Here is a 57671-nt window from a genome sequence, read left to right as displayed (position 1 = left end):
GTTTTTACCGTGAAAAAGTGACAGAAGTGTTTTTCTGTGAATTAAAACAATCGATTGCGCTATTCACGCAATCGATTTCGTTGGGCGGCGGTTTTGCTGACCGGGAATATCCCTCTAATTTAAGGACCTGAACTAGTCAATCTTAAACTGAACTGACAGACTCAATTTTACTAACTATTTAATTATGATTTCAACATTTACAAGTAACCAAAAGGTGAGCCTGCTTGCTATTGCTCTTCTTGTCGCGTCATCGCAACGTATGCATGCAACGGAAATGCCTACTGTATTTAAGAATTCCATCCATCTGGTTGATCAGGATCAGCTTGCGGGTAAAGTCACCGCTGCGGACGGCCCGGTTGTTGGCGCTACAGTAGCGGTCAAAGGAACTTCAGTATCCACTTCTACGGATGCCCAAGGTGCCTTTTCGATCAAGGCAAAGGCGGGTGATATTTTGGTGGTCACCAGTGTAGGGTATAAATCCCAGGAGGTGACGGTCACGGGCCGCACGGTTGCAGTGCAGCTCGAAAGCGACAATTCGGCACTGGAAGAAGTGGTCGTCGTCGGATTTGCCAAACAAAAGAAAGTGAACCTAACGGGTGCAGTACAGGCGATCACATCCAAAGACTTGGAGGATCGTCCGGTGACCAATGTTTCTTCTGCAATCCAGGGGAAATTTTCAGGGGTGACGATCAATCAAAGTTCGGGTCAGCCCGGTAAAGATAACGGAACCATCCGGATCCGTGGACTGGGGACCATCAACAATGCCAACCCTTTGGTGATCGTAGATGGTATCGAAAGTTCGATGAATAATATCAACCCCAATGATATTGAAAGTGTATCGGTACTGAAAGATGGTCCCAGTGCGGCCATCTACGGATCGAAAGCAGCCAATGGGGTCATCTTGATCACGACAAAAAAAGGAGCCAGTGGGAAACCCCAGTTGAACTACTCGGGTTATGCCGGGGTGCAGGATCCAACACGTTTGCCGGAATATATGAACTCGTATGACCATGCCCAGATCTTGAACGAAGCCCTTAAAAATGAGGGTAAGACGCTGCGCTTTTCAGATGAGGACCTCGAACTTTTTAAAAATGGGACCGACCCGGATGGACATCCCAACACCGATTGGTTAGGCTTATTGTACAATGGCTCGGGATTCCAGCAGTCGCACAACCTGCAGGTGACCGGTGGAACAGAGGATGTGCAATACATGGCCTCAGGTGGCTACCTGGGACAGAAAGGGGTGATCAAGATCGCCAACTCGGACCGCTACAACCTGCGTACCAATGTGGGGGCAAAGGTATCCGAAAGACTCCGGTTTGACCTGGGGCTGGCCTACAACTACCAACGGATCACCGAACCGGTCAATCCATATACCGGTGATATGGCGCAGATCTTCAGACAGGTCAATCGGATCCCGAATTTTATTCCTTACAAATATAGTAATGGGGTATATGGCCGGGGCAGTGATGGTAACCCGATCGCCTGGATGGACCAGGAATCGATGGATAACATGATCTACAAACATACGCAGGTCAATTTCTCGGGTGAATTCAAGATCCTGGAAGGGCTGAAGGTCAAACAGGTGATCGGCTTCCAGCCTATCGACAACATGTCGTCCAAATTTGTCAAAGATATCCAGTATTATGAGCAAAATGGAGACCTGGGACCTAAGCAAGGGGTAAACAATCTGACCGTGTATAACTTTCAGTCGGAACGGCTGACTTTCCAGACTTTGCTGACGTACGACAAAAAAATTGGTCAACATCAATTTAACCTCTTAGGCGGTTTTATGGATGAAACGTTCAAGGCTGATTTCTCAAGTGCTTATGCACAAGGGTTTTTGAATCATGATTTTTCGGAACTGAACCTGGGGAGCAAGGATGGGATGAAAGTGGATGGTGGTGCCCAAAAATTGATCTTAAGATCTTTCTTTGGCCGGATCAATTATGCTTTTGCCGATAAATATTTAGTGGAAGCAAATGTACGGCGCGACGGTACCTCACGTTTCTTGGGAAACAACCGTTGGAGTACATTCCCTTCTTTCTCTGCAGGATGGCGTATCTCCCAAGAAGATTTCTTTCAGGAATCCGCACTGGCCAATGCTATATCAGAGTTGAAATTGAGAGGGGGCTGGGGTAAATTGGGGAACCAGCAACTGGCAGCGACGACAGATAATGCCTATCCGTCTGCCGATGCTTATTACCCGGGAATATTTACCATTGCACCGGGATTCGGTTATCCCTTTGGTCCGGAGGTGAGCTCCGGAGGTGCCACCGTACAGTCGGCCAACCCTTTATTGCGCTGGGAAGCCACCACCAGTACCAACATTGGTATGGACCTCAACTTTAAAAACAACCTTGGCTTTGTATTCGAATATTTTGACCGTCGTACGGATGGTGTCCTGCTGAAACTTCCGGTTTCGAACCTCTATGGCTTACCGGCACCTTTCCAAAATGCAGGTAAAGTGCAAAATAACGGGGTAGAACTGCAGGTCAATTACAACAATAGCATAGGTGATTTCAAGTACAGCATTGCTGCCAATGGTTCGTACATCAACAATAAGATCAAAAAATGGGCAAGTGATGAAGCGCAGGTCAATGGTACATTTTACGTTTATGAACAGGGATTGCCGATCCGCTCTTTCTACGGCTATGAATCGGCCGGGATCTACCGCTCGGACGAAGAATATACCAATAGCGGTATCCTGGGGGTAAATGGTGACATTGGTGCCGGAGATATTATCTATAAGGATCAGAATGGCGATAAGAAGATCGACGGAAATGACCGTGTTTACCTGGGCTCGCCAGATCCGAAATATATCTTTGGTCTGACCACAAACATGAGTTACAAGAACTTTGACCTGAGCCTGTTCTTCCAGGGAGCCGCCAAAGTGAAGGGCTACCTTTGGGGGGAAGCCATCGGTGGTATCTCCGGATCGGACAAGCCAACGACAATCTATGCGGACCGCTTCAATGCGGAGACCAATCCAAATGGATCGATGCCGAGAGCGCTGACCAGCTGGTCACAAAACAACCCATCGGGTACCCCTTCAGACTTCTGGATCCAGAATGCAAGTTACCTGCGCCTGAAAAATATTACGTTTGGTTATACCCTGCCCAAGAGCTTTACCGATCGGATAGGCATCAAAGGTGCCAAGCTCTATTACAGCGGACAGAACCTGTTGACCTTTACTGGATTTGCGAAAGGATTTGATCCTGAAGCACCGGCAGATTCAAGAGGAAATTATTATCCGCAGGTAAAAACAAATGTCTTTGGTGTAAACGTAAACTTTTAATTGAAAAATCATGAAACTTAAAAATATAACAATCGCATTGAGCCTGGCAACATTGCTGTTTTCCTGTCAGAAGCTGGACCAGGAACCATTGGATGCCTTTAATGCTGATAATTTCTGGAAAACGGAGGCTGAGGCTGACTTTGCTGTTGCCGGTCTATATAGCGGGACCAGTTCGGATGGAAAACTTGTCGAGGGTTCGGCCTGGGAAGACGGTACCCAGATATTCTACATGGACTGTACCTCGGACAACTCCAACAGTGACTTCCCCTGGGAGGGCTTCCAGGCCCTGGGGAATGGTACGGCAACTCCGACCAATGCCGGAAATGCCGAATCCAGGTATTCCTACGAACATATCCGCCGGGCAAATTACATCCTGGAAAATATAGATAAAGCACCGATGGATGCCGAGAAAAGGAAACGCCTGATCGCCGAGGTACGTGTAATCCGTGCCTACCGCTATTTTGATATGGCAACCTTATTCGGAGCAGTGCCGATCGTGACCAAGACCCTGGCCAAAGAAGATGCCTTTATTCCGGCCAATACACAGCAGGAGGTGCTGGCCTTTGTCGAGAAGGAGCTGAAGGAGGCTGCGGCAGACTTGAGCTATACCGCTGGCGGTACGCGTATGACGAAAGGGGCTGCCCTCGGGTTGTTGGCACGCTGTTATGCTTTTCAGAAGAAGCACCAGGAAGTGATCAATACCACCCAGGAAATTATAGCTTCCGGAACGTACAAACTGTTTAACAATTATGCTGGCCTATTTGAAGAAACCAACGAAAACAATAGCGAGGTGATGATGAACATCGAGTACCTGATGAATGTTCAGGGCTATACCATGCTGGGTATTATGCTGCCCAATTCAATGGGTGGCTGGGGATCCATCGTGCCCACACAGAGCCTGCTGGACGCTTACGAAACTGCCGAAGGCAAGACCATCAAAGAATCCACATCGTATAATCCATCCAACCCTTATGATAAAAGAGATCCACGGCTGGCTGCCACGATTGTGTATCCCGGTGCATCCTACAATGGCAAGTACTTCGATCCGCTGAACCCAAAATCGAGCGATTTTCCATCGGCAGCTGATAATGCCTCGAGCACGGCCTACAACTACAGAAAATATATCCAGAACCCGAGCATCTATAAAAACTTATGGAATGTGGGTACCAATATCATTGTGATGCGCTATGCGGAGATGCTGCTGCTCAATGCCGAGGCCAAGATCGAATTGGGGCAGATCGACAACAGTGTCTACGAAGCTATTGACCAGGTCCGTGTGCGTGCCAGCATGCCGAAGGTGGACAAGACGCGGTACAGCGACCAGAATAAACTGCGGGAGCTTGTACGACGTGAGTTCCGTGTGGAACTGGCGGGCGAAGGCCGCCGCCGCTTTGACATCATCCGCTGGGGAATAGCGAAAGATGTCATGAATGGTCCAGTATATGGCGCCCTGTCAAAAGGAAAGGTAGATCCAAAAACAGGTAAAGTGACCTACAGTTCATTGACGGACCGCTTTTTCTCTGAAAACAGAACCTTCAAAGCAGGAAAAAATGAACTGTGGCCAATACCACAGGCAGTGATTGACAATAGCAAAGGAACATTGAAGCAAAATCCAGGGTATTAACCTGCTGAGATATGTGCTCAAATCTTAATTCTTGAGCTGAAGATCTGATCCGTTGCAACGGCTAAGCGAACTCGCTTAGCCGTTTTTTTTTGCCTACTGTGTTTTTTTATAAATTATTTATGGAAAAGACAAAAATTGTCATCTTATATAAAAGCCAGGTGAAGGAAAATGATCTTAGTGATTTTTTTTCTGCGCATATAAACTGTATAAACTTAAATAGATGCGGAGTACATTTCTTACGTTATTGGCTATCGTAGCCTGTATTTTGGTATTGAATAGGCTGGTCTATGATGAAAGCCCTGTTCCTGGTCATGCCGAGCTGCTGGCGGAGACTAATCGCTTTAAAAAGGTAGTTTCCAGCATCGCAATGGTGGATAGCAATTTTTCGGATCTACAGGGGCTGGACAGCCTCTTTAGAACTAAACGGATTTTGGTACTGGGCGAAATGCGCCATGATGATGGCGAGACTTTTCGGGCCAAAGCCAGGCTGATCCGCTGGCTGCATGAGCAACTGGATTATCAGATTGTGCTCTATGAAGCCGGACAGTATGATATGTGGGTGATGAACCGGGAAATGGAAACACCGACCATGCTGGTTCCTGAAATTGAACGGCCTGGTCTCGGTTTATTTTATTTCTGGTGGCGAACGCAGGAAAACAGGCCGCTCATGGCGTATTACCAGCAATCCAAACGAAGCGCCAACCCGATCACCCTGGGAGGATTTGATATTCAGTTTTCGGGTGGGGCATTGCGTGATCAGCGGGGCCAGCTGCTGGAAGCGTACTGCCGTAAAAATAAGATCAATCTCGACAGCTACCCCATGTTGCAGCAACAGCTCAAGAAGCTGTATTATCTGGCTTCTGCCCTATATGCCGATAGACAGCTGGATTCATCAGCAAAAAAGCAGTTTTTGAGTGAGCTGGAGGGATTGGAAAAAGCAGTACAGGCTTTGGCACAGGATGAACAGCAGCAGGTCTATGCGAAGTACCTGGCCGATATGCGGAATAATTTGAAAAGAACCTGGCAGCATGCTGCGGGTTCATTGTCCAGTATGCATATCCGTGATTCGCTCATGGCACAAAATCTATGTTATCAGCTGGATTCGCTGTATGCTGGTAAAAAAGTGATCCTCTGGTGTGCCAATATACATGCTTTTTCGGCACCTTACAATAAGGAATACCGGCCTTTGGGGGCTTATCTCAAAGAGAGGTACGGTGAACAGGCTTATATGCTGGGATTTAGTTCTTACGGAAGATCTGCCGATCACGGCCGCCTGCTGGACAGGCCCGGTAAACTGGCTGTGGAAAATGTTTTTCATGCGGCAGGATCACCTTATTTCCTGTTGGATCTGCAGGGACTGCCAGATCAGTCCCGATTCAAACAGTCTTTTGTTTCCATACTGAACCAGCAAATTGCGGAAGATAGGAAATGGAGCGACTTCTTTGACGGTATTTTCTATATAGACATCAATAAAAAACCTACTTATTCCGAACAATAATGGCGAGTATCAGCACACATCAACTTCATTTTAAAATCGGTTCAAAAACCATTTTAAATCATATCGACTTACATGTGCCCGACAAAAGTATTTATGGATACTTGGGACGGAATGGGGCCGGAAAATCTACAACCATCAAACTGCTTTTAGGACTCCTTCAGGATCATGCGGATGCTATCTTTATTCAGGGCCATAGCCTCAGGTCTAACCCTACAGCGATTCATGCGCAGGTCGGAAACCTGATCGAAGCTCCTTGTTATTATACCAAACTGACGGTTTTTGAAAATTTAAAGTACTTGGATATTATTCATAAAAAGGGAAACAAGCGTATCGATGCGGTGCTTGAAATGGTTGATCTCCATCGGGAGAAAAAGAAAAAGGCCAGTGCGCTGTCCATGGGCATGAAGCAGCGTCTCGGAATTGCCATGGCTATTTACCATGACCCGCAGCTGCTGATTCTGGACGAACCCCTGAATGGGCTTGATCCGCAGGGAATCGCCGACATGAGGAACTTGTTTCGCCAGCTCCATGAGCAGGGAAAAACGATATTTCTTTCGAGCCATATCCTGAGTGAACTGGAAAAAATCGCTACCCATATTGGTATCATCGAAAATGGGACAATGATCTTCCAGGGGACAAAAAATGAATTATTGAGTCGTGTAGAGCGAGATGTACTGTTACGTACCGCCGATCCGGGGCATGCAGCTGCGGCGCTGCGGATATTGGGTTTTCCCGTTTCGGACCGGGACAAGGACAGCCTTGTCGTCCAAGTCAAGGACGATCAGCAGTTTGACCAGATGATCAAATGTCTCGTCCAGCAGGGGGTAGACATCTATGCGGCCGAATCTCATTCGGCAGATCTTGAACAGATTTTTATCAACTTAATCGCCATGTCCAATGACTGATACATACTATACCGCCTTCTTATCAGAGCAATATAAGCTCCTGCGGAACCGGCAGATTTTCGGGCTGCTGCTCGTTCCTGTACTGCTCATCCTTTTGATTGATGGGTATATTGTCTATGAGCTGGTCAGCTCGGGAACCGTAAGCACTGTGCCCAATCCCTGGAAGGTACTCCTCGGACGGTACGTCTTTCAATTTTTTTATCTATTGTATCCATTGCTGGTAGCGCTGTTTGTACATGCCTGCTGTGATGTGGAATATAAAAATAACAATTACAAAATACTGTTTACATTGCCTATTTCTAAAGCGAACATATTCTTTTCCAAAGCTTTATTGATCTTGTTGACGGTTTTGTTTTCTGTACTATTGGCCTATGCGACATTTTTGATCAGCGGCTATGTCTTCAGTATCTGCTATCCGGAGCTGGGCTTTCAGCATTACGATTATCGTGCTGTCATCTTTTATACATTTCTGAAACTTTTGATCACACTGTCGGCTATCGCGATGTTGCAGCTGGCATTGAGCCTGCTGCTTCGAAATTTTATTTACCCCATCGGAGTGAGTATGTTGATGCTGGTATGCTCGATCATGGTGGCACAGAAAAAATTTGCCGACTTTATTCCCTACACCGGCGCCTATAAAGCATTTGCGAATATCATGAATGAACAGGATTCATTTGAACGGCTTGATTATAGCAATATAGCGATGATCGCTTTGTTTATGCTGATCAGTTTCTTCCTTTTTCGGCGCAAAGGGCAGTTTTAGCAGGAGCCCTACCTGGTCACTTAATCCGGAAGCAATGGGGATTAGCTGGGCTAATTAATGAAAAAATAGCATACCAGGGCTCCTTTTCAGAAAATTGATTTGAATTATTGGGGTGAAGTGACTAACTTCATGGTTGAAATAATCAATTATGGACATACATCAAAACCTGCCCGAGAATGAACTCTTGCGTTTGCTCCGCTGTGGAGATATGCAGGCTTTTGATGTCCTGTACCGCCGTTATAGCCAGATTATTTACGGCAATATCCTGCGATTTCTGAAAGATGAAACTGTGGCCGAGGACCTGCTGCAGGATGTCTTTGTGCGGATCTGGGAGAATAGGCTCAAGATCGACCCTGAGCAGTCTTTTGCCGCTTTTCTGTTTACCTGTTCACGTAATATTACCTTTAATTTTAAAAGACGCCTGAAATTGGAAATGGAATCGGCCGTACAGCTGGCCTATGGTGCCATGGAAGGAGAAAACACCATTGACCGGGCATTGGATTCCAAAGAAGCCATGCTATGGATCGAACAGATCCTGAATAAGCTGCCCAGTCAGCGCCAGAAAATATTCCGGCTCTCCAAGCTGGAAGGGAAGAGCTATCAGGAGATCGCCGAAGAAATGGGGATCTCGGTATCAACGGTCCGGGACCATATCGTCAAAGCCAATAAATTTATCCGCAGTACAGCCTTAGCCGACAACGGATTGTCTGCCCTGCTCTTGGCATTTTTGTTATTTTCAACAAATTGAAAAAAAATCATACAAAGAGCAGACCTTTATTTTTTTTGAGGTGTATTTACATGAAAATACATCAAGGTGGATACCAATAAATCTAAAATAGACCAATTACTACAACAGTATAAAGAAGGAAACTGTTCGCCGGAAGAAATTGCCTGGTTAAAGGCGGCACTTTCAGATGCGGACAATGATGAGGCGATTGATGCGGCCCTTGTGGCTAGTTTATTGGAACCATCCTTCGCCGCAGAGAATCGGGAAGCCCAGCTGGAGAAGACACTTGAAAATATCAAAAAACAGATTCTGGCAACTGCGTCTATTCCTCGGGAGCAAACGGAGGAGGAGTCTGTATTGGCTGATATTCCGCCAGTACGACAGTCCCGGTTTAGGGCTGTATGGCCTTATTGGGCAGCTGCCGCTGCTGTTCTGTTGGTTTTCTCCTTATTCTTATGGACACCACGGAGGGGACCTTCCGAAGAACAGCTCATGGCTGGCAGTGGAAGGGATACAAGTGAGGAATTGGTGCTACCAGGTGGCAATAAGGCAACACTCCGTCTGGCAGATGGTAGCCTTGTGCAGCTCAATGACAAGGCCGCGGGCATTATCATGGGGGATGAAATCCGCTATGATAATGGACAGGCAATCGCTGGAGGAAAACAGGGCCAGGCTGCCGCAGATCCAAGCAAAGTACTGCTGGAGCTCAGTACACCCGAGGGCGGCATGTACCACATTACCCTGCCCGATGGGACCAAAGTATGGCTCAATGCGGCTTCTTCCTTGAAGTACCCCGTCAGATTTGCGCAAAACGAACGGAAAGTGTTCGTGGAAGGTGAAGCTTTTTTTGAAGTGACAAAAGATGCCTCCCGACCGTTTAAAGTAAGGAGCAGCGGCCAGGATATTGAAGTGCTGGGAACATCCTTCAACGTGAATGCTTACCCCGAAAATACAACGATCAGAACAACCCTGATCACTGGAAAAGTGAAACTGTACAACGATGGCAAAAGCTCAGGCCCCGTGTACCTGCAACCGGGCCAGCAATCCAGCAACGACCAAGGCAATATTAAGGTGAAGCAGGTGGATACAGCCCCTTTCATTGCCTGGAAGGAAGGACTCTTCTATTTTGAGGAGACACCAATGGAGGAGGCGCTCCAGCAGATTGGCCGCTGGTACAATGTAGCCGTAAATTATAGTTCGGGGATTCCTCAGACCCATTTCTATGGCCGGATAAAACGAAATAAACCATTGCACGAGGTGCTCGAAATATTAGCCGAAGGTGGCCTCTACTTTAAACTGGACAAGTCACAGGGAAAACAGACACTAGAGGTGAGCCCGGCAGACCAACGATAGGATCGATGCAGTAGAAATGATAACAAAAAGTAACCTGGAAAAATGTAAAAACTTATCATAATCCTAAATAATATGAAGACAAAGCTGATCATGAAACCCACCTAAGGGTGGGCGGAAGTATAGGTATCACAAGAAAGGCAGTGCTGGGGGGCACTGCCTCGAATGGATGCATGTACTTATAGTCGTTGCCCGAGGGCAATCTGTTGATAACCATTTATAATAACATACAAACCATACAAACATATGATTTTTTATCCATTTGTTAGGCTACACCCGTGGAGTTTAACTTTACGCAGTATACTGATTATGAAATTGATCGTACTCATTTCCTTACTGACCATGATGCAGGCTTTTGCCGAAGGAAATGCACAGACCATAAATTTAACCGCCAGGCAGGTCACCCTCAATCAGGTGATGCTGAGTATTCAGAAACAGAGTGGTGTCAACTTCTTTTTAAATGGCAAGGCCCTGGCCCAGACGCGCTTGTCTGTCAATATCAAACATGCGAAGCTGGAAGATGCCATGAATGCTATCGTGGCCCCGCTGGATCTGGACTGGGTCAAAAAAGATGAGGTCATCATCATTAAACCGAAAAAAAGAAGGGCGGCTGCCGAGCCGAAGGAGCTGCTGCAGAAAACGATTACGGGCAGGGTGGTGAATGCCAAAGGACAGGCGATTGCGGGTACCACCATTACGGTAAAAGGCAGTTCGATATCCACCACCTCGGATCAGGATGGCCGTTTTTCCATTCCATTGTCCGGCGCAATGGCGACCCTGGTCTTTTCAAACATCGGCTACCAGCGGCTTGAAAAGACTGTCGGGGATACCGCCGAACTGCAGATTGTGTTGCAGGAGGAGGTGAGTGGTCTGGACGAAGTGGTGGTGGTGGGCTATGGCAGCCAAAAGCGGGCAAATGTAATCGGTGCGGTATCTACCGTGAATGGAAGCTCCCTGGAAAACCGGTCCACATCGACCTTAACCTCTTCGCTGGCGGGCTTGGCAGCAGGGGTGAATGTGCAGACGACCACAGGTAAACCGGGAGCAGATGGTGCCAATATCCTGATCCGCGGGAAAGGCACGCTAAACAATACTTCACCCTTGGTGGTGATCGATGGAATCGTGGGTTCGATGGATGCGGTAAACCCAAATGATGTGGAGTCCATCTCCATTCTGAAGGATGCCGCCACAGCAGCAATCTATGGCTCATTGGGATCCAATGGGGTCGTAGTCATCACGACAAAGAAAGGGGCCAAGGGCAAAAATAATGTATCCTATACGGGCATGGTATCCATGCTGCGGCCGAATAATGTACCGGAGTTCATTACGGATTATGCACGGCATATGCGCCTTGTCAATGAGGGGTTCACCAATTTGGGGCAGGCGGCAGTATACACCGACGCAACCATCAAGCTGTGGGAGGAGGCCAGGAAAAATCCTGCCGGTTTGACAGAATTTGGGATCCCGAATGAAGTTGCCTACCCCAATACCAATTGGGGAGATGTGCTGTTCGGGCAGCGTAAGCTCCTGCAGAACCATAACCTCTCCCTCAACGGTGGAACCGACAATACGCAATACCTCTTTTCGGTCGGCTATTTCAACAATCCTGGGACGATGCCCGAAACGGGAGCCGACAAGATCCGGATGCGGGTAAACCTGCAGTCCAAGGTCGCCAAATTCCTCACGGTAGGAACACAGACCTTCGGCGATATGCAGAACATGAGTGTCGCCGATGTGGGCACCGCCTATTCCTACCTGACACAGACCGTGCCGGGGGTATATCCTTATTATAATGGGGTATATGGCTTTCCGGCTGCCGCTGAAGAGTCGGCAACAGCCAACAATGCCCTCGCATTCCTGAACGGTATAGGGGGCAGGAATCAGGTTAATCGCTTCAATACCACGATTTTTGCAAAACTTAACCTCATGAAAGGGCTGGAGTTTGAATCGAAGGTAAATTACAACCACAGCTATACCGAATTTAATTCGCATCTGGTGCCTTATGAAAAATGGAATTTTGCAACCAACAAACTCAGTACGGCGGCCTTGTCACCAGGACAGATCACCACGCAATATGGGCTCACCAAAAGCTATAATGTGATCATCGACAATGTGCTGCGCTATAATGGCTCCTTTGGGAAACATGATGTAGGCGGAATTGTCGGTTACAACGAGCAGTATTTCAATCAGTATAACAACAATGCGGCTATGTTGGGGCTTGTGCACCCGGATTTGACGACCTTTAATTCGGCCATGACCATGAGCTCGATTACGGGCGATGAGTTTGATTATGGCTTGCGTTCGTTTTTTGGACGGGCCAACTATGCTTACAACAACAAATACCTGGCCGAGGCTGTATTGCGTTATGATGGTTCCTCAAGGTTTGGAACGGCCAAACGCTGGGGATTCTTCCCGGCATTCTCCGCCGGCTGGCGTATTTCGGAGGAACCTTTTATGGCACCATTGAAATCTGTCGTGGACGACCTGCGCTTGAGGGCTTCCTGGGGGAAGACAGGAAACAATGCCTCGCCGGGAAACTACGACCACCTGCCTTCTTATGGCACAGTCAATTATTCGTTCAACAACCAGGCGATCCGTGGGCTGGCACAGACCAAACTGGGCAACGATATGCTGCACTGGGAAACCACCACAACGACAAACCTAGGCTTTACGGCCACAGCCCTGCAGGGAAAGCTCAATGTGGAATTTGATATCTACCGGGCATTTACCGATGGAATATTGTTTGTGCCTACGATCCCGGCTACCACAGGGACTGCGGCTGCGGCAACGATGAATATCGCTGAAGTGAGCAAGCGCGGTCTCGAACTGACCCTGAGCTATCAAAATCGGATCAATGACTTTAAATATAGTGTTTCGGGTAACTTTGCCTACAATACCAATCGGGTAGAAAAATACAAAGGCCTCCTTTCCGAAGGTTACGTCAGCGATGCGGCAGGCAATCAGGTGTACCAGTCCAATATCGGGATGGTATCCAGTGGTACCAACCAGCGTATCATCGAAGGACATGAAATCAATGAGTTCTACCTGTACAATGTCTATAAAGGATCCGGAAACCATTTTATGGCAGATGGTAGCGTTAACAAAGACGGGGGGCCTCAGGACGGTATGATCCGGACCGAACAGGATATGGAATGGCTAAAAGCCATGGTTGCCGCAGGCTATTCGTTTCAACCTGCTGATGGGATAGACCCCACCAAGATATGGTACGGGGATCTGATCTATTCGGATCTCAATGGCGACGGTGTCTATGGAAATGTCTACGATCAACAATTTACAGGAAAAAGGGCAACTCCGGCATTCAATTACGGACTGAGTGTCAACCTGGCCTACAAGGGGTTTGATGCTTCGATGATCTGGTCGGCTTCTTCCGGAATGGCTTATTACTGGAATGAACTGTACCTCAATTCCTCCATTGTGGCCCAGGGTAAGTCTGTACCGGCGCTGGTGGCAGACGATCATTATTATTATAATGCCGCCAACCCCGCAGATCCCAACAATCGCATCGATGGCCACTATCCACGGCTGAAAGGCGTCACTGATGCCCAGAATGGACGGACGAGCAATTTTTACCTCTACAATTCGTCCTTTGTGAAACTGCGCAACCTTCAGCTGGGGTATACCCTTCCCGAAAGTGTGGCCAGCCGTTTCTCGATTGCCAAGCTGCGGATTTATCTGGCTGGCGAAAACCTGCTGACCTGGACCAAGTTTCCGGGATTGGACCCGGAGATCGGGCCAGCTTCCAATGATCCGAACATCATCAATTCTTCTGTGGTAAACTACCCTACCATGCGGCAGTATTCGCTGGGGGTGAACCTCACGTTTTAATCTGAGCTGAACAGGATGTTCATGGCATGAGCAGACCTGATGGCGGCAGGACTGCCGATCGAGACAAAGAAATAATGACAGATAATGAATGAATAATACATATTCTAATGAAAAAATTAATCGCAATTTTATTGATAACAGGTATTTTGGGGTGTAAAAGAGATCTTTTGGATACCTCACCCTATTCATCGGTATCCACGGCAACCATGTGGACGACAGACAACCTAACGGACCTGGGAGTTGCCGGGATCTACAATTCCTTTCGGCTCAAGATGAGCCATAGTGGCCTGATCTCGCTTTATGAGCTTTATCAATTTGACCGCTTTTCGTTTACGGGACAGGGACGCTTTGATGAACCGTTGATGACCGGAACGATTACAGCAGGAGACCCCTTGTTCCTGAATGTTTGGCAGATCCAGTACGAAGGTATCCAACGGGCAAATGACGCACTGAAAAATATACCCACCAAATCACCTTCTCCAGCCGAAAAGAAAGCCCGGTATATTGCCGAGGCTAAATTTCTGCGGGCTTATTTTTACTTTAGGCTCAACCAGCTCTACAAGGGAGTGCCCATCTACCTTGAACCCTTTACAGCCGTCGAAGCGATCAAAGGCCGTAATACAGAAGAGGAGGTCTGGCAGCAGGTCCTAGCCGATCTGAACGATTGTATCGCGGAACCTAATTTCCCCGATCGCTATCCTGCCGGTAATGCCAATTATGGCCATGCCACCAAGGCGGCGGCCTATGCACTGCGGGGCAAAGTATACCTCTATCGTAAAGAATGGGCAAAGGCCGCCGCTGATTTTCAAAAGGTAAAGGATGCAGGACATACCTTGTTTGCCGATTATAAAGCATTGTTTAAGGAAGCCAATGAACAATGTCCGGAAATGATCTTTTCCATTCAGCACCGGAGTGAATCGGGCTACGGCAACAACATGCAGCTGCTATGCGGCTGGCCTTCGGTATACTCGCGGGGCTGGAACTACTTTATGCCCACACCTCATCTGGTCGATCTGTATGAAAATAAGGATGGCTCCAAGTTTACATGGGATAAAGTCATTCCGGGGTATTCGGGTTTGACAGAAAATGAACGGGAGGTCTTTTTCCTGCGCAATAACCTGACCGAAGCCGAAAAAGCCGCTGCCGCTTTGCGGGGGGCAAAGATGAGCTTATATCTGCCGCAGGGCAATGAAGAACGGATCAAAAAGGCATATGAAAACCGTGATCCCCGCCTCCAGGCGAATGTGGTGACTCCATATTCTTCTTTTAGGGGAGCCTATAATTTTACGAATGTCGAAAGCCTGCAGTTTATGCGCTGGCCATTCCGTGGCCAGGCCCAGGTGGATGGGGATATCCAGAGTGATACACAGATCAATTTCTTTTATTTCTACCGGAAATTTGTCGCCGAAGGTGTCAATGAGCTTGTTGACCGTAATTACGGGCCGATAGACTTCCCGGTTTTCCGCTATGCCGATATCCTGCTGATGTGGGCCGAAGCGCTGAATGAGGAAGGCCAGCTGAATGAAGCGGTGGCAAAAGTGAATGAAGTCCGTCAGCGTGCAGGTGTTGCGCTGTTGAATTCAAATGCCGCGACCGCTGTGACAGGAAAGGACGACCTGCGCGTCCGCATTCAAAATGAACGCCGGGTTGAGTTCCCAAATGAGGGAATAAACTACTTCGACGAACTGCGCTGGGGAACCTGGAAGGAAAAAGTATTCCAAAAAGGAAATGGACGTAAGCAGATCTGGGGCACCAATGTCAGCAATTATAGTTATAAAGGTGATTTTCTGACGGTATGGCCCATTCCGACTTCGGAATTACAGATGAACGTGAACTTGGTGCAAAACCCAGGTTGGGTAGACTGATTCTTTTTTTGTAATTTAATTTTTTATAAACCTGACAGCTTGCACATAGGAATCGAGCTGTACGATAAACCTAATGATAATATGATCATTCACCGACATCGTTTGTTGATGCTGTTTTTTGCCTTTCTTTTTTGCCCCTTTTGGGCATCGGCCGATACCAGTGATATGGTAAAAAGAGGCTTCGATCTGGCCGAACAGCAATATGAACGGCTCTATAAACATCATACGGATCTGCGTAAATACCCCCGTTCTGCCGATGCACAGGGAAATACATCATTTACAGATATCCACGATTGGACCGGTGGCTTTTGGCCGGGCAGCCTGTGGTATGTCTTTGAATATACAGGTGCCGATAAATGGCGCGATGCCGCCATGAAATGGACCAAATCGTTGGAAAATAATCAGTTCAATACCAGTCACCATGATATTGGTTTTGTCATGAACTGCAGCTATGGCAATGCTTATCGGCTGACAGGGGATACGACCTTCAAACCGATCCTGATCCAGAGTGCCAAGTCGTTGCTGACTCGGTTTAACCCAAAGGTAGGTGCGATCAAATCCTGGAATACATTTCCTTCCTGGGATGGTAAGCATACCTACCAGTTTCCGGTGATCATCGATAATATGATGAACCTGGAACTCCTTTTTCTGGCTTCCAAACTATCGGGTGATCCGGTCTACCGGAATGTGGCCATCCAACATGCCGAAACAACCTTGAAACATCAATATCGGCCTGATTTCAGTTCCTACCATGTCATCAACTACGATCCCAATACGGGTGCGGTGCTCAGTAAGGAAACGGCACAGGGCTTTTCGGACAATTCCGCCTGGGCCCGGGGCCAGGCATGGGGACTCTATGGGTTTACGGTGATGTACCGCGAAACAAAAGACCCGAAATACCTAACAGCAGCCGTGAAAATGGCTGATTTCTATACCCAGCACCCTCGCTTGCCAGCGGATAAAGTACCCCTATGGGATTTTGATGTCGACCAGCCCGGGTTTGTGCCCAACTGGGATTACCATAAAACCGATTTCCAGGACATACCACGGGATGCTTCGGCGGCGGCGGTCACTGCATCGGCATTGCTGGAGCTTGTCGACTATCTTGAGCCCGAACAGCAGCAGGCTTATCTCGATGTGGCCGAAAAGATCCTCCGGTCCCTGGGCTCGGAACGCTATTCCAGCAAGGTGGGCGAAAATGGTTTCTTTCTGCTGAAACATAGCGTCGGCAGTATCCCACATAAAGGGGAAATCGATGTTCCCTTGGTTTATGCAGATTATTATTACCTGGAGGCCTTGACCCGGTGGAATGACCGGATACATCAGTCTACAGCATCGCTCATGCAGGCGTGGAAGACGATGAATGCGCATAAAGCCAAGGCCCTGGCTGATTTTCAGCAACAGAAGTTTGGCCTTTTTATCCACTGGGGGCTATATGCAATTCCGGGGGGCATATGGGATGGCAAGAAAATAGAAGACCTGGGGAGCCCCAGTGTGGCCGAATGGATCCAGCTGGTCGCCAAGATTCCACGGGCCACCTATGCGGAGCTTGCCCCGAAATTTAACCCTCAGGCTTTTGATGCCGACAAGATGGTGAAAATGGCCAAAGATGCCGGCATGAAATACCTTGTCGTCACCAGCAAGCATCACGATGGCTTTGCTTTATTTGACTCTAGGGTGAGCTCCTTTAATGTCGTGCAGGCTACTCCTTATCAAAGGGACATCATTCAGGAACTGTATGAGGCCTGCCTTCGGCATCAACTGGACTTTGGGGTTTACTATTCCCATAATATTGACTGGCGGGATGGCAGCGATGCCCAATATGCCGTCACCAAGGCCCGGAATGACCTCATCAATGCCAAAACGGATGCCTTCGGGGCCAACCGCTGGGATCCCAGTGCCAATTCTTTTGCGGCCTATCTGAATGAAAAGGCTATTCCGCAGGTACAGGAAATCTTGCAGCGGTTTCCAAAACTGAAATACATCTGGTTTGATATGCCAGGACTGATGACGGCAGAACAGAGTTTCCGTTTTTATAAAACGGTCTATGAAGGGAACCCCAATGTGATTGTCTCCGAACGGATTGGCAATGGGATGGGGGATTATGCCATTCCGGGAGATAACCGGATCCCTGCCACGATGGAAACCTTTGCCAAACCTTGGGAAGCCATTGGTACGTTCAACCATTCCTGGGGCTATAAATCCTATGATCATGATTGGAAGGAGGTTGATGAACTGCGTTATTGGCTGCTGGAAATCGTGAGCAAGGGTGGCAATTATATGCTCAATATAGGGCCTGATGCCCAGGGGCAAGTCGTCCCTGAGGTGAAGCGGAATCTTGGGGTTTTGGGACGATGGTTGCGAACCAACGGTGAAGCGGTCTATGGCAGCTCACCCTGGATCATACAGCATGATGGTCCGACCACAGTCCAGATCACGGATACCGAACAAAGGGAAAGGGAGGGCTTCCATGCGAAGTTTACGGCGCTGGACTTTTGGTTTACCCAGAAGAACGGATTTGTCTATGCGATGGCCCTGCACCCGCCAGCAGATGCTCAGGTCAAGGTGCCGGCAATCCACACAGGTCAGGGGAAGGTCACATCGGTTGAAATCCTGGGCTTTGGAAAAGTCGACTTTGGGCAGGATGATAAGGGACTCCACTTGCAGCTGCCCAAGCAGGTACAAGACAATACCCTAGGCTATGCATTAAAGATAAAATTTGCCTGATAAAGCAGGCTCAAAGACCTGAACCACTGAAATAGATATACTAAAGATCAAATGATATGCTGCATTTACCCTATTTATTGCTGAACCGAACCAGGACCCGGGGCTACCTGCTGCTCTTGTGCCTCAGCCTTTGCTGTTACCTGCAGGGACATGCGCAGGACAAAAAGAAGGGCTTGGTCTGGGATGAAGCCAAACAGGTCCTTTTTTTAGGAAACAGTATTACTTATGCCGGAAAATATGTGGCAATGACCGAAAGCCTGTTTTTAACCAGCCACCCGAAACATAAGCCGCAATTTATCAACCTGGGGCTACCCAGTGAAACCCTGTCGGGACTGAGTGAACCTAACCATGCGGATGGCCGCTTTCCCCGACCCTGTCTTTTTGACCGTCTGGACAGTGTCCTCAGCAAAATCAATCCTGAAGTGGTATTTGTCTGTTATGGCATGAACGACGGCATCTATCTGCCCCTGGATGCCAAACGTTTTGAGGCCTATAAAACAGGGGTCAAACTCCTGCATGATCAACTGAAAAAGAAGGGTGTCAAGCATATCCTATGGATGACACCACCAGTACATGATGATCCCAAGCTGAGATTGAATGGCTATAACAAGGTGCTGGACCGTTATGCCGAATGGCTGCTCCAGTACGGACATAGGCATGGATGGGAGGTCATTGACCTGCACTTTCCCATGAAGCGCTATCTGGAAGAACATATCCAGGGCGATCCAGCGTTTAAACTGGCTGCAGACGGTGTGCACCCCGGCGTACTGGGGCACTGGCTGATGGCCAGGGAAATTGTCCGCCACCTGATGCCCAGCCTACCGGTAGCAGCTAGCTGGGAAGAACAGCTCGCCAATGATCCGAAGCTCGGAAAATTATATGAGTTGGTATGGAAACAGCAGACCCTCATGAAAGATGCCTGGCTGACCTACACCGGCCATAAGCGGCCGGGGCTGAACAAGGGACGCCCGCTGCCGGAAGCGCAGCATGAATATCAAAAGATCCAAAGAGAGCTCCAGGGCGAAGGGTTTTAGGGCAGGGAAAGCCTTTCGATGTACACCCACTTGGATGTAAAGGATACAGAAATACCTGATACGAACATAAATAGATGATACAGATGACAACTAATTTTTTAAGATGGAAATGTGCAGCAGCACTGGGGATGCTGCTATGGATGACTGATGCCTCGTTTTCCCAGAGCAAATCGCAGCCCTATGAGGGGGTGCCTGGATGGGCCGAAACACAAGATAAACGGATGGAATGGTTTAAGGAAGCCCGCTTTGGTCTCTTTATCCATTGGGGATTGTATAGTGCTGCCGGAGGCAGTTTTGAAGGAAAAAAATACCCCCAGCACTATGCCGAATGGATACAGACCTGGGGGAAAATCCCCAGTGCGCAGTATGCTGCTGTATTGAAACCAAAATTTACACTTCGCTCGTTTGAGCCAAAAAGCTGGGCCCGCCTGGCCAAAAAAGCAGGAATGAAGTATATGGTCTTGACCTCCAGGCACCATGAAGGCTTTAGCCTGTTTAACAGCCAGCAGCCTTATGCCCTGAAGAATGAGGTGACAGGTTCAGCGAATTTATCACCCAAAGGAAGGGACCTCTATCAAGAAATCATGGATGCCTTCCGGCAGGAGGGCATGAAGGTGGGGGCCTATTATTCCCTGCTGGATTGGCAACACCCCGATTCGTATGAAGCCTTCCAGCTGAACCCCAATCCCGACAATCATAAACCGGATCATGACCGTTATAAAGAATACCTCTATGGCCAGATTAAGGAACTGGCACAGAACTATGGTACGCTGGATATGCTATGGCCCGACTTTAGCAACAAACAGCATGAAGGGGAATCCTGGGGAACGAAGCATATCCTGACGGATCTGATCAAATGGCAGCCAAATATTATTATCAACAACCGGTTTTGGAATGGACTCGAAAATAAGAATGGTGATATCGGTACGCCCGAAAAATATATTCCACCGACAGGATTGCCGGGCATGTACTGGGAGGTGAGCCACACCATGAACGAGAGCTATGGCTATAGTGCCCACGACCAGAACTGGAAGAGCTTTCCAAAAATCATGCAGTTGTTTGTGGAAACGGTCAGTAAGGGTGGCAATTTTCTGCTGAATGTGGGGCCTGATGGGGATGGCGCCATTCCTGCACCTGCCGTGCAGATCATGGAGCGCATCGGCGATTGGATGCAGGTCAATAAGGAAGCGATCTATGGCACAACGGCAAGTCCCTTTCAGGCCCTGGATTGGGGATACTGTACCCAAAAGGCCGGCAAGCTGTACCTGCATATCTTTGATAGGCCTGCCAGTGGGGCAATTGACCTGCCGATCAAAAATAAGGTGATGGCAGCTTATGCACTGGCAGAACCTGGATCGAAACTTAAGGTGGAGATCAAGGAGGGCCGGCCGGTAATTCCGGTGGATGTTTTTACAATAGAAAAAGGTCCGAAAGTCATTGTCGTCGAAATCCAGGGCAAAGCCCTGGTGGAGGAGAGCCTCACACAGACCCAGGCCGATGGCCGCATTGTGATGAATGCCAATAACGCCAAATTGCAGGAAGGGAAGGGACTGAAAATTATCGGTGCCCATACCCACGACCCCAATCGTCCGAATGCCATTGGACAGTGGAAAGACAGCAGGGACCGGGTTTACTGGGATATCAAGATCCAGAAACCCGGCAAGTACAAAGTGCTGGTCAATTACCTGCCTCATGCCAAACATCAGGGTAAAATTATGCTTTCACTGTTTGATCAGCAGTTAACCCATGCCTTTGCTGCCGAAAATGGAAGTACGTTTAAGGAGGTCGAGCTGGGGGTAGTAGATGCCCCTCAACGGGCCATAGGTGAGCCGAGCATCCGGGTGTCTTTGCAGGCCACGGCAATCGAAGGGGAAGCGTTGCCTGAAATTGCCACAGTGACCTTGATTCCGGTGCAGGAATAAATGCCCAGGCCAGGGAGCCTCCTGGATCCGATCTTAATCCATCGATACACAGATCCTGGGGGCTTTCTGACCAGGTGACCTCAGCCTACTACCAGAGCAGTAGGCTGACTGTAGAATGAAATAAGTGATGAACAAACTAGTATACTAAATGAAAAGAAGAGAATTCATTGCCAAGGGCATTGTATCGTCCTTGGCGTTTACCATTGTTCCCCGGGTTGTCCTGGGGGGAAATGGGTTTCTGGCCCCAAGCGACCGGATCAATCTGGGCTTTATCGGTGTTGGGAAGCAATCCTACACCCTGATGAATGGGTTGAACCGCTGTCAAGAAATCAACACCTTGGCTGCCTGTGATGTAGACCGCAAAAAATTGCAGGCATTTATCGCCGCGACTGCAAAAAAGCAGGTGGAGCTTGGAAAAACACAAGGTACGGTGGCGGCCTATGCGCATTACCGTGAGCTGTTGGAGCGGAAAGATATCGATGCGGTGGTGATCGCTACACCGGACCACTGGCATGCGCAGGTGGCGGTGGATGCTGCCCGGGCAGGGAAGGACATCTACTGTGAAAAGCCGCTGGCATTGACGATCGCTGAAGGAAGGGCCATGGTGGACGCCACACGTAAATACAAGCGGGTATTTCAGACGGGAAGTATGCAACGGTCTTCCTTCAACTTCAGACAGGCTGCAGAACTGGTACTGAATGGTTACATTGGCCAGATCAAGGAGATCAATGTCTCGGTGGGTGAACCGGTCAAACAATGTGACCTGCCCGGGATGCCAGCCCCCGATTACCTGGATTGGGACATGTGGGTGGGGCCTTCGCCTTACCGGGGATACAATCCGATCTTGAGCCCACCCATTGAGGATGATAAATGGGCCTGGTGGCGTGGCTATAGCAATTTTGGTGGCGGTTATATCACCGACTGGGGCGCACATATGTTTGACATTGTCCAATGGGCACTTGGTATGGACGGCTCGGGACCCACGCAGTTTAATCCACCAAAGCAAGCCAATGCCGAAAGTGGCCTCTCTTTTATGTATGCCAATGGGGTGAAGGTCAATCATGTACAATGGGGAGTGCCCAATGCCATTCAATTTATCGGTGAGAAAGGTAAGATCGAGGTGTGCCGCGAATTTATCCGTTCGAATCCTGAAAATCTGGCCAAATTAAAGCTGAGCGATGCTGACAAACGGGTGTATTACAGTGACAACCACTATCAGGATTTTGTAGATGCCATCAAGAAGCGCAGCAAACCGATCTGCGATGTGGAAATTGGTCATCGGACGGCCTCGGTATGCAATGCGGTCAACATTGCCTATGAGCTTCAGAAAGACCTCAAATGGGACCCCAAAAAAGAGGAATTTGACAATGAGTATGCCAACCTCCTGCGCAGCCGCCCATATCGCGGTGAATGGGATTTCAGGAAGTTTTGACCAAGGCATCCGGCGCTTATTTCTATAATCTATACCTGTTATAACAGGCTCGGCAGCCCCAACTTGCTTCAAGTTGGGGCTGTTTTGAGAATACCGTTATTTATTTATAGCAGGAACATCATACAGTTTTAAGTGCATTCATAGCACTGGTGCTGCTGAGAGAGACTGAAATTTGACCATGAACAAAAAGAAAATTTGCTATTCTGGAAAGATAATTGCTTTATTTGCATAAAGCAATTATTAAGCGCATAACAGCAGAGGGAACAATCGCTATGTCTCAATTAACAATCGTCGATCTGGCCAAAAAATTAGGCTTATCAAAATCAACCGTTTCCCGTGCATTTCGGGACAATGTGGATATTAACCCTGCTACTAAAGCTCGTATTCTGGCCATGGCCGAAGAGATTGGTTTTTCCCCGAATGTGTATGCGAGTAGCCTCAAAGCCAATAAAAGCCTGACCATTGCGATCATCATTCCTGAATTTGGAAATAAGTTTTTCTCCCAGGCGATCAAGGGCATAGAGGCTGTGGCGCGTTCTAAAGGATATCATACATTAATTTATGTGACCGATCATCAGGTACAAAATGAAGCATCGATTGTCCGTTCCTTGGTCAATGGTCGCGTGGATGGGGTTATTATCTCGGCATCAGGGGAGGGGAAAGATCATTCCCATATCCAATTGCTCGAAGAACGGGGCATACCCGTCATGTTTTTCGACCGGGCATACGATGACTGGAAAGGTGGTTATATTACCGGTAATGACGCAGAAGCAGCCTATCTGGCGACGAAGCATCTGATAGAAAATGATTGTAAAAGGGTGGCTTACCTGGCGATAGACCCCCATATATCTATTGGTAAGGTGCGTAAAGAGGGCTACGAGAAAGCCCTTGTGGAAGCCGGAATTCAGATTGACCCCAGACTGATCCTCGATACCGTCAATGATGCCGAGCAAAATATGAAAGATATTGCAAAGCTCATCGAAACGGAAAAACCCGATGCTATATTTGCTGCTGTCGAACGTCTGGCAATCTCGAGTATCCGGGTGGCCAAAAAATTAAATATCGCTATCCCACAACAGCTCAAGATTATCTGTTTTTCTTGCTTGGATATTGCGGATCTGATCGATCCGGCACTCAGTGTAGTCAAGCAGCCGGCATTTGAAATGGGCGAATTAGTGACAAAACTACTCCTGGAGAAGATGGATGACCCCAATAATGAAAAGTTTGCTAATTCGGTTTATCTTGATTCCCAGCTTATTTTTCAAGAATCCAGCCAGAAATAAGTAAAAAAATATTTGTTTTTAATATACCCAATACTTAGCTTTGATTCATATCGGGAACATTCCCGATGAGTTTAAATAATCAATTTTGTAAAAACATTGGGAGGGGAATAACGGCAAATCGCAACAGGCGATTTCTTTTTTCCTTAGTTTCGGGAACGTTCCCAAAAACAGACCAAGCAAAACTAATTATCGATGGGGAAGCAGATCATTCATTACGTAGGCTATCTTTGGATATTTATCCTGTTGTCTTCGTGTGCCAACAAAAAGGATATTGTTGATCCCGAACAACTCCCTATTGCCGAGCCTGATGCCGCTGGTTTGGTATATGCTTCTTCGCCTTTTATCTTTTGGGATAAGGAAATTACACTGCAATTTGATTTTTCGAAAGGTAACGGAGCTTTCAAAGGAAGTTCGGCCGATCTATACTTGCATATCGGATTGATCGCTGCTGCGGGGGGAGACTGGCAACATGTGCTGACCGATTGGAATAAGAACGATAATGCCTATAAACTACAATTTGTATCCTCTGGTAAATACCGATTCACATTGAATCCGGCAACACTTTTCAAGCTCAACAACGGCACTGGTTTTGGTCAGATCGCGCTCCTGGTACGTAATGCGGATGGATCGTTGGTGCAACGCAACCGCGATGGTTCGGATTTATTGCTGCCATTGGCCGGGGAGAATGGCGCTATCTGCTTTCTTTCTCCAGTAGCGCAACCCACGAGTCCACTATTGGCAGAAGATAATTATCGTGTTGGCGATCTGTTAACAATCAAGGTACAAGGCAGTCAGTCGGGGACAATGACCTTATGGGACAACGGTGTGCAAATTGCCAAGGAAAACAACGTGTCTTTGCTGGAAAAAAAGCTAAGCCTGCAAATCGATGGCATGCATGAAATTGAAGCCCGGCTCCAAAGCAATGGTCAGGTTGTGAGCAGCAAAATGCAATTACTGGCACAGGCCAAACCTGCAATCGCCGCATTGCCAGGGGGAATCAATCCAAATGGTGTTACTGTGGACCGAACAAAAAAGCAGGTGAGTTTTGCGCTTACCGCACCCTTAAAAAAGAATGTATACCTATTAGGTGATTTTAACAGCTATAAGGCAACCTCGGCATATGCAATGAGCCAGACACCGGATGGAAAAACATGGTGGATAACCCTGTCGGATCTGGACTTTGCAAAACCATATACCTATCAATTTCTGATCGATGGTCAGCAATATATAGCCGATCCCTATGCCGAATTGGTTCTCGATCCGCAAAACGATGCTGCATTGGGAACTAACATCGCCAATCTGCCCGCGTATCCACAGGGAGGACGTGGAATCGTTGCGGTACTTGACCTTGTTTCAAAATCTTATCCCTGGAAGGTCAGCTCTTTTGTTAAACCTGCCGCTGGGGATCTGCTGATTTATGAACTCCTGGTACGTGATTTTGTTAAGCAACATCAGTATGCAACGCTCCGGGATTCGTTGTCCTACCTAAAACGCTTAGGGATCAATGCGGTTGAACTGATGCCTGTACAGGAGTCTGAGGGCAATTCGACCTGGGGCTATAATCCCTCTTTTCATCGGGCGCTGGATAAGTACTATGGATCAAAGAATGACTTTAAGGCTTACATTGATGCCTGTCATGAAAATGGCATTGCCGTTATCCTGGACGTGGTATTTAACCATGCCTTTGGCCAGTCGCCAATGGTACAGCTGTATGCCGAAAATACGAATGTTTCCAGTGATAATCCCTGGTTCAATAGCATTGCCAGACATCCTTTTAACGTGGGATTTGATTTTAATCATGAGAGTGCCTACACACAAGCCTTTGTAAAAGATATGTTGACCTTTTGGTTGAAAGAATATAAGATCGATGGTTTTCGTTTTGATCTCTCGAAAGGTTTTACACAGAAAAATTCGGGCACATCGGAGACCGACCTATCGGCCTGGAATGCCTATGATGCATCGCGTGTTGCGATTTTAAAGCAGTACCAACAGCATATCCACAACCTGGATCCGACTTGTTATGTAATTTTGGAACATCTCGGTGGTGACCGGGAGGAAATGGAATTGGCGCAGTCTGGCATGCTGCTCTGGAATAATATGAATGCGGTCTTTAACGAGGCTGCGATGGGTTGGAACAGCAACAACGGATCTGACCTCGGTCGCCTGTTTGCCAGCAGTCATGGCATGTCACAGCCGGCATTTGTCTCCTATATGGAAAGTCACGACGAACAACGCCTGTTGTTCAAATGCCTCAATTATGGAAATGCATCAGGAAACTATAGCATAAAAAATTTAAATACGGCTTTAGCACGAATGGAGCAGGTGGCCCTGTTCCTGTTGACCACTCCAGGTCCCAAGATGATCTGGCAGTTTGGCGAATATGGTTATGATATCTCTATCGACGAAAACGGGCGTACCGGGGAGAAACCAATCCTTTGGGATTATCTGAAACAGGATAAGCGTAAACAGCTTTTTGAGGTCTATGCCGCACTGACACGTTTCAAAATAAAGAACAGCATTTTCCGGGATGGAAAACTCGTAGAATCGGGAATGAAAGAGGCTATGAAATATTTTCTGTTGGAGAAAGATGGGCAGCAGGTAGGGGTGCTTGGCAATTTTGGCGTTACAAGCGCTGACTTTGCACTGCCACAGGCTCTACGTTTGGTTTGGCAAAATAATTTTACAGGAAACACCCTGGATTGGACCAATCAAACGAAAGTCAGTCTTCAGCCCGGAGAGTATCTACTGGTCAGCAAAACAAAACTAAATAAATAAACAGTTATTTTATGAACAAACAGCTATTACGTCCATTTTGGGCCTTGAACATGTTACTCGGGGTGAGTGCTTCGGCATTCGCACAGCAGGCCACGCTTCAGGGAAAAGTAATGGATCAGAAAGGAACTTCCTTGAGCGGTGCAACGCTGCGTTTCGAGGATATTCAACGGTCGCTGTCTACCAATGCAAACGGGGATTTTAGCTTGGATAGACTGAAAGCAGGCAAATTGCGCCTGAAAGTCAGTATGGTAGGTTATGCTACACTCGATACCCTGATTCAGGTGCAAGAGGGCAGTAAGCCTTTAAATTTATACCTTAGATCGGATGCAAGCCAATTGGAAGAAGTGGTTGTGATTGGTTATGGTACGCAGAAAAAGAGTGAACTTACCGGTTCGATCAGCACAGTTACTTCCAAAGACTTTCAAAAAGGGCAGATTTCCTCACCCGAACAATTGATTACGGGGAAAGTGCCGGGGGTACAGATCACCACAAGTGGTGGACAGCCGGGAGCGGGAAGCACGATCCGCATCCGTACTGGAGCCTCCCTGAATGCCAGCAATGACCCGTTGATTGTGGTGGACGGTATTCCGTTGGCCGGCGGATCGGTATCGGGTGTGGCCAATCCGTTAAGCTTGATCAACCCCAATGACATCGAGACTTTCACCATCCTGAAAGATGCCAATGCGACAGCCATTTACGGTTCGCGTGCGTCTAATGGTGTTATCCTGATCACCACAAAAAAAGGGAGTCGGTCGGGTACGCAAATCAATTTTTCTACACAAAACTCCTTGGCTACTGTAGGTAAAAAGGTAGATCTGCTTACGGCAGATCAGATCCGGGACTATGTCAACACAAATGGAGCTGATGACATGAAAAAGCTGCTGGGGACGGCCAATACCGATTGGCAGGATGTGATCTATGGCAATGCGTTTACCACGGATAACAACATCAATATCGCCTCAAAAGCGGGGAACATGCCCTACCGCCTATCGGCTGGATACATGAATCAGGATGGGGTACTGAAAAATGATAACCTCAAACGTACAACAGCGGCCCTGGCCTTGACACCGAAATTTCTCGACAATCACCTTTCGTTGGATGTGAATGTACGCGGGACCTGGTCGAAGTCCAAATTTGCAACACAGGATGCCATCGGTTCGGCTATACAGTTCGATCCGACACAGCCCGTCTATGTGGACGATAAAAATAGCTTTGGTGGATATTATGAGTGGATACAAGGCGGAAAACCCAACCCTAATGCACCCCGCAACCCGCTGGCTTTACTCGAACTTCGTAAAGATAAAGGGGATGTGTTCCGTAGCATCGGTAACGCAAAGTTGGATTATAGTTTTCACTTCCTGCCGGAACTACATGCTAATTTAAATGTAGGCTACGATCTCGCGCGATCCAAGGGGAATACATTTACACCGGCAATTGCAGCACGTAATTTTAATGAGGGAGGTGAACGTACGGAATATAAGACCGATATCAACAACAAAACGCTGGAATTTTATCTGAAATATGATAAAGAATTGCCGGCAATAAAAAGTAATATTGATGCGACAGTAGGCTATGGCTATTATAAGAATAGCACCAAGTCCTATAATTTTGCCCGTACCAATGAAGCCGGGGAGGTCTTAACTTCGGTAAACTTGCCTTTTGACCGTCCAGAAAATCTACTGATTTCCTATTATGGCCGTCTGATCTATACCTACGATAACCGCTATGTACTTTCCGGGACGTTGCGTACCGACGGTTCCTCGCGCTTTAGTCCGGACAACCGCTGGGGCTATTTTCCATCGGTAGGATTTACCTGGCGTGCAAAAAATGAAGGTTTTCTAAAGGACAAGGAAGCAATTTCTGATTTAAAACTGCGCCTGAGCTACGGCAAAACAGGACAACAGGATGGTATTGCCAATTATTCCTATATGCCAAATTATACCATAGGTGGTGACCAGTCAATGTACCGTTTTGGAAATGAGTATTACTACTTGTATTCACCGGTCGTTTACGATGGAGATATCCGCTGGGAAAGTACTTCAACCTACAATGCGGGCATTGACTTTGGTTTTCATAACAATACGGTCTATGGTAGCGTGGATTATTATTCCAAAAAGACCAAAGATCTTTTGAGTACCATTCCGATTGCCGTTGGATCTAACTTTAGCAACTTCTTGCTGACCAATGTCGGCAATATGGAAAATCAGGGGCTGGAAGTTAACCTGCATGTGGTACCGGTCAAAACCGAACACTCCACGTTGGATTTTGGAATTAACTTTACCTACAACCGTAGCAAAGTGACCAACCTGACCTTATCGGATGATCCGAACTTTATGATCGAAACCGGCGGAATCCGGGGTGGAACCGGAAATAATATTCAGGCACATATGGTCGGTTATACCCCCTATAGCTTTAGAGCCTTTCAACAGGTTTATGATGAACAGGGAAAACCAGTAGAAGGTCTGTATGTGGACCGGAATGGTGACGGGGTCATCAGTGACAGCGACCGTTATATGTATAAATCACCATTGCCAAAATACTTACTGGGCTTCACGGCTGCATATTCCTATAAAAAATGGTCAGCGGCAACGACTTTCCGGGCTAATTTGGATAATTACGTCTATGACAATGTCTCCTCTAACTTTGGCAGCAGCTATAATGTGATTGACCAGGCTTCCTTGGTCATCAATAATGCACCGGTGGATTTTCTGAACAGTAACTTTAAGGAAAAGCAATTACAAAGCGATTATTACATCAAAAATGCGTCTTTCCTAAAAATGGATAATATCAATGTGTCTTACCAGTTCGGCCAATTTTTACGGAATAGTAAGGCCAATCTGTCGATTTCGGCAACTGTACAGAATGTATTTACCCTATCGAAGTATAAAGGTGTGGATCCGGAAATCTCCAACGGTATCGACGACCGCTTCTATCCACGGCCACGCACCTATGTATTGGGGATCAATGTCAATTTTTAGAAAAGTGAATGTGTAAACATTGTATTTAACGCGAATAAAAATGAAAAAACTAACGAACTATATATCGGCTTGTCTATTGGCACTCACTTTATCCGGCTGCCATAAGGATCTGGACCTGAAGCCGACCAATGACGTGACCGCTGATGTGGCTTACAAAGATTTTAAAGGGTATACCATGGCCTTTGCCCGACTGTACGGCAGCCTAACCATGCCAAGTACATCCGGACCCAATAATTCTGATCTGGGCGGGCTGGATCCGGGTACTTCTGATTTTTTACGCCTTTTTTGGAATGCGCAGGAACTGACAACGGACGAGGCTGCCTGTGCCTGGCTGAATGATCCCGGGATCAGTGGGCTGGATTATCTGAATTTTGACGATAGCAACCCTATGTTGCGTGGTCTCTACACACGCTGTATCTACAGCGCTACCTTAGTCAATGAATTTCTGCGCGAGAGTACGGACGCAAAATTAAGCGAGCGTGGCCTATCCGACACTGATAAAGCGGAAATCGCTTATTATAGAGCCGAAGCGCGGTTCCTGCGTGCCTATAATTATTGGGTGCTGTTGGACCTTTTTGGCAATCCACCCTTCGTGACCGAAGAAACTGCTGTGGGGAAGGTACCGCCGCCACAGATCAAAAGACCCGAACTTTTTGCGTATGTGGAAAAAGAACTACTGGACGTAGCTGGCCAGCTGAAAGGTTCGCGGCAGAATGTCTATGGCCGGATAGATGAGGTGGCAGCCTGGGGGCTATTGGCCAGACTTTATCTCAATGCTGAAGTCTATCTGGGTGCCGGCAATAAAAAATATACCGAGGCGATCAGCTATTCGGAAAAGGTATTAAACTCAGGCTATAATTTGGGAACAAATTACAGTCAGCTTTTCAATGCCGATAACGATGTGAACAATCCAGAATTTATCTTCTATTTACCTTATGATGGTACAAAGACCCAAAGTAAAGGCGGAACGACTTACCTGATCAATGCGGCTATTGATGCCTCCATGAATCCAACTTCTTTTGGTGTTCCTGGTGGTGGCTGGGCTGGAAATAGGGTACGTGACAACATCGCGACGATCTTTGGTGACTACTCAGGAGCCACAGACAAACGCGCTCTTTTTCACTTGAATTCGAGTGTGAAGATCGAAGATATTGCGGTGTATAAGCAAGGGTTGGCAGTAACCAAATTTCGTAACATGAATAAAGATGGCAAGACTGCACCTACCGCCGCCGAGGGTTTTGTTGCTTCCGTTGATTTTCCGTTGATCCGTCTGGCAGAAATGCACCTGATCTATGCCGAGGCGACACTACGTGGTGGCTCGGGCGGAACAGTCGCCAAAGCATTGGATTATGTCAATAAATTGCGTACACGAGCTTATGGCAATACCAGTGGAAACCTGACTAACCTCTCGCTGGACGATGTGCTGAATGAGCGCGTAAAAGAGCTGTATTGGGAGGGATTTCGGCGCTCAGATTTAATCCGTTATGGCAAATTCACGGGCGATAATTATCTCTGGCCATTTAAGGGTGGGGTGTTGGCAGGGCAAGCTGTACCGAGTTACCGCGCCTTGTTCCCGATTCCGGCCGCGGATCTGATCGCGAATCCGAACCTGGTGCAGAATCCAGGCTATAATTAATCGCATATTGAATGATAAACCCATATTCCATCTTCAGATGGAAGCAGAAAAAGATGTATACATGAAAATAATACACTATATCGGAATCGCGCTGCTATTGTTGGCGGCTTTCCAAAGTTGTAAAAAAGACGAAACACAGGCCCGGCTACATCCGGCAGATGCGGTGAAAGCCGCCACACTGAGCTTGGATAAAAGCAGTTTGATCTTGTCAAAAGCCACAGCCAATGATACGGTATTGCGCCTGAGTCTGGTGCAACCGGACTTTGGATATCAGGCTGCGGTAACAAATGTGATCCAGTTTGGGCGCAAGGGGGATAATTTTAAAACAGTAAAAGAGGTTGTGCTGCCTAATGGACGCAGTGCCATGGGATTCACAGGGTATGAACTGAATAGCTACCTGTTATCCTTAGGTGTGCCTACCGGCGAAGCATCGGATTTTGATGTACGCTTAAAGTCCAGTATCAGCAGTAAGATCGCTGCTGTTTTCTCCGCGCTCAGTGGTTTAAAAGCTAGTCCTTACGCATCGACCAGCTATTTGTATGTACCGGGAGCCTACCAGGGCTGGGATCCGGTCACCGCAGAATCGCTCGTATCACCGACAAGTAATGGGATTTACACTGGAATCATTGCTTATCCGGAAGCAAATTCGGAGTTTAAGCTGACCACGGAACGCAATTGGGCAAATTCCTATGGACAGACAGCACCCGGTAAAATTGCCTACAACAGCGGCGATAACATCAAAGCACCACGCGCAGGAAACCTCGAAATTGAAGTCAATACTACAGCCAATACCATTACATTCAAAGATCATAGCTGGGGTGTCATCGGAAGTGCTACACCAAAAGGATGGGATGCAGATACCGACATGAAATACGACAATGCCAACCAGCTGTGGAAGTTAACCGTTACTCTGGTGGCGGGAGAAATCAAGTTCCGTAAGAATCACGACTGGGGAACAAACTTCGGCGGTGCCAATGGAACGTTGGTGGCCGGTGGTGACAATATTGCCGTTGCCAAAGCCGGTATTTACGACATTGTCTTTGACCTCAATGCGAATACATACACTTTAACCAAGAAATAATGCCGACCATATTAAAAACAACGATACGACTTACCACAGGAATTGTGGCACTAACAGCGCTTGGATGGAGCCCCTTAAAGGGGCAATCCATTCAGCGGGTAGAACCTTTGAACTGGTGGGTAGGCATGGAAAACCCAGCCTTGCAGCTTGTCGTCTATGGCCCGCAGATCGGGAAAAGTGAGGTACAGGTTGACGACAAAGGCATTGAACTCCTTCGGGTAAACCGGACAGAAAACCCTAATTACCTGTTTTTGGATGTTAAGATAACAGCGTCTGCTCAACCGGGCTGGTCTACCTTTACCTTTAGTCAGGGAAAGAAGAAACTGACCTATCGCTACGAACTAAAACAGCGAAACCAGGCTGTCAAAGCACAAGGAGTGACCAGCAAAGACTTGATATACCTGATTATGCCCGACCGTTTTGCGAATGGCAATAAGGCAAATGATCAGGTGAAGGGTATGCTGGATATGAGCTTGAACCGGGATTCCATGTATTTACGCCACGGTGGCGACTTGGAAGGAGTGATCGGTAAACTGGATTATCTCCAGGATCTGGGGGTGACCTCGGTCTGGATGACACCCGTATTGACCAACGATATGCCCTTGGCTTCCTATCATGGTTATGCAAATACCGAAACCTATCATATTGACCCGCGTTTTGGAAGCAATGATACCTATGTCCAATTGGGTGAGCAACTGCATAAACGCCAGATGAAACTGATTTTTGACGTGGTGCCCAATCATATCGGCAGTTATCACTGGACGGTGAAGGATAAGCCGATGGCAGACTGGCTCAACGAATGGCCGGAATATACCCAAACCTCTTATAAGGATCAGACTGTGTTCGATCCTTATGCCTCCGCAGCGGATAAAAAGAAAATGGTCAAAGGCTGGTTTGTGCCGACGATGCCTGATATGAACCAACAGAACCCGTATGTGCAAAACTATTTGACACAAAGTCATATCTGGTGGATAGAAACGGCAGCCATCGACGGATTTCGTATTGATACCTACCCTTACAATGATCTGGATTTTATGGGAAAATGGACCGACCGCATTCAAAATGAGTATCCAAACTTTACTTTTTTTGGTGAAACCTGGGTGCAGGGTGTTGCCAACCAAGCTTATTTCCTAGGCGGGAAGCGTGTGGGGCAGGAGGTCGATTCGAAGCTGATGGGGGTAACGGATTTTCAGCTGAATTATGCGATTGGGGATGCGCTCAATCAAAAGAGCGAATGGACAGTGGGAGCAAATAAACTTTACAGCACGTTGGCCTCAGACTACCAATATCCACAACCGGAACAGAATGTTATCTTTTTGGACAATCACGATAAGGATCGCTTTTTCTCGGTCATAGGCGAAAATGTACAAAAATATAAATCGGCAATGGCCTGGCTGCTGACGACAAGGGGGATCCCCCAATTGTACTATGGAGCCGAAATCCTGATGAAGAACTTTTCCAATCCGGATGGTCTGTTGCGCGAAGATTTTCAGGGTGGTTTTGCCGGCGACAAGAAGGACAAATTTACCGTAGCCGGCCGGACAGAAGCCGAGCAGGAGATGTGGTCTTTTGTACGTACCCTGGCCAACTACCGTAAGCAGCATCCTGTCCTTCAATCGGGAAAAACGATGCAGTATGTGCCGGAGGATGGCGTATATGTTTATTTCCGCTACAATGAGCAGCAAACTGTAATGGTGATGATGAACTGCAACGATCAGGAAAAGGAAGTGAAGCTCGACCGCTTTGCTGAACGGAACGCAAAAGCAACAGGTTATGTAGACGTTATCAGTCAGCAGGCACTGAAACCAACTGATCATAAAATCAAACTGGCGGCTTACGAGACGAAAGTACTTGACCTAAAATTTTAATACAACGCGATATTTTAAATTTCATTTTTTCAATGATTAATTATACTACTGTAAAAGCCGTAATATTTGATTTGGACGGTGTGTTGGTGGATACGGCAATCTACCACTTTCAAGCCTGGCATAGACTGGCTACGAGTCTGGGCTATTCCTTCTCTGTGGCGGATAATGAGCAACTGAAAGGCGTGAGCCGTGTTGAATCACTTGAACTTATTCTGAAGTGGGCAGGACTGGAGAAATCCGAGCAGGAGAAAGCAGCGTTGTTGCAGCAGAAAAACCAATGGTATCTTGATCTGATCGAACAGCTCAACCCTGGGCAGCTGCTTCCGGGCAGCCTCGACCTGCTCAATAAGCTTCGCGAAAAGCATATTTTGATCGCATTGGGATCGGCCAGCAAAAATGCATTGAACATCCTTCAGAAAACTGGGATCGTGGATTATTTTGATGCATTGATCGATGGAAATGTGGTACAGGCTTCTAAGCCGGATCCTGAAGTATTCCTTAAAGGAGCAGCGGCTTTGGGGGTGGCACCTTCGTTTTGTCTGGTACTTGAAGATGCCCAAGCCGGCATTGATGCTGCTAAGGCTGCCAATATGCAGGTTATTGGTGTTGGAGAGGCCGATAACTTAAAAGGAGCGGATGACATCGTGGCCAATTTAGGTGTATTAGTCGATAAATTTTAAATTATAGTAGCAATTAACAAATGAAAACATATATCAAGCATGACCCTTGGCAAATTATAGAAGATGAGTTTAGACCTGATCATAACGAATTTTCGGAAAGTATTTTTTCCATTGGTAATGGACGCATGGGACAACGGGCCAATTTTGAAGAACAGTTTAGTGGAAGAACATTACAGGGCTCTTATCTGGCAGGTATTTACTATCCAGATAAAACCCGTGTGGGCTGGTGGAAAAACGGTTACCCCGAATATTTTGCCAAGGTAATCAACTCTTTCAACTGGATCGGACTGACAATCATGATCAATGGTCAACCACTGGATCTGGCAAAGGTTAAGGTAAAATCATTTGAACGCCGCTTGGATATGCAACGGGGCGTTTTGCAGCGTAGTTTTGTTGCAGTGATGCCCAACGGAACAGAAGTGAAGGTGGAGGCCAGTCGTATGTATCATCTTTTTGCTTCTGAAACGGCATCCTTACAATATACTATCCAGGCACTGACAGCCGACGTTACGATCGAGCTAATTTCGTTTTTGGACGCAGAGGTCGTCAATAGGGACAGCAACTACGATGAGAAGTTTTGGGAGCCCTTGGCGCAGGGGGAACGGGGAGACAACCTGTTTGTCTGCTCACGGACAAAGAAAACGGGCTTTGAAGTCTGCGCGGAGCTCCAAACGCGGGTTACAGGAGCGGATGGCATGATTAGCGCAGCGGATAGCATTTCGGAAAATGGTTGTGTAGGCCAACGGTATCGCACGACAGTAGCCAGATCGCAAACACTCTGCATTGAAAAAAGAGTAGCGATCGTAACATCCGAAAACCATGCGGCCGCAGACTTGCAGGCAGTTGCGACAGCGCGCCTGGCGGAGTTGGCCCCATTGCAGTTTGACCAATTGAAGGAAAAACAGGCAAAAGCCTGGCAGGCAATCTGGGCTGAAAGTGATATCGAGATCTTTGGTGATGTGGCTGCTCAGCAGGCCATCCGCTACAATATCTTTCAGCTTAACCAAACCTATACCGGTGAGGATGCCCGACTGAATATCGGGCCAAAAGGTTTCACGGGCGAGAAATACGGAGGGGTAACCTACTGGGATACCGAGGCGTATTGCATCCCTTTTTACCTGGCTACACAATCGCCGGAGATTGCACGAAATCTCTTGTTGTATCGCCATCAACAATTGGGCAAAGCAATTGAAAATGCGGAAAAATTGGGCTTCAGCAATGGCGCGGCTCTCTTCCCGATGGTGACGATCAATGGTGAAGAATGCCACAACGAATGGGAAATAACTTTTGAGGAAATACACCGCAATGGTGCCATTGCTTTTGCCATTTACAACTACGCCCGTTATACCGGGGACACGGATTATACCTGGTCCCATGGATTGGATGTTTTGGTTGCCATCAGCAGGTTCTGGACCCAACGCGTTAATTGGAGCACGGATAAACAGCAATATGTCATGTTGGGTGTAACCGGACCTAACGAATATGAGAACAACGTAAATAACAACTGGTACACCAACCGGATTGCATCCTGGTGTTTGGAATATACCCTGAACTGCTTGAAAGATGCTGAGCATGCTCAACCGGGATCGTTTAACGCACTGTTTGACCGGCTAGGGGTAAGCGGTGAGGAACGCAATAGCTGGCAACATATCATCGATAACCTTTACTACCCATATGATGAAAAGCGGCAGATCTTTTTGCAACAGGACGGTTTCTTGGATAAAGAATTGATTGCAGTTGAGGATCTGGATCCTTCACAGCGTCCTATCAATCAGAAATGGAGCTGGGATCGCATCTTACGTTCCTGTTATATTAAACAGGCGGATGTGCTCCAGGGCTTTTATTTTCTTGAGGAATGCTTTGATGATGATACCCTGCGGCGCCATTTCGAATTTTATGAACCGCTTACGGTACATGAAAGTTCGCTTTCTCCGTGCGTACACGCCATATTAGCGGCTAAGCTTGGTAAAACTGACAAGGCTTATGAGTTCTATTTACGGACATCGCGCCTGGATCTGGATGATTACAATAACGACACTGAAGATGGCTTGCATATTACCTCGATGGCAGGTACCTGGATGACCATTGTCGAAGGATTTGCCGGAATGCGTGTAAAAGAAGGAAAACTATATTTAAATCCTATGTTACCAGCAGAATGGCAGGGGTATAAGTTCCGCGTGCTCTTTCGCGGTGCTATTCTATTGATCGAAGTACATGGCGATGGATATACAGTCGACAATATAAGCGATACGGCTGTTGATATACAGACGACGACTGACGCATTTACGTTGGCTGCGCAGAGCCGAAAAGAGGTGTCTCAGGTAGGATAGTTCCGCATTTGCAAGTGTGGAGGACTTCCGCACTTGCAATCGCTGAAATGGTAATTAAATTGTATTTTGTCTTAAATTTTGATAGCTAATTATGGGGAATAAACCTCAATTAAGTATAAGCCAGGTCGTTAACATGAGTTTTGGATTTTTAGGAATACAAATGGGCTTTGCTTTACAGAATGGTAATGCTTCACGTATTCTTCAAACTTTTGGTGCGGATGTGGAGCATCTATCTTTATTTTGGCTGGCAGCACCAATAACAGGTATGATCGTTCAGCCAATAATCGGTCACTATAGTGACCGGACCTGGACGCGGCTGGGACGTCGCCGGCCCTATATTTTAGTGGGAGCCCTCCTTACTACAATGACATTGCTGCTTATGCCCAACGCAGCCCTGTTGACAGCGTTGATCCCACCACTTTGGATCGGAGCAGGCCTGCTGATGTTTATGGATGCATCCATCAATATAACGATGGAACCTTTTAGGGCACTGATAGGAGATAATCTGCCCAGTGCGCAACGTAGTCTGGGTTTTTCGGTGCAGACCTTTCTCATTGGTATAGGGGCTGTTGTAGGGTCGTTGTTGCCCTATATACTAACTAACTATTTGGGGATTTCTGGTACTGCAGAGCCAGGGCATGTACCTACGAATGTAATTTATTCATTTTATGTCGGTGGACTGGTATTACTGCTGTCCGTATTATGGTCGGTGTTCAAAACAAAGGAATATAGTCCGTCGGAACTGAAATCATTTGCCGAAGAAACCGTGGAGACCGTAGAAAATACTGCTACTTTTGGGATTGGTACAATTGTAAAGGATATCAAGGTCATGCCGCTGGTGATGAAGAAATTGGGCTGGGTACAGTTTTTCTCCTGGTTTGCCCTATTCATGATGTGGGTATATACGACACCGGCTATTGCGGAATCGGTGTTTTATCTAAAAGCTGGAAACCGCCAGGATCTTTATATGGAGGCCGCCAATTGGGTCGGTGTGCTGTTTGGGATTTATAATGGGGTTTCGGCCATTTATGCATTATTTATCCCCAGGATCGCTAAACGATATGGGCGTGGTAAAACCCATGCTTTTGGACTTATTGTGGGGGGACTTTCGCTGATTTCGCTGTTTCTGATCAAAGATGCCACATTACTTATCTTACCCATGCTCGGTATTGGGATCGCCTGGGGCAGCATATTGGCCATGCCCTACGCCATCTTGAGTGATCATTTACCGCCAACAAAAATGGGGGTATATATGGGCCTCTTTAATTTTTTTATTACACTGCCGCAGATTGTCTGTGGATTTTTTGGTGGAATGATCATTAAATTCATCTTTCAGAGCCAATCGATCTATGGCTTATTGCTGGCAGGCGTATTCATGTTTTTGGCCGCATTTTTTGTGCCCAAAAGCAAGCAATAGATTTGAAGAATTGCATGTGGCATCATGATGCCACATGCAATCTTATTTTGATTTCCTAGTATTATCGTTACCTGCCACATAACATGATCAGACCATTCTAGGATTTGATCGGCTGATTTAACCTCTTCATTTACCGGGTTCTTTGTACTGTCTCGATAACGATCACTTCTGATATTTTTCCTTAACCGTTGCTTCCCCGCGCGACAATTAGCTGTTTTCGGTCATATAAACACTGGGTGGCATGCCATAATGTTTATGGAAATCCCTGGAGAAATTTGATTGTACGGTATAGCCGACCATGGTGGAAATCTGAGTAATGTTATATTCTCTCTGAACCAACAATTCGGCCGCTTTTTTTAAGCGGGAGATATTGATCAGCTCGTTGGGTGTCAGGTCAGATAAGCCTTTAATTTTACGGTACAAGGTTGGCCGGCTCATATTCATTAACCGGGCCAGCTCATCGACATTCAGGTCGATATCTGAAATATTCTCATAAATAACCGTGTTGAGCTGGCTGATAAAATCCTTATCCGGTGCCGAGACATTGATATCCAGGAGGTTTGACCCGGAAGCATTGGTAAAGTAGTTTTTGATGATCATCCGGTTATTGAGGATATTACGTATCTGCACCATTAAAAATTCCATGGAGAAAGGTTTTTCGATATAGGCATCCGCACCGATCTTCAGGCCATGAATTTTGGCATCAAGTGCATTTTTTGCGGTCAGGAATATCACGGGGATATGGCTGTACAGGATGTCACTCTTGATACGTTTGCAAAGAGCGATGCCGTCCATAATAGGCATCATAATATCTGTCAAGACGAGCTGTACATTGTCCTGATCCAATATTTCAAGTGCTTCAGCTCCATTGCTAGCACGCAGAATTGTATAATCAATTTTCAGTTCCTTATTGAGGTAGGCCAGTATTTCTTTGTTGTCCTCGACAATGAGGATGACCGGTTTTTCGGCGTTTTGATCTGTTGTTGCGTTTCGTTTGTCTTCCTTAGGAACCACAGTCTCTTCGAGGATTGGTTTGATGTCCAAGGTCTGCTCCTGCACAATGGGGATCGAGAGCAGAAAGATGTTTCGGTTTTCTTCCGTATAAGCCAGCGATAATGAACCCTGGTGAAGCTCCACTAGCGAACGGGATAGGGGTAATCCAATACCTGTTCCGGTATCTTTATTCGATTCGTTTAATCGGTAAAAGGGCTCAAATATTTTTTCCCGTTTTTCAAAAGGAATAAGATCGCCATCATTTCGAAATTCGATATTGAACATAATATCGTCACTGTTGAAAGGAAGCAATTTGACATGTACCTGATGAGCGGCATATTTTATGGCATTATGAATCAAGTTGGTGAATATTTTCCGCAAAGCCTCTTCATCGACTTGGGCAGTGAGTGTAATCCGGGGCAAGGAAAGATCATATTGCAACATTTTTTCCTTTGCGAGTGTGTTCAGGTCATTGAATACATCAAGTAACAAGTTGTTAATGTCCGTTTTTGTAAAGATAAGGCTCATATTATTTGTTTCTGCTTTTCTAAAGTCCAAAAGTTGATTAGTCAGCCTAATCAGCCTTGTCGTGTTTTTTTCGATTAAGACAAGGTCATTTACCGTGTCATTCGCCTCAGATTGATGTGTACGGATGAGTTTCTCTAGTGGCATCTTGATTAAGGTCAATGGTGTCCGGATTTCGTGGGCGAGATTGGTGAAAAACTCAAGTTTAAGATTATAGACTTCTTGTTCTTTTTTACGTTCATAGCTATCCATTTTTTGTGCGTTATTCGCTTTGATCAGCAAAAAATAATACCGCAATATCAATAAGATAATTGTGCTAAATATCAGTAAATAAATAGTGTACGCCCAGGCGGATAACCACCAGGGTGGTGAAACGACAATACGTAGTTGTTTTTCCGCCGGGTTCCAGATGCCATTATTATTTGCCCCTTTAAATTTAAAGGTATAAGTGCCGGGGGGAAGCTTATTATAATAAATTTTTTGACTGCCAGTGATCTCAGTCCAGCCTTTGTCATAACCCTCCATGATATAGCGATAGGGATTGCTTTTAGGGGAAACAAAGCTCAAGGCTGCGATATTGAAACTGATATTGGAACTGTCATAGGTCAGTTGAATCTCTCTTGATAAGGAGATGGATTGTTTGAGTATGCCATTTTCACGAACCTGTATGTTCTCGTTGTTGATCTGAATGCCGCTTATGAATATAGGTGGAATAAAGTTATTCTTGATGGATTTTGTCGGGTTAAAACTGACCATTCCTTTTATAGTACCAAAATATAATGTACCGTCCTTATCTTTAAATGCTGAATTATAATTAAACTGATCCGCAGGAAGCCCGTCTCGCGATGTATAGATGACCATATGGGGGAAATCTCCGTCCAGTCTGACCAGCCCACCTCCTGTTGATATCCATATGCTGTTATTGTCGTCTTCCAATACTTTAAATACCTGATTAGAAGGTAAACCCGATTCCGTCTGATAGTTGGTGAAATGCCCATCACGGCGGTATTTCGAAAGACCGCTTTCGGTACAAAACCACAGATTTTTTTTGCTGTCTTCGAATAAGCCATTGACGTAATTATTGACGAGTGTATTTTGTTTACCTTGCTCGGAGCGTAAATGTTTAATTTCACCCGTATCCCGATTGTATTGGTAAACTCCGCTTCCATAGGTGTTGACCCAAAGTATACCATCGTCATCTTCGTAAATTCCTTGTATCCATGCTGTAATGGGCATAAGGTCAAAACTGTCGCTATATTTGTTGTAGCCATATAATGCGCGGTCTGTCCCTACAAACATGCTGTTGTCTCTGGCCTTAAAGATGCAAACGGCGAAGCTGCTTTGTAAGGGACCTTTGCCGATGCGGTCATAGTGCTTTTTTAATTTTCCGGTCTTTACGTCAAGTATATCCAAGCCATGGGTTGTAGAGCCTACCCAAAGCTCATCGCCGATGGTTGCCAAACCATGGACATTGTTATGTGCAATACTGCCTTTTTTTCCATTGGCAACAAAATGCTGGATATGTTGTGTTTGAGCATCTATTTTGTTTAGGCCACCATCTTCTGTGCCTATCCAGAAATTTCCATAGCTATCTTTTTTTATATCGTGTACGATATTCCCGGATAAAGCAGATTTTCCAAATCCATATAGATACTTTTTGAAGTTGTCGAATTTGTTGCTGTATTGGTTAAAACCGCCAAAAAATGTTCCGAACCAGATGTTATCTTCACGGTCCCGATAGAAATTCAAAACGGCATTATCCGATATGGCAAATGGATTGAGCAGATCTTTTTTGATGTGTTGGCTCTGACCTGTATGAATGTCATAGGTATATATTCCAGTCTCTGTTCCGATCCAGTATACCGACTCTGTCTGTTGGATAATGCAATTTGCCTGGATGACTTTCTTAGGGTAATGGTTTGCAAATAAGTTTTTTAATGTTCCATTTTTAAAATCAAACAGGTAGGCTGAATTGATGGTACCGACCATGAGCAGGGAGTCGTTGATAGCGTAGACGGTCTTTGTGTTGGCCAGTGCTTTCCGATCTGATTTTTTGAGTGCAATTTGAACAAATTTGCCGGAGTTAACCTGGTACCTTTCGATTGTACTGTTAATATCTGTGGTCCACAGTCCGCCTTTTTTACTGCTGGTAATGGCTACCAGGGTATTTTTGTTTTGATCAAAAGAAACGATTTCCGTTGTAAGAGGATTATAACGATAGAGTTTACCATTGGAAAGCAGCCAGATAAAACCGGCATATTCATGTATGGCGTTTACCTCGCCAATCGGTATGCTATTGAATGGTCTGAAGTTTTCTTTAACCGGATTGTAACAATAGGTACCCCGTGTCGTTCCTACCCATAGCACACCTTTGCTATCGGTAAGGATACTTAAAATAGACGAGCTCCCGATGCTTGTTGGATCTGAAGCATTGTGCCTAAATATCTTAAATTGATTGCCATCAAAACGATTAAGCCCATTCCTTGTCCCTAGCCAAAGAAAGCCTTGGGTATCTTGCGTAATACACTTAACAGAACTATTGGAGAGACCATCGTGGGGTTGATAATTTTTAAAATAGAACGATTGTGCCTGTAGGTTAGTCCATACAAGTAGGAGATAGAGGATAGGTATAAAGGTTATTCTGCGCAAAATTGATAATGTATCTCTAAAAATAGTCAATAAAAAAGAAAAAAAAGAGATCTGTTGATACGTTTTGATATAAAATTGAGACGCTATGATTGGGGTCGCAGCAAGGATTTAGCGATTTTTATAGGACGATAATAACCAAAAAGTAAACTTATGCCTTGCCCTAAAATTATGACAGCAGATAGCTGTATTCTTATTTTTTTTAAGCGAGTTACTTATCAGTCTATAGTGCTTACAAACGGTATGGGACGACGGTTTTCAGGTTCTTTAAAGGAACCTGTAGTTAGCATGGCCGATAGTTGTATGAAGGGGTGCGGAGATACCAGTTTGTTATTGGACTGAAAAACCATGAATCACTTAACATTTTGTTTGAGCAAGAAATTGCTCTGAAATACAGAATCAATTAAACCACCAATTTAAAAGCGTATGAAAAACAAACTACTTGCGCAATGTGTAATGATGCCAGCATTACTGTTCACCACCTTTATTGCGGTAGCCCAGACCAAGGTGCTGAAAGGGAAGGTTGTGGATGAGACCCAAAGTCCACTGACAGGGGCAACGATCAAAGTAAAAGGGAGTACCGCAGCGACCACTACGGATGCTGGGGGTGCATTTACACTGCAGATTTCCAATGAGGCCAAATCACTGGAAGTTTCTTATATCGGCTATGCGCTGAAAGAAGTCCCGATTGTGGGCAATGAGATGACAATTGCGTTGGAACCCAGTGCCGATCAGGGCCTGGAAGAGGTGGTCGTCATTGGTTACGGTACAGCCCGAAAGAAGGATCTGACGGGCTCGATGGTAACCATAGGCGCCAAAAACTTCAATAAAGGTATTATGACGAGCCCCGATCAATTGATCCAAGGAAAGACACCGGGGGTTATGGTGATCAACAATACGGGCCAACCCGGGGGATCTACTACCGTACGTATCCGTGGGAATTCGTCCATCCGGGCCAGCAACAATCCTTTATTTGTGCTGGATGGGGTACCGATGTCCGGTAACTCACCTCTACCGGAAGGAAGAGGTGGATTTTCTTCCGATCGTGGTAACCCATTGACTTATCTGAACCCTGGTGATATCGCCAGCATGGATATCCTGAAAGACGCCTCAGCAACAGCAATCTATGGTTCCCGTGGAGCTAATGGGGTGGTGATCATCACGACGAAAAAAGGAAAGGTCGGATCTCCGGAAGTTTCAGTGGGCGCATCGGCAGGGGTATCGACCATGCGTGAATATCCCGATGTACTGAATCCGGCAAGATTTAGAGAAGCCTTGAGTTATTATACACCATCGGAAGTCGCCAATGCTGATTTTGGTGGTAGCGAAGATGCATTTAAGGCGATCACCAGAAAGGCCATTACACAAAATTATTATGCTGATGTGGCCGGAGGAACCGAGCATGGAAAATATAGATTGTCCGGTGGATATTTAAATCAAAACGGTATTATCCGCGGTTCCCAATTAAAGAAATATACCGCGAATTTCACCGGGAATTTCCGTTTCTTGGAAAGTAAGAAATTAGGACTCGATTTTTCGGTGTTCCTGACACAGATGGACAATAAATATGCACCGATCAATGCGATGGTGGGTTCGGAAGGAAATGTGATCTCACAGGCCCTGCAATGGAACCCAACCCGATCCCTATGGGATGATGAGGGTAATTTGACCTTTGTGAGTACCACGACCCGCAATCCATTGACCAGTATTGAGGCATTCAAGGATCTGGCAACCACCAATACCATGGTGGTCAACCTGGCGCCGTATTATAAAATCACGGATGATCTGGAATACCGTTTTATCTACAGTGCCATGCGCCAGACGGGTAACCGTTCGGGGATGTACCGGGCAGGGCTTATTGACCCCTCGGCTGTAAACAACGAGCAGGCCTTTCTCTCCAACAATAACGAAACCAATCTACAGATGACGCACATGCTTTCCTATAATAAGCAGATCAACGAAGATTGGAATGTGAATGCGGTAGCTGGTTATGAATACCTGGACTACAATTACAATAACAATATTTCCTTTGGTGGTGGATTCAGATACCTTGGACTGGATTATTTTGATTATTTGCAATATTCTCCTGTTGCGACCAGAGAAATATCTTCTTATAGAAGCCCTACAAACCAATTGCAGTCACTTTTCTTACGTGGTGGCTTTAATTACCTGAACCGGTATTTATTTACGGCTACAGTAAGAAGAGATGGCTCAACCAAATTTGGGGCCAACAACAAATATGCGATGTTTCCATCGCTGGCAGTCGCATGGAATGTTGCTGAAGAAGACTTCTTGAAGTCCAGTGGCATTTTCGATCAACTGAAAGTACGTCTGGGCTGGGGAAAAACCGGTAACCAGGAGTTCCCTTCCGGTGCTTCCCTGGATAGATTAGTTTTTGGAAACCAGAGCATCAGCCAGGCAAACTATGGAAACCCGGATCTGAAATGGGAAACCTCCACCACCATCAATGCTGGTATTGACTTCGGTATTTGGGGCAACCGCCTGTATGGTTCGATCGATTACTTCAATAAAAAAACAACAGATGCCCTATTTGAGCAAACGCTTGCTCAACCGGCACCTGCAGGTCGTATCTGGGTAAATCTGGACGGTGAAATTGTCAATAAAGGGGTTGAGGTAGCGTTGACAGGAACGCTGGTCAAAAATGATAACTGGACCTGGGATCTGACCGGTAATGCGACATTCCTTAAAAATAGTGTGAGTGGCCTCATTGGTTATTATGAGACCGGTGCCTTGAGAGGTCAGGGATTTTCGGGGGTACTGGGACAACGGATGGTGAATGGTCAACCCTTAAATGTGTGGTACCTGGCCGATTACCAAGGTATTGATCCACAGACAGGCATGAGCATGTACCGTGGTGAGGATGGCAGCATCAGTACGGAAAATGATCCGGCAATCAACAAATTTTATATGAACAGCCCTAACCCCAAAACATTGCTTGGTATCTCCACGAATGTCAATTATAAGAAGATTTCGTTGGCGGCAAACATGAATGGTGCTTTTGGACATTACCTGTTCAATAATACGGCGGCAACAACTTTAGGCCTGAGTAACCTGTCCTCGCGGAATATCGGTTCTGCTTTCTTTGATACCTCTGTTAAAGAGTCTACTTCCAACTCCGCAGCGCCTTCGACACGTTTTCTGGAGAAGGGTGATTATCTGAAACTGGCCAACCTTACGCTGAGCTACAAGGTCGGAGATGTTGGGAAAACATTGAAAAATTTAAATGTTTCGCTTACGGGACAGAACCTGTTTATCATTACGAAATATACCGGTTTCGATCCTGAGGTGAATACGGATGGTGCGACCAATGGTATTCCTTCTTTGGGTATTGAATATTTGCCTTACCCACCGGCAAGAAATATTTTATTGGGTGTCAACTTCTCCCTTTAAACCTGTGTTAAATGTCATTGGAAATCAAAAATCGTAGACAGATGAAATTAAAAAAATTAGTATATATAGCCTTAATTGGCTCAGTGGTGACAAGCACATTTTCTTGTACAAAGCTGAAAGAGGAATTTAAGGGCGAGCTGGAAGAAGGGACATCGAATGTCGATCCCGGAAGCCTACTGATTACGGCCTATAATTCGTTGAATACACCCTATCAACAGGAGCAACGTTGGGTCATGCAGGAAATCTCTACGGATGCCGCAATGGCCCCTACCCGTGGTGGGGACTGGGATGACAACGGTATGCACCGGGCCATTCACCTGCATACCTGGAATGCGGACAACGGCTATATGAACAATACTTTTGTCAGCTTGGGAACAGCAATTTACAATGCCACAAATGTGCTGAAATATAAACCCAGTACGCAGCAAGCTGCCGAAGCCCGCTTTATCCGTGCCTTGGTCATGTTTGATCTATTGGATCTGTATGGTGTGGTCCCGATCCGGGAAGGGGAGTCCTTTGAAGATTTTAGAATTGCACCGGAGGTACTACAACCGCAGGCCGCTATTGATTACATGGTAAAGGAACTGAATGAAATCATGGAGGGGCTCCCAGCAAATGGACCTAGGACGGCTTATGTTGCCAACAAAAATGCGGCAAAGGCCTTATTGATGAAAATCTACCTAAATAAAGGAGCTTTCTTAAATCGGCAATCCCCTAGCTTCGCACCTGAGGATATGAACAAAGTTATCTCCCTGGCTAAGGAAATTACAGCAACTGGTGCATATAGCATCTCGGCAAAAGGCAAATATTTTGACAACTTTGCCCCCGATAATGATGAAAAATCAACCGAGAATATTTATACCCTGTTCAACAAAAATGGCGAACGAGGCGGAAGTGTGGACCGGACCTGGAATACCATTGCCCACTACAATATGAATCCGGGGGGATGGAACGGCTGGTGTACCTTATCTGACTATTACAATAAGTTTTCGGCATCTGATGAGCGTAGAGGTATCTATTATGAGTATGCAGCGGACACAACCTCCAATCGGAAAAAAGGATTCAAACGTCAGAATGTAGGCTTCTTTGCGGGGCAACAATACAACTGGAGCACCAACAAACCATTGAAAGCGCGTAACCCGGCCACGGCACCGTTGGTGTTTACACCTGAAGTGACCATACGTACCTCTGGAGCCACATTGGAAACAGCTGGCATTCGTCCCATGAAATATGCTTTTGACTACGGTGTTACAGGTCAGCGCAATAACGACTGGGTGGTCTTTCGGTATGCCGATGTGGTATTGATGCAGGCAGAGGCGGTCTTACGTGGGGGAACTGGTGCAGCTACGGATGCACTCGGCCTGGTCAACAGCATCCGAACAAATCGGGGGGTGCCGGTACTGGCTTCCTTAACCTTGGATAATCTCCTGGACGAACGTGCCCGCGAGCTGTACTGGGAAGGCTGGCGGAGACAGGACCTGATCCGTTTTGGTAAATTCCTACAGGCATGGCAGGAAAAAGCGGCCGATCCGGATCCAAAAACATTGTTGTATCCTATCCCGAGCCAACAGATCGCGGTAAATCCTAATCTGAAACAAAATCCAGGCTATTAATAAAAAAAACCGCTCTAACGGCGGTAAAAAAACTACTTGATCCGTTTGGATTTGTATTAAAGGTCTTTAGATTAGCAAGAATACTGCCTAATCTAAAGACCTTTTTTCTTTCGCTAAACTTGTGTATAGGACAGTTTGGAATTGCTCGACAGCCTATCGTACCAGGACTAGGGTTTCTTCGCAATAGAGTCTTAGCAGCTTCGCTATGTATGCGGCATAAATCCGTGCTGAGTCCGTGGTGAGTCCGAGTTAAACACGGACTCAGTACGTAAACAAACTGGTTGTCTTACACTGCTAATACCCCCTCCATGCCCCATAAAAGGGCTATAGCAGGTACGGATCAAGCTCGAATCCATGCCAAGAGTGCGTTTTACACGGACTCTGTTTCTTGAAGATGAAAATATTATCTTGTTTTTTTGATAAAAAATAATCACTTTAGAGCTGGATAACTAGCCAAAAAAGAGTGGTGGTTGATGGGCGATACTTACGCATCTATCAGGGACCAAGTTTCGATGTAATGATTGTCAACAATGATTGCAGGGAAGCAAGACTATCTAAATGTAGATTATGATTAACGAAATCCTACAACGGGCACCGACAAACGAAAAAGAGTTTTTTTTAGCTTATCGTTATTGGTATAGAAAATTGTATTATTTTTTGTACCACAAGACGCAGTGCTCCAGCCTTTCGGAAGATGTGGTGCAGCAGACATTTCTGATTGTGTGGGAACGGAAAAATAAAGCGAATGCGGAGATCCGGTTCAGTACGCAGCTTTTTCAGATTGCCCGGACCAAATTGATCGACGAACTCCGGCGTCAGGCACTGGACCGAAAATACGTGGAAGCCGAGAAACCGTTTGTCCTGAGCCAATATGAAGACCTGGAAAGGCAGATTGCCTATAAAGGAGAACTGGCTTATGTGAAGGAGCTCATCGCCCAGATGCCATTCATGCGGCAGCAGGTATTTTATCTCCACAAGATCGAAGAACTGAGCTACAAAGAAATCGCTACCAAACTCGCTATCTCCCCCAAAACTGTTGAGAACCATGTCAGCATCGGTCTCAAATTCATCAAAAAATTTTTCAAATTGCTTTAGGGGATAAGGTACCCGTTATTCGTATTACAGTTAAATACCTGCTCGAAAATAGGAGCTGCAACTGTTATGAATCGTAAGCAATTATTAAATAAATTCCTGGCAAACCAATGTTCGGCAGAGGAGGCCAAGCTTGTATTGTCCTGGCTCAATGAGGATCCAACCTTGCTGGATGACCTGATCTCGGAAAACGATTGGATGACGTACATTGCACAGGAGAAAAATACCAAACGCAGCGGGCATAAGCTCGTAAAGCTCCTGCTGATATTCGTACTTTTTGGACTGTTGTTTGTTTTTTCAAACCTATCGCTGGAGACGACATCCCGATTTGCGCAGCAGCCACTACCGGGCATCCTCCAGGAGCTTTATTACAATCCACTATCACAGCCCAAAGAAATTATCACCGAGGATGGCTCGCACCTGAAGCTTGAAGGGGGCGCTTTGTTGCAGGTACGGATCAGACCGGAGCTCGATATTAGGCATGTCCGGGTACTGAACGGAAAAATCAGCTTTGCTGTTGCGAAGGATCCTTCAAAACCTTTTATTGTCGAAAGTCATCAGTTGATGACAACAGCATTAGGGACCCAATTTACGGTAGATTTTGATTCGGAATCCAACAATGTTGTCATTCGCTTGTTTGAGGGCAAAGTGCGGGTAGAACATACCGATACAAACAGTGAGGACGCAAAAATCCTAAAACCTGGCCAGCAGATCTGGTTTTCGGAACAGTCCACCATGGTTCTTTCGGATTTTGGAAATAAACTGCCCGCAAAACAGAGCCTGACAGCTGCAGTTTCCCCTGCTGCCATCCGGACAAAAGCCTATACCTATCCAAAGACGATCCACCAGTCGCAGGATTGGCTGCAGCTGGAGGAGACTTCCCTGTCAGATATTATTCAATTTATTAACCACGAACTCGATATGCCGATTTCCTATGATTCCCTGATGGTCAGACACTACCGGATCAGGGGCCGTTTTAGGAAACAGCATACGATGGATATACACGACAAAACCCAGTTGGCAGAATCTATTTTACAACTGATTGTCGAGGTCAACCCTTTTGTACTGCAAAAACAGCATAACACATATGTACTCAAACCTAAAAAATAGCATCATGGTAAAACTCAACTTAACCAGGAAACCATTTTTTGTGTTCCTTGTCCTGACTTTGCTCTCCTTTCAATGTCTAGCAGGCACGATCAATGGTGTCATCAAAAATTCCGCCGGGCAACGGCTCGCGGGTGTAAGTATCCTATTGAAAAATGGGGGCAGTAATTTTTCGGCAGCAGCTTCCAGTGCTGCTGATGGAACGTTCCGTTTCAGCGATGTCCCTGATGGGAAAGGCTATGAACTGACCTTTTCTTATATCGGGTACCAGCACTATGTGGAAAGCAATGTGCAGGTGTCGGCCACGGGAGCAACTACGCTTTCCATTATTCTGGAAGATCAGGTCAATCAGCTGGAAGATGTTGTGGTGATCGGTTATGGTAAACAGAAAAAGAGCGATCTCACCGGTGCTATTGCATCGCTTTCCAGCAATGAGCTGACAAAAGGTGGTGCCGTGAGTAATGTCGGGCAGGCCCTGCAGGGAAAAGCTTCGGGCGTCGTGGTCACCCAGAATTCTAAAGCCCCCGGTGGAAGTACTTCCATCCGTATCCGGGGCACCAACTCCATCAGTGGTAGTAACGATCCGCTTTATGTTATTGATGGCTTTCCGACCAATAACGGGATCAACATCAATCCGGATGATATTGCTTCCATGGATATCTTGAAGGATGCATCTGCCACGGCGATCTATGGCTCCAGAGGGGCAAATGGGGTGATCATCATTACGACCAAACGCGGCCGCACGGATCAGAACAATATCACCTACAGCGGTTATGTGGGAACGCAAAAACCGGTCAACCCGTTTAGCTTTCTTGATGGCAAACAATATATGAATCTAGCGAATGCACTCTACAAAGAGATTGAAGGACAGGAAAATCAGGAATATGCTGTTTACACCAAATCACAGCTAGAATCGGATGTTAATACGGACTGGGTCAAAGAGACGATGCGAAACAGCATTCTGCAGAACCACAACCTACAGTTTTCCGGTGGTGGAGAAAAAACAAAAGTGCTGACCAGTGTGGGGTATTTTGACCAAAAAGGAATTTTAAAGACTACGGATTTCAACCGGATTTCGGGCCGTATCAATGTCGACCAAAAGATCAATGATTTTATCCGGACCGGGGCGACGCTATCGGCACAGCGGGAAAAATCCAATATGCAGGTGTATGATGGAAATATATTGAATTCAAATGTGCTGTATAGTATCCTGACCTACGATCCTACGGTACCCGTATACAATGCTGATGGAAGCTTTGGGCGACCTCCCGGAGGGCAGGGCGATAACCCGCTTGCCAATCTGATGTCACGTATCAATGATGTGCAGCGCGATAAGCTGAATGGAAATATTTTTGTTGAAGTCAACCCGATCAAGGAATTGACCCTGCGCATGAATGCGGGAACGGAAATCACCCACGATCAGCTAGGAAGCTACCTGACACGGGATTCTTATCAGGGTGGAATAGATGATGGTGTCGCCAGTCAGGCAGATTACAATGAAACCCACAACCTGATCGATTTCTATGCGACCTATACCAAGGTATTTCAGGAAAAACACAACCTGAGCGTGATGGGGGGATACTCCTATGAGAAATATGTGCGCAACAATAAAGGCATCAATGTGAAAGGTTTTTCAACCGACCTGCTGGAATACAATAATCTTGGCCTGGCCTCAAGTATTACAGGAGTGAATTCGGCAAAGGCAGAGAACCTGGTGATTTCGTTTTTCGGCCGTGTTAACTATGCCTATGCCGATAAATATTTGCTGACGGCTACCTTGCGGCGGGATGGTTCCTCCCGGTTCAGCCCAAACCACCGTTGGGGAACATTTCCATCAGCAGCCTTTGCCTGGAAGATCAATAATGAAGGGTTCATGCAGGATCAGCAGCTCTTTTCAGACCTGAAATTTAGACTGGGCTATGGACAGACCGGGAATGATCGCGTTGCTGATTATGCGTCCTATGGTTTAATGGATAATGGTCATTATACTTTTGATGGCATTACCAATGCCGGCGGTGTCAAGCAAAATCCCAATTACCCTGAAAATGACCAGCTGAAATGGGAATCTACGACGCAATATAACATGGGACTGGATTTCGCCTTTTTCAAAAACCGACTGGCATTTACCTTGGATGCTTACTATAAGAAGACGAATGATCTGTTGATCCGAAGCATACTTCCGTATTATACGGGCTATGTGTCGGGACAACGTAACCTGGGGGCCATGAATAATAAAGGGCTGGAATTTTCGGTCACGAGCAAGAACATGACCGGCGAGTTCAGTTGGGAAACCAAGCTGAATATTGCCATGAACCGCAATAAAGTATCCAGCCTGGGCGGGGAGCCCGAACAGCTGCTGACGTCGTCAAAACCCATGGGGAATGTATCGGAGGAAGCGTATTCTGTGATCCGGGTCGGTGAATCGTTGGGATCTTTGTTCGGGTATCAATATCTTGGCGTCATCCAGCAAGACGAACATTATGCAGCACAGCCTAATTCAAAAGCGGGCGATCCGAAGTTTGCGGATATCAATGGCGATGGAACCATCAATTCGGCAGACCGTACCATTATTGGCCGAGGCTACCCTAAGCTCAACTTTGGGATGACCAATACCTTTGCCTATAAGAATTTTGATCTCACGGCATTTGTATACGGCAACTTGGGCAATGACCTGCTCAATATGACGCGCATGAATCTGGAATGGAAACGTACCACAGCAGCACTGGACCGCTGGACGCCAACAAATACCAATACGGATATCCCAAGAAATGGATTTTACTACATGAACTATGGCGGTTATATCAATGATCATTTTATCGAAAATGCTTCTTTCTTACGTTTACGTAATCTGACACTGGGTTACACTGTACCCCTAAAGACAAAAGCGATCCAGTCGATCCGGGTGTATGGTATGGCTGAAAACTTGTTTACCATTAGTAATTACACCGGTTGGGATCCTGAGGTAGATACCAAAGGTTATGAAAATGATGCGTTGGTCAAGAACAGGGCTGGAAATAATCAAAGTGCAAATGCCGGTGTGGGTTTAGATTTCAATTCCTACCCTTCGATGCGCTCATTCACCTTCGGTGTAAGTGCCACATTTTAATAGCTAACCGTTAAATTCAAATGACATGAAGACGACTAAAAACAACATCAAATATATCTTGGGAATGACCGCACTGGCAGCTGTGCTCAGTGGCAGTATGACTGGCTGTACCAAGCTGGATCCCAAACTGTACAGCGACCTGACGACCAAAAATGCCTATTCGACGGAGAGCGATATCAATGCTGCACTGACAGGGGTATACACCAGCCTGTCGCCCTATCCTGGTGATGCTTATCAATATTATGCCGGTTATCTGGTGATGATCACCGACTATGCGACCGATATGGGATTTTCGACCGCCGCCGGTGATCCCACACGGATGAGCAACTTTTCATACGACGATAATAACCGGTATTTTAAATTCAACTACCAGAATATGTACCAGGTGATCAGTAATGCGAATATGCTGATCGAAAGGATCGAAGAAGTCCCTATTGCCGAAGACCGAAAAACGAAGATCATTGCACAGGCACGCTTCCTTCGGGCTTTATCTTACATGGACCTGACAGACGCATGGGGCCCGGTACCGCTGATTACGACGGTGAAAAACCCTACGGAAAGCTATAACGAACCGCTGGCTGCCGTAGCGGATATCGATGCACAGATTGCCCAAGACTGCCAGTATGCGATCGACAACTTGCCTGAGAAATGGTCGGATGAACTTGGTATCGGCCGGGCCACCAAAGGGGCAGCACTGACGCTGATGGGAAAGATGTATATGCGCGCCCATAACTACGAAAAAGCCAAAACTTATATCGATCAGGTACTGGCCCTGCGTGATAAAGGGGTATATACCCTAAATCCGGACTTTAAGAAGGAATGGTCCGACAACAATAAGATGGATATGGGGCTGATTTTTGGGATTCTGCATGAGCCTACATTAAATGGCGGTGAGATCACCAATCACTTCGGACCGACAGATAATCCTGAAGTTCCGGACCGCTGGCAATACTATGGTGTTTCGCTGGATTTCTGGCGTAAATACAGCGATCTTGATCCGCGTAAAAAGTTTTTCTATTACAACTATGAAGGGAAAGCCGCACGCGATAAAAATACAACACATGGATTTTTCTATATGCTGCCGGCCAAGGGGCAGACCACCCCGCCAAGTGATACGGTAAAATTCCTGCAAAATGTAGCGACGAAAAAATACTCTTATGATATGGTCAACAATTCCTATTTGGATGGAAGGACCATCCAGGTCTTTCGTCTTGCCGACGTTATCTTATGTAAAGCTGAGGTTGAAAATGCCTTGAATGGACCTGCAGCAGCATTACCTTACATCAATGAAGTGCGTAAGCGGGCTGGGGCCCCAGAGTATGGTAAGCACCCAGATTTTCCGGCTCCGACCAGCAAGGAAGGCATGATTGACGCACTGGTGGATGAACGTGGCTTTGAGCTGGTCTTTGAATATAAAAGGCGGCAGGACCTGATCCGTCTGGGACGTTATGAAAAGGTGAGCAATGCGTACCTGAAAGGACGTGGGCTCAAGGAAAATGTGACCGAAGCGATGCGCTATTTCCCTTATCCGTTGGAAGAAGCCCGTTTGCATCAGGAAATGACGACTGCAAATCCATCTCGCTTACCTAAATAAATGGCGGGTATACAAATTATTGACAGATGAAATCAATGAAACCAATTGTTGCTCTGATTGTCATAGTGGTAGCTGCTTTTGCTGGCTACCACTATTATGCAAACCAGGTCGAAATCGAAACGATCCAGCTGACCTCACCAAACAATCTCCCATTGAATGCGGATATCCAGGTGCGTCTCAATAGGGCAGAAGAGGCCTATGTGGAATATTGGAAAGAAGGTGGAACAGAAGTCCAGAAAACGACCTTATCGACAGCTGATACACAGCATACCTTCCATTTGCTGACCCTGGAGCCTAATAGCAGTTATAAATTTAGGGTGATTATTGATCGGATTGTCCCAATTAAATCCAGGGAGCAGTCCTTTAAAACCAGACCACAATCGCCCTGGATGCTGCATGACTGGATCAAGCCCGATCATCCGCATGATGAAAAAGCGCTGGGTAATGGGCTGGTCTTATTGTGTTACCGTGGGTACCCCGGCTATATGGCGATGGTCGATGGCAAGGGAACGATCAGGTGGTATTGGCAGGACGAAAAGTTGGGGGTCCGGTTGGCATCGCTCACACCGAGAGGAACGATTCTGGCCTTATTGGCTCCGGCAAGTAAGGATGAATTCAATAAACCGAATCAACCCAATCAGAAATCTACCAATGCCAGTTATTACCTGCGGAGTGGAAGGATTGGATTTGTCGGAGGTACGGTGCTTGTCGAAATTGATCTCACCGGAAAGGAACTCACCCGGATCGATCTGGAGAAAAAGGGGATTATCATGCATCATGATGTGCAGATGGATGCCGAAAATAATATCGTAGGGGTGGTCCGGGATTTTAGGATCGATGATAGACCTAACCATCCGAAAGATACCCTATGGGGGGATGCCATCCTGACCATGGATACCAAAGGGAATGTACTGAAAAAATGGTCACCCTGGGAAAAATGGGACCTCATGAAGGACAAAAAGCTGGATAGCCTGAAACATGACCGGTTTCATTTTAATACAATTTCCTTTGACCTGGACAGTAATTACCTGACCTCCTCACCGATCGAAAATCAAGTCTGGAAGATCGATGCCAAGACAGGGGACATTCTTTGGAAACTCGGAAAGGATGGCGATTATCCATTGGACACTGATGAACTGTTCTATTTTCAGCATGCCCCACATATCACAAAGAGGGGGGAGCTGCTGCTTTTTGATAACGGTGATTTTTCTCCGCGTGACAGTACCACGGCAAATAAACAATCCCGTGCTTTAGCTTTTACGCTGGACCAAAAGCATAAGACGGCAAAGTTGGCCTATTCGGCACCCTTGCCCAAAAAGCAGTTTACAGCCCGTATGGGCAGTGTCTATGAACTGGACAATGGCAACTTGTTACAGACAAGCTCAAAAACAGGATGTGTGCTGGTAACCGATAAAGAAGGAAGGGTTCTGTGGGAATTGAATGCTTATTTTATTCCTTACCGTGCCATTTATGTGCCTGAAGAAAGCTGGAGCAAATATCGAAAGATGAATTGAATGGACACAGTCCGTTAACTTATATTCTGATGAAGAAAAGAACAACCTTTACAAAAATAACCCTGATGCTGACGGCATCGTTGGTGACGAATACGCTGTGGGCGCAACTGGCTTATCCGCCCGAAGCCCAACAATGGGATGCGGACCAGCTGGGCAATCACCGTGCTGTTTTGCAACTCGATACAGATCAAAAAGAAGTCCAGGTGGCTATTCCCTGGCGCAACCGTTGGGTAACGGCCGATCAGCAGGTTATTCTTGTTGACAGTGCGAGCAATAAGCAGCTGACACCTAGTCACTACCTCTGGATGAACAGTACCTCTGGTGGACTGTGCTTTCAGCCGGTTTCGGGAAAAGGGACCGTATATGTGTACTACCTGCCCTATAAAATGGGGGGGCGAAGCAGGAATTATCCGGATGCGATCTATCTGAAAAATTCGACCGCGGCCCCTTTACAGGCCCCCAAGAAATGGGGCAGTAATTCAAAAGGGGTATCGGTAGAACGTTTTGATGCCGTAGACCATTATAACCGTAATGACCCGATGGAGGTACTGGCAACACAAGAAGAGGTCAGCACTTTTCTGAAACGGAATGCCCGGGAACATTATTTTATATTTCCTGAATTACGTGCGTTTCCCATAAAAATGGAGGAGCAGCTTCCACAGCGCTGGATGCTGAAGCAGGCGCCCTCCGATCAACTGGAAGGAACGGCCCAGCCGGGGGAATACTATGCTTTTCAGCTTGGACTATGGGCACCAAAACAGCCACTGCATGATGTACAGGTGCTCTTTTCGGATCTTAGAGATGCTGAAGGTGCAGTGCTTGCTGCTGAGCTCTTCAATTGTATCAATACTGAAGGGACAGATTATACTGGTAAAGCCATGCAACTGAAGGTCGCGGTAGAGACCAATAAGGTACAGGCGCTCTGGTGCGGCGTCCAGCTTCCGGAAAATATACATCCCGGAACTTATAAGGGTACAGTAACGGTAAAACCTGCCAATAGTACCGCAAAGAAGCTGCAGCTTGTCCTGCAT

General features: G+C 46.5%; 32 protein-coding genes (2 of these 32 cut by a window edge). 31 read left to right on the top strand and 1 reads right to left on the bottom strand.

Going from position 1 to position 57671, the window contains the following annotated elements; translation table 11 throughout:
• The 23 genes from HX021_RS13155 to HX021_RS13045 all read left to right on the top strand — a co-directional run.
• Nucleotides 1-131: the end of a hypothetical protein gene (locus HX021_RS13155; RefSeq protein ID WP_286590852.1), read on the top strand. The gene continues 316 nt to the left of window position 1, outside the view; only the last 131 of its 447 coding nucleotides appear in the window; the start codon falls outside the window, past its left edge; it ends in the stop codon at nt 129-131.
• 53 nt (nt 132-184) lie between these two features.
• Complete coding sequence (locus tag HX021_RS13150; RefSeq protein WP_286590850.1) at nt 185-3298, top strand: SusC/RagA family TonB-linked outer membrane protein; 3114 nt, start codon at nt 185-187, stop codon at nt 3296-3298.
• A gap of 10 nt (nt 3299-3308) precedes the next feature.
• On the top strand, nt 3309-4922 hold the full coding sequence (locus HX021_RS13145; RefSeq protein WP_286590849.1) for a RagB/SusD family nutrient uptake outer membrane protein: 1614 nt from the start codon (nt 3309-3311) through the stop codon (nt 4920-4922).
• 220 nt (nt 4923-5142) lie between these two features.
• Nucleotides 5143-6420, top strand: a complete 1278-nt coding sequence (locus HX021_RS13140) for an erythromycin esterase family protein (protein WP_286590848.1) — start codon at nt 5143-5145, stop codon at nt 6418-6420.
• On the top strand, nt 6420-7325 hold the full coding sequence (locus tag HX021_RS13135) for an ABC transporter ATP-binding protein (RefSeq protein ID WP_286590847.1): 906 nt from the start codon (nt 6420-6422) through the stop codon (nt 7323-7325). The genes HX021_RS13140 and HX021_RS13135 overlap by 1 nt, the downstream gene beginning before the upstream one ends.
• Nucleotides 7318-8088, top strand: coding sequence for an ABC transporter permease (locus HX021_RS13130; RefSeq protein ID WP_286590845.1), 771 nt, complete (start codon nt 7318-7320; stop codon nt 8086-8088). The genes HX021_RS13135 and HX021_RS13130 overlap by 8 nt, the downstream gene beginning before the upstream one ends.
• 148 nt (nt 8089-8236) lie before the next feature.
• On the top strand, nt 8237-8836 hold the full coding sequence (locus tag HX021_RS13125) for an RNA polymerase sigma-70 factor (RefSeq protein ID WP_286590844.1): 600 nt from the start codon (nt 8237-8239) through the stop codon (nt 8834-8836).
• A 66-nt stretch (nt 8837-8902) separates the two neighbouring features.
• Nucleotides 8903-10168: a FecR family protein gene (locus HX021_RS13120; protein ID WP_286590843.1), complete on the top strand. Its 1266-nt coding sequence runs from the start codon at nt 8903-8905 to the stop codon at nt 10166-10168.
• Nucleotides 10169-10474: 306 nt separating this feature from the next.
• A complete protein-coding gene (locus tag HX021_RS13115; protein ID WP_286590841.1) occupies nt 10475-14011 on the top strand; it encodes a SusC/RagA family TonB-linked outer membrane protein in 3537 nt (1178 codons plus the stop codon).
• Nucleotides 14012-14118: 107 nt separating this feature from the next.
• A complete protein-coding gene (locus HX021_RS13110; RefSeq protein ID WP_286590839.1) occupies nt 14119-15876 on the top strand; it encodes a RagB/SusD family nutrient uptake outer membrane protein in 1758 nt (585 codons plus the stop codon).
• 39 nt (nt 15877-15915) lie between these two features.
• On the top strand, nt 15916-18603 hold the full coding sequence (locus tag HX021_RS13105; RefSeq protein ID WP_286590838.1) for an alpha-L-fucosidase: 2688 nt from the start codon (nt 15916-15918) through the stop codon (nt 18601-18603).
• Nucleotides 18604-18719: 116 nt separating this feature from the next.
• Nucleotides 18720-19637 carry an SGNH/GDSL hydrolase family protein gene (locus tag HX021_RS13100; RefSeq protein ID WP_286590837.1) on the top strand — a complete coding sequence of 306 codons (918 nt, stop codon included), beginning with the start codon at nt 18720-18722 and terminating at the stop codon, nt 19635-19637.
• Nucleotides 19638-19720: 83 nt separating this feature from the next.
• A complete protein-coding gene (locus tag HX021_RS13095) occupies nt 19721-21559 on the top strand; it encodes an alpha-L-fucosidase (RefSeq protein WP_286590836.1) in 1839 nt (612 codons plus the stop codon).
• 148 nt (nt 21560-21707) lie between these two features.
• The gene (locus HX021_RS13090) at nt 21708-22991 is read left to right on the top strand and encodes a Gfo/Idh/MocA family protein (protein ID WP_286590835.1); all 1284 of its coding nucleotides are present in this window, start codon (nt 21708-21710) and stop codon (nt 22989-22991) included.
• A 272-nt stretch (nt 22992-23263) separates the two neighbouring features.
• Nucleotides 23264-24274, top strand: coding sequence for a LacI family DNA-binding transcriptional regulator (locus HX021_RS13085; protein WP_286590834.1), 1011 nt, complete (start codon nt 23264-23266; stop codon nt 24272-24274).
• Between the two features lie 192 nt (nt 24275-24466).
• Nucleotides 24467-27049 carry an alpha-amylase family glycosyl hydrolase gene (locus tag HX021_RS13080; RefSeq protein WP_286590833.1) on the top strand — a complete coding sequence of 861 codons (2583 nt, stop codon included), beginning with the start codon at nt 24467-24469 and terminating at the stop codon, nt 27047-27049.
• Nucleotides 27050-27060: 11 nt separating this feature from the next.
• Nucleotides 27061-30027, top strand: coding sequence for a SusC/RagA family TonB-linked outer membrane protein (locus HX021_RS13075; RefSeq protein WP_286590832.1), 2967 nt, complete (start codon nt 27061-27063; stop codon nt 30025-30027).
• A gap of 40 nt (nt 30028-30067) precedes the next feature.
• Nucleotides 30068-31663 carry a RagB/SusD family nutrient uptake outer membrane protein gene (locus HX021_RS13070; RefSeq protein ID WP_286590831.1) on the top strand — a complete coding sequence of 532 codons (1596 nt, stop codon included), beginning with the start codon at nt 30068-30070 and terminating at the stop codon, nt 31661-31663.
• A gap of 61 nt (nt 31664-31724) precedes the next feature.
• Nucleotides 31725-32744 (top strand): SusE domain-containing protein, encoded by a 1020-nt coding sequence (locus HX021_RS13065; RefSeq protein WP_286590828.1) that lies wholly within the window; start codon nt 31725-31727, stop codon nt 32742-32744.
• Nucleotides 32744-34612: a glycoside hydrolase family 13 protein gene (locus tag HX021_RS13060; RefSeq protein ID WP_286590826.1), complete on the top strand. Its 1869-nt coding sequence runs from the start codon at nt 32744-32746 to the stop codon at nt 34610-34612. Before HX021_RS13065 ends, HX021_RS13060 begins: the two co-directional genes overlap by 1 nt.
• A 32-nt stretch (nt 34613-34644) precedes the next feature.
• The gene (pgmB, locus tag HX021_RS13055) at nt 34645-35292 is read left to right on the top strand and encodes a beta-phosphoglucomutase (RefSeq protein WP_286590825.1); all 648 of its coding nucleotides are present in this window, start codon (nt 34645-34647) and stop codon (nt 35290-35292) included.
• A 20-nt stretch (nt 35293-35312) separates the two neighbouring features.
• Nucleotides 35313-37622, top strand: a complete 2310-nt coding sequence (locus tag HX021_RS13050; RefSeq protein WP_286590824.1) for a family 65 glycosyl hydrolase domain-containing protein — start codon at nt 35313-35315, stop codon at nt 37620-37622.
• Between the two features lie 91 nt (nt 37623-37713).
• Nucleotides 37714-39039: an MFS transporter gene (locus tag HX021_RS13045; RefSeq protein ID WP_286590822.1), complete on the top strand. Its 1326-nt coding sequence runs from the start codon at nt 37714-37716 to the stop codon at nt 39037-39039.
• A 207-nt stretch (nt 39040-39246) separates the two neighbouring features.
• On the opposite strand, the gene HX021_RS13040 is transcribed toward HX021_RS13045, so the two are convergent.
• Nucleotides 39247-43206 (bottom strand): hybrid sensor histidine kinase/response regulator transcription factor, encoded by a 3960-nt coding sequence (locus HX021_RS13040; RefSeq protein ID WP_286590820.1) that lies wholly within the window; start codon nt 43204-43206, stop codon nt 39247-39249.
• A gap of 423 nt (nt 43207-43629) precedes the next feature.
• On the opposite strand from HX021_RS13040, the gene HX021_RS13035 reads away from it, so the two are divergent.
• The 8 genes from HX021_RS13035 to HX021_RS13000 form a co-directional block, all read left to right on the top strand.
• Entirely contained in the window at nt 43630-46614 is a 2985-nt protein-coding gene (locus HX021_RS13035) for a SusC/RagA family TonB-linked outer membrane protein (RefSeq protein WP_286590819.1), read from the top strand.
• Nucleotides 46615-46655: 41 nt separating this feature from the next.
• Nucleotides 46656-48227, top strand: a complete 1572-nt coding sequence (locus HX021_RS13030; protein ID WP_286590818.1) for a RagB/SusD family nutrient uptake outer membrane protein — start codon at nt 46656-46658, stop codon at nt 48225-48227.
• Nucleotides 48228-48794: 567 nt separating this feature from the next.
• Nucleotides 48795-49322 carry an RNA polymerase sigma factor gene (locus tag HX021_RS13025; RefSeq protein WP_286590817.1) on the top strand — a complete coding sequence of 176 codons (528 nt, stop codon included), beginning with the start codon at nt 48795-48797 and terminating at the stop codon, nt 49320-49322.
• 66 nt (nt 49323-49388) lie between these two features.
• The gene (locus tag HX021_RS13020) at nt 49389-50429 is read left to right on the top strand and encodes a FecR family protein (protein ID WP_286590816.1); all 1041 of its coding nucleotides are present in this window, start codon (nt 49389-49391) and stop codon (nt 50427-50429) included.
• A 4-nt stretch (nt 50430-50433) separates the two neighbouring features.
• Nucleotides 50434-53532: a SusC/RagA family TonB-linked outer membrane protein gene (locus tag HX021_RS13015; protein ID WP_286590815.1), complete on the top strand. Its 3099-nt coding sequence runs from the start codon at nt 50434-50436 to the stop codon at nt 53530-53532.
• A 25-nt stretch (nt 53533-53557) separates the two neighbouring features.
• Entirely contained in the window at nt 53558-55126 is a 1569-nt protein-coding gene (locus tag HX021_RS13010; protein WP_286590814.1) for a RagB/SusD family nutrient uptake outer membrane protein, read from the top strand.
• Between the two features lie 26 nt (nt 55127-55152).
• Complete coding sequence (locus tag HX021_RS13005; RefSeq protein WP_286590813.1) at nt 55153-56640, top strand: aryl-sulfate sulfotransferase; 1488 nt, start codon at nt 55153-55155, stop codon at nt 56638-56640.
• A 29-nt stretch (nt 56641-56669) separates the two neighbouring features.
• A protein-coding gene (locus HX021_RS13000; protein WP_286590812.1) for a glycoside hydrolase domain-containing protein crosses the window boundary here: on the top strand, nt 56670-57671 show its 5' portion. It continues 2004 nt past the right edge of the window; the window shows 1002 of its 3006 coding nt (coding positions 1-1002); the start codon lies at nt 56670-56672; its stop codon lies beyond the right edge, outside the window.

It is taken from the genome of Sphingobacterium sp. N143, assembly GCF_030325625.1.
In the GTDB taxonomy this organism is placed as follows: Bacteria; Bacteroidota; Bacteroidia; order Sphingobacteriales; family Sphingobacteriaceae; genus Sphingobacterium.
The sequence above is the reverse complement of the archived record's forward strand: the minus strand, read 5'-3'. Positions and strand labels throughout refer to the sequence as shown.

Bases quoted from the DNA above. Each gene is read 5' to 3' on its own strand.
- HX021_RS13020 (WP_286590816.1), top strand. From the start codon at position 49,389: ATGAATCGTAAGCAATTATTAAATAAATTCCTGGCAAACCAATGTTCG.
- HX021_RS13140 (WP_286590848.1), top strand. From the start codon at position 5,143: ATGCGGAGTACATTTCTTACGTTATTGGCTATCGTAGCCTGTATTTTG.
- HX021_RS13085 (WP_286590834.1), top strand. From the start codon at position 23,264: ATGTCTCAATTAACAATCGTCGATCTGGCCAAAAAATTAGGCTTATCA.
- HX021_RS13030 (WP_286590818.1), top strand. From the start codon at position 46,656: ATGAAATTAAAAAAATTAGTATATATAGCCTTAATTGGCTCAGTGGTG.
- HX021_RS13090 (WP_286590835.1), top strand. From the start codon at position 21,708: ATGAAAAGAAGAGAATTCATTGCCAAGGGCATTGTATCGTCCTTGGCG.
- HX021_RS13150 (WP_286590850.1), top strand. From the start codon at position 185: ATGATTTCAACATTTACAAGTAACCAAAAGGTGAGCCTGCTTGCTATT.
- HX021_RS13065 (WP_286590828.1), top strand. From the start codon at position 31,725: ATGAAAATAATACACTATATCGGAATCGCGCTGCTATTGTTGGCGGCT.
- HX021_RS13095 (WP_286590836.1), top strand. From the start codon at position 19,721: ATGACAACTAATTTTTTAAGATGGAAATGTGCAGCAGCACTGGGGATG.
- HX021_RS13115 (WP_286590841.1), top strand. From the start codon at position 10,475: ATGAAATTGATCGTACTCATTTCCTTACTGACCATGATGCAGGCTTTT.
- HX021_RS13130 (WP_286590845.1), top strand. From the start codon at position 7,318: ATGACTGATACATACTATACCGCCTTCTTATCAGAGCAATATAAGCTC.
- HX021_RS13005 (WP_286590813.1), top strand. From the start codon at position 55,153: ATGAAATCAATGAAACCAATTGTTGCTCTGATTGTCATAGTGGTAGCT.
- HX021_RS13015 (WP_286590815.1), top strand. From the start codon at position 50,434: ATGGTAAAACTCAACTTAACCAGGAAACCATTTTTTGTGTTCCTTGTC.
- HX021_RS13025 (WP_286590817.1), top strand. From the start codon at position 48,795: ATGATTAACGAAATCCTACAACGGGCACCGACAAACGAAAAAGAGTTT.
- HX021_RS13010 (WP_286590814.1), top strand. From the start codon at position 53,558: ATGAAGACGACTAAAAACAACATCAAATATATCTTGGGAATGACCGCA.
- HX021_RS13080 (WP_286590833.1), top strand. From the start codon at position 24,467: ATGGGGAAGCAGATCATTCATTACGTAGGCTATCTTTGGATATTTATC.
- HX021_RS13070 (WP_286590831.1), top strand. From the start codon at position 30,068: ATGAAAAAACTAACGAACTATATATCGGCTTGTCTATTGGCACTCACT.
- HX021_RS13075 (WP_286590832.1), top strand. From the start codon at position 27,061: ATGAACAAACAGCTATTACGTCCATTTTGGGCCTTGAACATGTTACTC.
- HX021_RS13035 (WP_286590819.1), top strand. From the start codon at position 43,630: ATGAAAAACAAACTACTTGCGCAATGTGTAATGATGCCAGCATTACTG.
- HX021_RS13060 (WP_286590826.1), top strand. From the start codon at position 32,744: ATGCCGACCATATTAAAAACAACGATACGACTTACCACAGGAATTGTG.
- HX021_RS13145 (WP_286590849.1), top strand. From the start codon at position 3,309: ATGAAACTTAAAAATATAACAATCGCATTGAGCCTGGCAACATTGCTG.
- pgmB (WP_286590825.1), top strand. From the start codon at position 34,645: ATGATTAATTATACTACTGTAAAAGCCGTAATATTTGATTTGGACGGT.
- HX021_RS13050 (WP_286590824.1), top strand. From the start codon at position 35,313: ATGAAAACATATATCAAGCATGACCCTTGGCAAATTATAGAAGATGAG.
- HX021_RS13125 (WP_286590844.1), top strand. From the start codon at position 8,237: ATGGACATACATCAAAACCTGCCCGAGAATGAACTCTTGCGTTTGCTC.
- HX021_RS13045 (WP_286590822.1), top strand. From the start codon at position 37,714: ATGGGGAATAAACCTCAATTAAGTATAAGCCAGGTCGTTAACATGAGT.
- HX021_RS13110 (WP_286590839.1), top strand. From the start codon at position 14,119: ATGAAAAAATTAATCGCAATTTTATTGATAACAGGTATTTTGGGGTGT.
- HX021_RS13135 (WP_286590847.1), top strand. From the start codon at position 6,420: ATGGCGAGTATCAGCACACATCAACTTCATTTTAAAATCGGTTCAAAA.